The organism is Cupriavidus sp. F041, assembly GCF_057814235.1.
In genome coordinates, this window is the sequence record NZ_JBVASY010000002.1 from 4469052 (window position 1) to 4523347 (window position 54296).

Genomic DNA, 54296 nt, shown 5'->3' on the forward strand with positions numbered 1-54296 from the left:
CGCTGGGGCTGGGGCCGCAGGTGGTGGCGCGCACTGGCTTCTGCATCCATCCCGAGCCTGCCGTGCGTGCCGTTGCCAAGGTGGGCGGCACCAAGGACGTCAAGCTTGAGCGCCTGCGGGCGCTGGCGCCTACGCATGTGGTGGTCAATATCGATGAGAACCGCCGCGAGACGGTCGATGAGATCCGGGGTTTCGTTCCGCATGTGATCGTGACTCACCCGTGTGCGCCTGAGGATAATCTTGCGCTTTATCGCTTGCTCGGCGGCATCTTCGGCCGGGTTGCCGAAGCTGAGTCGCTATGCGAGGCGATGGAGTTCGAGCTGGCGCAGGTGCGTGGCCGGATTTGGCCCGAGCGCAAGGTGCTGTATGCGATCTGGCAGGATCCGTGGATGACGGTGTCCAGGGATACCTATATCAGTCGCATGCTGGCGTTGGTCAACTGGCAGACCTGGCCTTCGGCGCAAGCCATGCCGGAAGCCTGTGTCGACGGGGATTGCAGCCGGCCCAATACGGCGGACACCCGCTATCCGAGTTTTCGCTGGAGCGAGGGGCTGGTGCGGGAGATTGATCTGGTTTTGCTTTCCAGTGAGCCTTATCGGTTTACCGAGGCGCATGTGGATGCGCTGGAGCGGCAGATCGGGAAGGAGGTCTTGCTGATCAATGGGGAGATGGTTTCCTGGTATGGGAGTCGGGCGGTTGAGGGGGTTGGGTATTTGGCGCGGTTTGCGGGTGCCTGACTTTGAAGTCAAAGGCTTAAAGGCTTAAAGTCAAAGGCGGTTTCACCACCCCTGCGGGGCGGCGACCTACTTTCTTGTCTTGCCAAGAAAGTAGGCAAAGAAGGCGCGCCGGATGGGGCGACCCCCCCTCGTCGGCAGACAAAAAGAGCGGCCGGGACCCAAACTCGCATCGCCTTAAGGCGATACTCAAACATGGGTCCCTCTTTTCCGCTCTTTTTGCCTGCCGACGAGGCGCCCCATACGGCCTGGTACACCTTGACGGCTCGCTTCGCATCGCGCTGGGAGGGCGACCCGCCTTTCGGGCGCGCCACATGGCTATGCTGTTCTCGGTCCGTATGCCAAGCCCAGGACTTCGATGTCAGGAAAGCATCGTGAACCTGACTACGCCGTCGGCCCCGACTTCCCGGCTGACTTCCCCCGCATGCCACAACAGGTGCAGGTGGGCCAGCGCTTCGCCCATCGCGAACGTCATCTGGTGAATATCAAATTGCCGCTTGAACATGACGCCGACGATGTCATGCGCATTGCACGGCTTTTCCGCGCAGGCCGCGCGCGTCTCGGCCAGGCGATCTACATGGTGCTCGCGCAGTTGCCGGATCCGCGTATGCAGATTCCGGAAGGGCTTGCCATGCGACGGCAGGATCAGCACATCCTCGGGCAGCGGCTCGTACTTGCCGAGGGAATCCAGGTATAGCTTGAGCGGATTGGCTTCCGGCTCCATGTCGAACACGCTGACATTGGTGGAGATGCGCGGCAGCACCATGTCGCCGGAAATCAGCACATTGATGCCGGCGTTGTACAGCGCGACGTGTTCGGGCGCGTGGCCAAAGCCGGTGATCACGCGCCAGCCGGACCTGGCGGGGTCGGTGCCGATATTGACGATATCGCCGTCCATCATGCGCCGGTACTGGGTGGGCAGGTCGGGCACCAGCGATGGGTAGTAGCTCTTGCGCGCGCGCAGCTTTTCCAGGCTGTCGGGGTCGGTCAGGCCGTGGCGGGCGAAGTGGCTGGCGGCGAAGTCGCCGCCGGCGTTGGAGCCAACGCCGCCCCCGCCACCCATCACGCGGGCGTTCATATAGTCGCCCAGGCTCATCCATAGCCGTGCGTCCCAGCGCTTGCACAGCCAGTGCGCCAGGCCGATGTGGTCAGGGTGGCAGTGCGTAGCCAGCACACGCAGCACCGGCAGGCCTTCGAGTTCATTGGCGAATACGGTTTCCCAGTGCGCCTTGATGGTGTCGTTGGTGACGCCGCAGTCGATGATGGTCCAGCCGTCGTGGCCGTCAATGCGGTCGCGCAACAGCCACAGGTTGATGTGGTCCAGCGCGAAGGGCAGGGGCATGCGGAGCCAGTAGACGCCAGGCGCGACTTCCTGCCGCGCGCCGCCGGCCGGCATGGTGTCGCCAAACGGATATTGGAGTTGGTGTTCGAGTGCGTTCATGGGGGAGTCTCTCTCTCGTCCGAAGCCCTGTGCATGCGCTGCCGCATGCAGGCGGACTTTCTCGTTGTCACGGTCCGTCGCAAAATGGCGATGCACACCACGGTTGCCAGCTGCTTTGCTTGACGCTAACGTTAACGTCAACTGGAGCGGGCTTTTTCAATATTAAGCGAAAACTTCATTCTGTACCGAACGACCGTTCACTTTTTTACTGGGCCACCATGCCAGATTTGCCAGCCACGCCGACGTACACCATCACCGATCTCGCCCGCGAGTTCGATGTCACGCCCCGCGCTATCCGTTTTTATGAGGACCAGGGCTTGCTGGCGCCCGAGCGCGAAGGCCCGAGCGGGCGCAAGCGTGTCTATAACGGGCGCGAGCGCACCCGCCTGAAGCTCACGGTGCGGGGCAAGCGCCTGGGCCTGACGCTGAACGAAATCCGCGAGATCCTGGATCTCTACGAATCGCCGCGCGACACGGCGCCGCAACTCGAGCGCTTCCTGCACTCGCTGGCGCACCATCGCGGCACGCTGGCGCGCCAGCTCGAGGACCTGCAGGCACAGCTTGCGGAAATCGATCAGCATGAACGGCAGTGCCGGGCACTGCTGGCGGCCCAGACAGGTGCGGAAGGCCCTGCGGACGAGCAAAAAAGCGCCTAATGCGGCATTATAAACCGCTCTTTGGTGGATTTGATTGACGTTTACGTAAACGTAAATAGAATAGCTTCTCAGCCCATCGTCCGCGCCGGGCCTCTGCGTTGCCGGCCGGCGAACAAAAGGAAAGCCCATGCCTCTCGCCGTCGAATCCACCTCCTTGCCGGCCGCGCGCGCGGACGCGATCGCCACCAGCTTCGCCCGCCAGGGCCTGATGACCACCTTCGGCGCGGCACTGACGCGGGTGACGCGCGGCGAGGTTGAGATCGCCATGCCGTGGTCCGAGGGCGTGACCCAGCAGCACGGTTTCTTCCACGGTGGCGCCGTGGGGGCGCTGGCCGACAGTGCCTGCGGCTACGCGGCGCTGTCGATGGTGGGCGAGGGTGAGGCGGGGCTGACCGCGGAGTACAAGATCAACCTGCTGTCGCCGGCCAAGGGCGAGCGCCTGGTAGCGGTGGGCCGCGTGCTCAAGCCCGGCCGCACGCTGATCGTGGCGCAGGGCGATGTATTCACCGAGACCGCGGGCGTGCGCAAGGCGGTGGCCACCATGCTGATGACCTTGTGCGTGGTGCGCACGCTTGACCACGTTTGAGACCCGTCGCGGCGCAAGATCGCGAAACCCGTAAAACACGAGTAACTGAACCGGATCAGGAGACCGCCATGACCGACCTGCCAGGCCTCAAGTTCGACTTGGGCGAAGACATCGAGATGCTGCGCGAGAGCGTGCGCAACTGGGCACAGGCCGAACTCGCTCCGCGCGCCGCGGAGATCGACCGCACCGACCAGTTCCCGATGGACGCCTGGAAGAAGATGGGCGATCTCGGCGTGCTCGGCATCACCGTGGCGGAGGAATACGGTGGCGCCAATATGGGCTACCTGGCCCACATGATCGCGATGGAAGAGATCAGCCGTGCTTCCGCCTCGGTCGGCCTGTCCTACGGCGCGCACTCCAACCTGTGCGTGAACCAGATCCACCGCAACGGCACCCCCGCGCAAAAAGCCAGATACCTGCCGAAGCTGGTCTCCGGCGACTGGATCGGCGCACTGGCCATGAGCGAGCCCAATGCCGGCTCCGACGTGGTGAGCATGAAGCTGCGCGCCGACTTCAAGGGCGACCGCTACGTGCTCAACGGCACCAAGATGTGGATCACCAACGGCCCGGACTGCGATGTGCTGGTGGTCTACGCCAAGACCGAGCCGGACCTGGGCGCGCGCGGCATGACCGCCTTTATCGTCGAGAAGGGCATGAAGGGCTTCTCGGTGGCGCAGAAGCTGGACAAGCTGGGCATGCGCGGCTCGCACACCGGCGAACTGGTGTTCCAGGACGTGGAAGTGCCCGTCGAGAACATCCTCGGCGCGGAGAACGCCGGTGCCAAGGTGCTGATGAGCGGGCTGGACTACGAGCGCGCGGTGCTCTCCGGCGGCCCGGTCGGCATCATGCAGGCCTGCATGGACGTCATCACCCCCTACATCCACGACCGCAAGCAATTCGGCCAGAGCATTGGCGAGTTCCAGCTGATCCAGGGCAAGGTGGCCGACATGTACACCACGCTGCAGGCGGCACGCAGCTATCTGTACACGGTGGGCAAGAACCTGGATTCGCTGGGCACCGAACACGTGCGCCAGGTGCGCAAGGACTGCGCCGCGGTCATCCTGTACACCGCCGAGAAGGCCACCTGGATGGCCGGCGAGTCGGTTCAGATCCTGGGCGGCAACGGCTATATCAACGAATACCCGGTCGGCCGGCTGTGGCGCGACGCCAAGCTGTATGAGATCGGCGCCGGCACGTCGGAAATCCGCCGCATGTTGATCGGAAGGGAGTTGTTCTCGCAAACCATGTGATGCCGGCGCTGCATGGCGACGGCGCCCGGCCTGGCGCCGCGCCGGCCATGCCGGATTGACCGAAAGAGCACTCGCCCTGCCGCCGAACCAATTTACAATCTCCGGAACCCCCCAATCGTCATCGGCCTGCGTCATGTCCCACTTCCCAAAGCTGCTGTCCTCGCAGATTGCCTATGACGTGGCCCGCACCATGCTGGACGGGTTCGACAAGCATTACCGGCTGTTCCGCGAGGTCAGCCACCAGGCCAAGGTGAAGTTCGAGGCGGCCGACTGGCAAGGCCTGCAGCAACTGCAACGCGACCGCATCGCCTTCTACAACGAGCGGGTGCGCGAAACCAGCGTGATCCTGGAAGACGAATACGACGCCGAGAACATCGAGGACGAAATCTGGCAGCAGATCAAGCTGCACTACATCGGGCTGCTGACCAACCATCACCAGCCGGAACTGGCCGAGACGTTCTTCAACTCGGTGTGCACGCGCATCCTGCACCGTTCGTACTTCAACAACGATTTCATCTTCGTGCGCCCGGCCATCTCGACCGAGTACATCGAGAACGAGGAATCTCCCACCAGGCCGACCTTCCGCGCCTACTATCCGGGCAGCCGCACGGGCATGGCGGCGTGCTTCGAGCGCATCGTCCACAATTACCAGCTCGAGCGTCCGTTCGCCGACCTCACGCGCGATATCAGCTACGTGGTGCGCGCCGTCACCGAGTATTTCGGCGACTTCCGCATTGCGCCGAATTTCCAGATCCATGTGCTGTCGTCGCTGTTCTTCCGCAACAAGTCGGCCTTCATCATCGGCCGCATCCTGAACGCCGACCGCACTTTCCCGCTGGCGATTCCCATCGTGCACACGCCCGACGGCAAGCTGTCGCTCGACACGGTGCTGCTGAAGAAGGTGCAGCTGCTGATCCTGTTCTCCTTCACGCATTCCTACTTCATGGTGGACATGGAGATCCCGTCGGCGTACGTGACCTTCCTGCGCGACATCATGCCGCGCAAGCCGCGCGCGGAGATCTACACCTCGCTGGGTTTGCAGAAGCAGGGCAAGAACCTGTTCTACCGGGACTTCCTGCATCACCTGCAGCATTCGTCCGACAAGTTCATCAGCGCGCCGGGCATCAAGGGCCTGGTCATGCTGGTGTTCACGCTGCCTTCGTATCCCTACGTGTTCAAGGTGATCAAGGACTACTATCCGGCGCCCAAGGAGACCACGCGCGAACTGGTCAAGTCGAAGTACCAGCTGGTCAAGCAGCATGACCGCGTGGGCCGCATGGCCGATACGCTGGAGTATTCCGACGTGGCCTTTCCGCTGTCGCGCTTCGACGACGCGCTGGTGCGCGAGCTGGAGCTGCACGCGCCGTCGATGATCGAGTACCAGCGCGGCAAGGACGGCGGAGAGGAAATCGTCGTGCGGCACGTCTACATCGAGCGCCGCATGACGCCGCTCAATATCTGGCTGCAGGAGGGCTCCGATGCGCAGGTCGAGCACGGCGTCGTGGAGTACGGCAACGCCATCAAGGAACTGATCGCCGCCAATATCTTCCCCGGCGACATGCTATACAAGAATTTCGGCGTCACGCGCCACGGCCGCGTGGTGTTCTACGACTACGACGAGATCGAGTACATGACGGACACCAATGTCCGCCACGTACCGCAGCCGCGCAACGAAGAGGAGGAGATGTCGGGCGAGGTCTGGTACAGCGTGGGCCGGCACGATATCTTCCCCGAGACCTACCGCAGTTTCCTGCTGGGCGACCCGCGCGTGCGCGCCGCCTTCCTGCGCCACCACAAAGATTTCTTCGATCCTGCCATGTGGCAGGGGCACAAGGACCGGCTGCTGGCCGGACAAATTCACGATTTTTATGCCTATGACGTTTCAGAACGCTTTGTCAATCGCTATGCCGCCGCGGCCTCAACCCGGGCTAAATCCGGCGACCAGTCAGAACCGGCAAGGAGAGTCGCATGAGTGACGCCATCGCCCAGCTGTTCCGCAACAATCGGGAGTGGGTCGACCGCGTGAATGCGGAGGATCCGGGTTTCTTCATGAACTTGGCAAACCAGCAGGCGCCCGAGTATCTGTGGATCGGCTGCTCCGATTCACGCGTTCCGGCCAACCAGATCCTGGGGCTCGCGCCGGGCGAAGTGTTTGTCCATCGCAATATCGCCAATGTCATCGCGCACAGCGATCTCAACGCGCTCTCCGTGATCCAGTTTGCAGTGGAATTGCTCAAGGTGCGCCACATCACGGTGGTGGGCCACTATGGCTGCAGCGGCGTCAAGGTCGCGCTCAAGCGCCAGCGCGTCGGGCTGGCGGACAACTGGCTGCGCCACGTGCGCGACGTTGCCGACAAGCACGGCGCCTACCTCGGCACCATCACCCGCGAGGAAGACGCGCATACGCGGCTGTGCGAGCTCAATGTGATCGAGCAGGTCAACAACGTGTGCCAGACCACCGTGCTGCAGGATGCCTGGGACCGTGGCCAGCCAGTCACCGTGCACGGCTGGGTCTACGGCGTGTCCGACGGCCTGCTGCGCGACCTCGGCATGGCTGCCAGCAGCAATGACGAACTGCACGAGCAGCTCGAAGCGGCCTACCGCCAGTTCGGCGATCCGCCGCAGGCGTCGATCCGCTAGGCGCCGGCCTCGCACGCATCGGCAAGCAAAGAGAGATTCAGGAAGAGCCAACAATCGCCGCCACGTATCGCGCCCACCCGCGCCCCTAATCATTGGAGACACCCCATGCATGATCCCGTTGTCATCGTATCCGCCGCCCGCACCCCGATGGCGGCCTTCCAGGGCGAGTTCTCCGCCCTGACCGCCCCGCAACTGGGCGCCGCCGCCATCCGCGCCGCGGTGGAGCGCGCCGGCCTCAAGCCGGAGCAGATCGAGGAAGTGGTGTTCGGTTGCGTGCTGCCCGCCGGGCAGGGCCAGGCGCCTGCCCGGCAGGCCGCGCTGGGGGCAGGGCTGCCGCTGGGCGTGGGTTGCACCACCGTCAACAAGATGTGCGGCTCCGGCATGCGTGCCGCCATGACCGTGCACGACGCACTGATCGCGGGCTCGTTCGAGATCGCCATCGCCGGCGGCATGGAAAGCATGACGAATGCGCCGTACCTGGTGCCCAAGGGCCGCGGCGGCTACCGCATCGGCCACGGCATGATTTTCGACCACATGATGCTGGACGGCCTGGAAGACGCCTATATCAAGGACGAGAAAGGCGGCGGACGCTCCATGGGCACCTTTGGCGAGGATTGCGCGTCCAAGTACAACTTCACCCGCGAGGCGCAGGATGCGTTCGCCATGGAGAGCGTGCGGCGCGCACAGCAGGCGACCGAGCGCGGCGATTTCCGCTGGGAGATCGCGCCGGTGACGGTGCCTGGCCGCGGTGGCGACACCGTCATCGATACCGATGAAGGCCCGCGTCGCATCAAGGTCGACAAGATCCCCTCGCTCAAGCCGGCCTTTGCGAAGGACGGCACCATCACCGCCGCTTCGTCCTCGTCGATCAACGACGGTGCCGCCGCGCTGGTGATGATGCGCGAATCCACCGCCAAGCGCCTCGGCCTGCAACCGCTGGCCCGCCTGCTGGGTCACACCACGCATGCGCAGGCGCCCGGCTGGTTCACCACCGCACCGGTGGAGGCCATCAACAAGCTCTATCGCAAGCTCGACTGGACCACAGACAGCGTCGACCTGTTCGAGATCAACGAAGCGTTCGCCGTGGTGCCGATGGCCGCCATGCACGACCTCAAGATCCCGCGCGACAAGGTCAACATCCATGGTGGCGCCTGCGCGCTTGGCCACCCAATCGGCGCCTCGGGCGCGCGCATCATGGCCACGCTGATCGGCGCGCTGCGCAAGACCGGCGGCAAGCGCGGCGTGGCCAGCCTGTGCATCGGCGGCGGCGAAGCCACCGCGGTGGGGCTGGAGATCGTCTGACCCCGCGGTACCGCCCGCAACAGAGCGGCTGCCGCCACCGCGCGGCAGCCGGGCCGCAATCAACATAGAAAAAGGAGTACCGCCTTGCCAACCGCTCTCATCCTTGGTGCCTCGCGTGGCATCGGTCTCGAATTCGTGCGCCAGTACCGCGCCGATGGCTGGCGGGTACTGGCCGTCGCGCGCAGCGACGACGGCATCAAGGCCATCGAAGCGCTTGGCGCGGAGGCGTTGCGCGCCGACCTGACCGACGCGGGCCAGGTCGCCGGGCTGGGCTGGAAGCTGGACGGCGAGTCCATCGACGTAGCGATCTACAACGCCGGCGTGATCGGCCCGCGTACCGAAGGCGCGCAACCCGTGACCCGTGAGGACTTCGACAAGGTGATGCATGTCAACGTGCTGGGGCCGATGATGGCGCTGCCGTTGCTGCTGCCGCTGGTCGAGACCGGACGTTCGGGCAAGGGCGGCGTGCTGGCGGTGCTGGCCTCGCGCATGGGCAGCATCGGCACCATGGACAGCAACCGCAGCTGGCTCTACCGGGTCAGCAAGGCCGCCGCCAACGCCACGCTCAAGGCCGCCTCGCTCGACGCGCGCCATGCCACCTGCCTGGCCTTCCATCCTGGCTGGGTGCAGACCGAGATGGGCGGCAAGGAAGCCGACCTCACGCCGCAGCAGAGCGTCTCCGGCATGCGCGCGGTGATCGCCGGCGCGACCCGGCAGGACAATGGCGGCTTTCGCAACTACGATGGCAGCGTGATCCCGTGGTGAGTGTCATGGCCGATGAATCCTTCGTCACGCCCGCAGCGGCGACAACCTTGGTGAGCTGACATGCTGCTAACGCCAGAACAGGAAATGATCCGCGATGCCGTGCGCCAGTTCGCGCAGCAGGAGATCGCGCCGCACGCCGCCGCGTGGGATCGCGACAAGACCTTCCCGCATGCGGTGCATCGCGAGCTGGCCGCGCTCGGCGCGTACGGCGTGGCGGTGCCCGAGCAATACGGCGGGGCCGGACTCGACTATCTGTCGCTCGCGCTGATCCTGGAGGAAATCGCCGCCGGCGATGGCGGCACCTCCACCGTCATCAGCGTCAACAACTGCCCGGTATGCAGCATGTTGATGGCCTTCGCCAGCGAGGGGCAGAAGCAGCAGTGGCTGGTGCCGCTGGCGCGCGGCGAGATGCTAGGCGCTTTCTGCCTGACCGAGCCGCACGTGGGCTCGGACGCCGCGGCGCTGCGTACCAGCGCGGTGAAGGATGGCGACGACTACGTGCTCAATGGCGTCAAGCAATTCATCACCAGCGGCAAGAATGCCGATGTGGCGATCGTGCTCGCCGTGACCGACAAGGCCGCCGGCAAGCGCGGCATCAGCGCCTTCCTGGTGCCGACAACCACGCCCGGCTACATCGTGGCGCGGCTGGAGGAAAAACTCGGCCAGCATTCGTCCGATACCGCGCAGATCCTGTTCGAGGATTGCCGCGTGCCGGCCGCCAATATGCTGGGCGAGGAGGGCGCCGGCTACAAGATGGCGCTGTCCGGGCTGGAAGGCGGCCGCATCGGCATCGCCTCGCAAAGCATCGGCATGGCACGCGCCGCCTTCGAGGCGGCCCTGGCTTACGCAAAGGAACGCGAGAGCTTTGGCCAGCCGCTGTTCGCGCACCAGGCGGTGCAGTTCCGCCTGGCCGACATGGCGACCAGGATCGAAGTGGCGCGGCAGATGGTGTGGCACGCCGCGTCGCTCAAGGATGCGGGGCGGCCTTGCCTGAAGGAAGCCGCGATGGCCAAGCTGTACGCCAGCGAGATGGCGGAGGAAGTCTGCTCGGCCGCCATCCAGGTCTTCGGCGGCTATGGTTATGTCAACGACTTCCCGGTCGAGCGCATCTACCGCGATGTGCGCGTCTGCCAGATCTACGAAGGCACCAGCGATATCCAGAAGATACTGATCGCCCGGGCGCTGGCCTGACGCCTCGCCTGCGGATCGCGGAACCATTTCACCAACGCAGCACCGAAGTATCGAACCCAACGGCCAGACGCCAGGAGCCCCCAGACAATGACTGCTGCCATCGACTTCTACTTCGATTTTTCTTCGCCGTACGGCTATTTCGCCAGCACGCGCATCGACGAGCTGGCGCAGAAGTACGGACGCATCGTCGCATGGCATCCGATCCTGCTCGGCGTGGTCTTCAAGACCACCGGCTGCTCGCCGCTGCCGCACGTGCCGCTCAAGGGCGACTACGCGTGGCGCGATTTCGAGCGCACCGCGCGCTTCCACGATATCGAGTACAAGCGCCCGACGCACTTCCCGCTGCCCACCACGCAGGCCGCGCGCGCCATGCTGTGGCTGCAGAACCATCACGGCGACGATATCGCCACCGCGTTCGCCAAGGCGGTCTATCACGCCTTGTTCGTGGATGACATCAACATCGCCGAGCCGGCCGAACTGGTGAAGCTGGCCGAGCCGCTGGGCATCGACGCGCATGCCATGGATGCCGGCGCCAGCAGCTTCCAGATCAAGGACCAGCTCAAGGCCGAGATCGACGTGGCCATGGCCAAGGGCGTGTTCGGCTCCCCGTTCGTGATCATCGACGGCGAGCCGTTCTGGGGCTTCGACCGCTTCGACCAGATCGAGGCGCACCTCAAGAGCAAGCGCCCGACGGCGCTGCGCGCGGTGGGCAGCACGGACAGCCATACACTCGGCAACACAGACAGCAGCAAGGAAAAGAAGCCCGCATGAACCCCAGCATCAAGCCGATCCGCCATCCCCGTTTCGACTGCGTGATTTTCGACTGCGACGGCGTGCTCGTCGACAGCGAGCCCATTGTCAACCGCGTGCTCAACGAGATGCTCAACGAACTCGGCATCCGCATCTCGATCGAGGAATCCACCAAATGGTTCCTCGGCCGCGCGGTGCGCGAGGAGCTCGAGAACATCGAGCGCCGGCGCGGCGCGCCGTTGCCCGAGAACTGGCTGTCGCAATGGTTCGTGCGGCGCAATACCGTGCTGGAGGCGGAAGTGCAAGCCGTGCCTCACGTTCGCGAGGCGGTTGCCGCGATCGCCGCCGCCGGCCTGCCCATCTGCGTGGCCTCGGGCGCGGACCGCATCAAGGTCAAGCTGCAGCTGATCCGCACCGGCCTGGTCGAGCTGTTCCAGCAGGACGAGCGAGAGCATATCTTCTCGTCCACCGAGGTCGAGCGCAGCAAGCCCGCGCCTGACGTCTACCTGCTGGCGGCGCGCACCATGAACGTGGAGCCGGCGCGCTGCGTGGTGATCGAGGATAGCCCGACGGGCGTTACCGCCGGCGTAGCCGCGGGCATGACCGTGCTCGGCTATGCCGCGCGCAATGCCGCCGAATCGCTGCTGGCGGCCGGCGCTGGCAGCATCTTCACCGATATGCGCGAGCTGCGGGGGTTGATCGGATGAAGGCGCGGGCGTCCGGCGCCGGCACCGGCGGCTGTCCCTGTGGCGGCGGCGACTATGCCACCTGCTGCGGACGCTTTCATCGTGGCGAGGCGTTGCCGAGCAACGCCGAGCAGCTGATGCGTTCGCGCTATAGCGCCTATGTGCTGGGCGACGTGGACTGGCTGCGCCATACCTGGCATCCGTCGACCTGCCCGGCGGACCTCGCGCCCGATACCGATACGCGCTGGCTCGGGCTGGCTGTCAAGGCGCATGCGCAGCAGGACGAGACGCATGCCGAGGTGGAATTCGTGGCGCGCTACAAGGTGGGCGGGCGCGCCTGGCGGCTGCACGAGCGCAGCCGCTTCGTACGCGAGCCGCGCGACGCCAGCGAGGCGCCGCGCTGGCTTTATGTGGATGGTGAAATGCTGGGGGAGAAACCATGACGGAACCGAAGACTGCCGCTGGTGCGACACCGGAAGCCGACTACGTGCTGTACGGCTTCGCGCAATCCGGCAACACCTACAAGGTGGCGCTGCTGCTGGAAACGGTCGGCGTGCAGCGTGGCCGCAAGCTGTGGGCGCCGCGCTTCGTCGATTACTTCAACGGCGAGACGCACACCCCGGAGTACCGCGCCATCAACGAGATGGGCGAGGCGCCGGTGCTCGAGTTCGACGGCCGGCGGCTGTCGCAATCGGGCGCCATCCTCGACGTGCTGGCGCAGCGGCTCGGCATCCATGGCCCCGCCGATGACGCCGAGCGCACCGAAGTGCTGCGCTGGCTGCTGTTCGACAACCACAAGTTCAGTTCCTATACCGCGACCTATCGCTTCCTGCGCACCTTTGCCAAGGCGCCGGACCCGGCGGTGCTGCAGTTCCTGCGGCAGCGCTGCGAAGGCGCATGGAGCGTGCTCAACGCGCATTTGTCCGGGCGCGCCTATGTGCTCGGCGAGCGGCTCACGATTGCCGATTTTTCGCTGGCCGGCTACGTCTACTTCGACGACGAGATCGGCGTGCACTGGCGCAAGGAATATCCGCATATCCACGCCTGGACCGAGCGGCTGCGCGCGCTGCCGGGCTGGCAGCATCCCTATGCGCTCCTGCCCGGCCATCCGCTGCCGAAGCGGGCCGGCTGAGCGGCGGGCACGGGGCAAGAGAGGCACAGGCAATCGTGAGATCGATAGCGGGGCTGGCCGTGGCGCTGGCGCTCATGGTGGGCGGGCCTGCGCTCGCGCAGGACGCCGCGCCGGCGTCTTCGCCCGCGGCGGCCGGCAAGCTGGCAGAGCAGGTCGCGATGATCCCCAAGCCGGGTGTGCTGTTCTCGGTGGAGCTCGAAACCACCATCTTCAAGCCGCCCGGCGAAGGCCCTTTTCCATTGATCGTGCTCAATCACGGCAAGGCGTCGGGCAAGCCGGCATTCCAGCCGCGCGCACGCTACTCCGCCCAGAGCGCTGAATTCGTCAAGCGCGGCTATGTAGTGGCGCTGCCGATGCGCCAGGGCTTTTCCAGATCCGGCGGTGCCTATATCGGCGCCGGCTGCAATGTGGAAAGCAACGGCCTCGTGCAGGCCGAGGACGTGGTTGCCACGCTCGACTTCATGGTCAAGCAGCCCTATGTCGACAAGTCGCGCATCGTTGTGATGGGCCAGTCGCACGGCGGGCTGACCACCATGGCGTTCAGCACGCTCGCGTACCCCGGTGTGCTAGGCGTGGTCAATTTTGCCGGGGGGCTGCGTGATGAATCGTGCAGCCGATGGGAGTTCAACCTGATCGATGCGTTTGGCGACTACGGCAAGCAGGCGCGCTATCCTTCGCTGTGGATGTATGGCGATAACGACAGCTACTGGCCGCAGCCGCTGCCCGAGAAGATGTTCGGCGCCTACAAGGCGCAGGCGCATGGCGCTGCCGCGAACACGCGCATGGTGGACTTCGGCACCTTCGCGGGCGATTCGCACGCCATGTTCGGCAGCCGGGCCGGCTTGCCTATCTGGCTGCCGGAAGTCGGGCGGTTCTTCAAGGAAGTCGGGCTTCCTTTCGATCCCCTGCCATAAGCGGGAGCATCAACAGGCTCCTGCCGGTGGAAGGTTTACCCCGACAATCCATCCCGCCGGCGGCGCAGGGTGTGGAGATAAGCGCACGCTGGCATGGGGATGCGGGGAGGTTGTATCTTTCTCCCGGCTTTTTCGCTTAACGCGCTGCTAACGTGTAAATTTGGTCCTGTTTGCCAAGTGGCCGGGGAACTTCCTACCATGACTCTCCCCAACCCGCACGCAAGTGCCGCCACGCCAGGGCCCGCCCGGCCGGGCAGGCCAGCGCGCGGTCAACAAAGGAGGGTTTCCTTGGAAGACCAGTCCAATTCCGCATCCCCCGCGCCCGCCACGCTCGGCGAGCGCAGCCTGCGCGCCGTCTGGCATCCGTGCACGCCGCTGCGGCCCGATGCCGGCGAGCCGCCGCTGGGCATCGCCCGCGGCGAAGGCCCGTGGCTGCACGACACCGGCGGCCAGCGCTATTTCGACGCCACCAGTTCCTGGTGGGTCAACCTGTTCGGCCACGCCAATCCCGAGATCAACGCTGCGCTGCGCGAGCAGCTCGACACGCTGGAGCACGTGATGCTGGCCGGCTGCACGCATGCGCCGGCGGTGGAGCTTGCAGAGCGGCTGTCGGCCCTGACCGGCGGCGCGCTCGGCCATGCGTTCTATGCCAGCGACGGCGCCTCGGCCGTCGAGATCGCGCTGAAGATGAGCTTCCACTACTGGCGCAATACGGGCCTGGGCGGCAAGCGCGAATTCATCTGCCTGCGCCACGGCTACCACGGCGAGACCGTGGGGGCGCTGGCGGTGACCGACGTGGCGATCTTCCGCGATGCCTACGATCCGATGCTGATGAGCTCGCACGTGGTGATGTCGCCCGACGCGCGCCAGGCCGCGCCGGGCGAGAGCGCCGCGCAGGTGGCGCAGCGCGCGCTGGACGAGCTGGAGGCGCTGCTCCAAGCGCGCGGCGGACAGATCGCGGCCCTCATCATCGAGCCGCTGGTGCAATGCGCCGCCGGCATGGCGATGCACGATCCGCTGTACCTGGAAGGCGTGCGCGCGCTGTGCGACCGCTACCGCGTGCACCTGATCGCCGACGAGATCGCGGTCGGGTGCGGCCGCACCGGCACCTTCTTCGCCTGGGAGCAGGCGCGCGGCGCCGGCGATACGCCGGGCGCCCCGTTGCCGGCGCACCTCTGGCCCGATTTCCTGTGCCTGTCCAAGGGCATCAGCGGCGGCTACCTGCCGCTCTCGCTGGTGCTGTCGCGCAGCGCGATCCAGCAGGCCTTCGTTGCGGACGCCGGGGACCCGGACCGCGCCCGCAGTTTCCTGCACTCGCATTCCTACACGGGCAACCCGCTCGCCTGCCGCGCGGCGCTGGCCACGCTGGACCTGTTCGCGCGGCAGGATGTGATTGCGCAAAACCGCCAGCGCGCCGGGTGGCTCACGCAAGCCATGGCGGGACTGACAGCGGATGCGCGCCTGCAGCATGTGCGGCAGCGCGGGCTGATCTGGGCCGCCGACGTGCGCGAGGAATATGCCGCGAACGCCGGTGAATTCTCCGCGCGTTTCCATCATGCCGCGCGCGCGCACGGCGTGTTGATCCGTCCGATCGGCCGCACGCTCTACGTGATGCCGCCGTATGTGTTCGACGCCGACATGGCGCACTGGCTGGCCGGCCGCCTGCTAGCCACGCTCGACGCGGTGCTGGCCGGGGGCATCAACAAGAACGAAAGCGCCGGCAACGATGCTGGCGCCACCAGGGAGATTCGCCATGTTGCTTGAGCACCTGACCCTCGCCGCCGCCGAGCGTGACGCAAAGGCACTGACGCGCCGCCGCCGCACCGCGTATTCCGCCTGCGCCCCGCACCAGGCCGTGAGCGACGCCTGCGGCGACGAAATGCACTCCTTGCTCACCTTTTGCAGCAACGACTACCTGGGCCTGGCCAACCATCCCGCGCTGATCGCGGCGATGGCGGACGGCGCGCGCCAGTTCGGCGCGGGCAGCGGGGCATCCCATCTGGTGAGCGGCCACTCGCTGGCGCACCACCGGCTCGAGAGCGAACTGGCGGAGTGGTACGCGCCGCATATCCCGCACGCGCGCGCACTGTATTTCTGCACCGGCTACATGGCCAATATGGCGGTGCTGACCGCGCTGGGCAGCGCCGATGCCACGCTCTACTGCGAAGAACTCAACCACGCTTCGCTGATCGACGGCGCCCGGCTCGCGCGTGCCGAAGTCCGGCGCTATGCCCATCGCGACGTGGCCGAGCTGGAGGGCTTGCTGACCGCCAGCAGCACCCCGCTCAAGCTGATCGTGACCGACAGCGTGTTCAGCATGGACGGCGATCTCGCCCCGCTGACCGAACTGCTGGCCCTGGCCGAGCGCCACGACGCCTGGATCATCGTCGACGATGCGCATGGCTTCGGCGTGCTGGGCGAACAAGGGCGCGGCGTGCTTGAGCACCTGGGCCTGACTTCGCCGCGGTTCATCTATATCGGCACGCTGGGCAAGGCCGCCGGCGTGGCGGGCGCCTTCGTGGCCGCGCACGAGACCATCATCGACCACCTGGTCAATACCGCGCGGCAGTACATCTACACCACGGCCGCGCCGCCGGCGGTGGCGCACGCCTTGTCCGCCAGCCTGGCGCTGATCGCCGGGGATGAAGGGCGGCAACGCCGCGCGCAGCTCGGTACGCTGATCCGCACGCTGCGGGGCGGGCTGGCCGAGCTGACCCGCGCCGCGGGCTGGCGCCTGGGTGAGAGCGCCACGGCGATCCAGCCGGTGATCGTGGGCGATAACGTAGCCGCACTGGCGTTGTCCGCGGCGCTGGAGGCCGACGGTATCCGCGTGGGCGCGATCCGTCCGCCCACCGTGCCGGTGGGTACGGCCCGCTTGCGCATCACGCTGTCGGCCTCGCACACCCTGGCCGATGTGGATCGCTTGCTGGCCAGCCTGGGCAGCGTGGTGCCGCACATGGATGCGTCATGAGCGAGCGTGCCGCCATCGCCTGCTTTGTCACGGGCACCGACACGGGCGTCGGCAAGACGCACGCCAGCGCCACCTTGCTGCATGCGCTGCGCGCCGCCGGCCACCGCGCGGTTGGCATGAAGCCGGTGGCGAGCGGCAGCGAGTGGCGCGGCGACCATTGGCATAACGATGACGTGGCGCAACTGCGCGCCGCCAGCGCGCTGGCCGTGCCGCAGGCGCTGACCTGTCCCTTCCTGTTGCGCACGCCGGCATCGCCGCACCTTGCCGCCGCCATCGAAGGCGCCCGCATCACGCGCGAGCCGATCCGTGCCGCCTTTGCCGCGCTGCGGGCGCAGGCCGATGCGGTGGTGGTGGAAGGCGTCGGCGGCTTTCGCGTGCCGCTCGACGGGGCGCCGCCGGAAGAGGGCGGCTGGGATACCGCCGACCTCGCCGTGATGCTCGGCCTGCCGGTGCTGCTGGTGGTGGGCATCCGCCTTGGCTGCATCAGCCATGCGCTGCTTACCGCCGAAGCCGTGCGCGCGCGCGGCCTGCACCTGGCCGGCTGGATCGCCAACCGCATCGACCCGGCCATGGATCTCGCCGACGAGAACATCGACACACTGCGTGCCGCGCTGGATGCCCCGCACCTGGGCACGCTGCCGTGGCAGGCCGCGCCGGCCGATGCCGCCGGGCAGCTCGCGCTGGCGCCGTTGCTGGCCGCCTGCCATGCCCGGTCCGCGGTCGCCGCCGCCTGAACGCGCGCCTTGCAGAAACCGAATACACCGAAAGCATTACTGGAACAGATAACAATCATGACCACCACTTCCCTCGCAACCGACACCGTAGCCACCATTTCCGCCGACACCCTGCGCCAGACAGCCCGCCGCTTCACCGAGACCGCGCCCGCGGCCAAGCCCGGAGACTGGACCGTGGCCGAAGTTGCCGCGCTGTACGCGCTGCCGTTCAACGACCTGCTGTTCCGCGCCCAGCAGGTGCACCGCGAGCATTTCGACGCCAACGCCGTGCAACTCTCCACGCTGCTGTCGATCAAGACCGGCGGCTGCGAAGAGGATTGCGGCTACTGCCCGCAGAGCGCGCACCACGATGCCGGCGTCACGGCCGGCAAGCTGATGGCGCTGGATGAAGTGCTGGAAGCCGCGCGCGCGGCCAAGGCCAGCGGCGCAGGCCGCTTCTGCATGGGCGCCGCCTGGCGCAGCCCCAAGGACCGCCACCTGGAGCCGGTGATCGAGATGGTGAAGGAGGTCAAGGCCATGGGCCTGGAGACCTGCGTCACGCTCGGCATGCTGGAGGCCGAGCAGGCCCAGCGCCTGAAGGACGCCGGGCTGGACTACTACAACCACAACCTCGATACCTCGCCCGAGTTCTACGGCGAGATCATCGGCACCCGCACCTACCAGGACCGCCTGGACACCATCGGCCATGTGCGCGAGGCTGGCATCAACGTATGCTGCGGCGGCATCGTCGGCATGGGCGAATCGCGCGAGGCGCGCGCCGGGCTGATCGCGCAGCTCGCCAACCTCGACCCGTATCCCGAGTCGGTGCCCATCAACAACCTGGTGGCCGTCAAGGGCACGCCGCTGGCCGACACGGCGCCGATCGACCCGTTCGAATTTGTCCGCACCATCGCGGTGGCGCGCATCACCATGCCGCGCGCCATGGTGCGCCTGTCCGCCGGCCGCGAGACCATGGACGATGCGCTGCAGGCGCTGTGTTTCATGGCCGGCGCCAATTCCATCTTCTACGGCGACCGGCTGCTGACCACCGCCAATCCCCAGGCCGACCGCGACCGCGCCCTGCTGTCCCGGCTGGATATCCGCACCGAGGGCTACGCCGGGTAAGCCGGCCGGCCCCGCAACCGCTCTGCCTGCGCCGCCGGCGACATCCGTGTCGATCCCGGCAAGTGCCCTGCCCTGTGGGCAGGGCCATGCGGAAGGTGATACCTTTCATGTGTTCAGCGGCCAGCGTCATGTGGCACCTGTCTGGACCGGCCCGCTGGCACACGCCGGTGAAGGCGCGCGGTTGCTGTCCTTCCGGGCCGGAAACGGCCGGGCCGCCGCCTCCAGGGCGCGCCTGCCGCAAGAAAACCGCAGGCAACGCCCATCCTCTGCGAAAATAGAAACAAAACCAGAGTGGAGATGAGATGAAGTTGCAGTTGTATGTACCGGACGGCCGTTACCAGCCCTGGATCGACGGTTTTGCCGAAGCCCTGCCCGAGGCGCAATGCCTGACCTGGGAAGACAGCAAGAACGAGCAGGTGGACTACGCCGTGGTCTGGCGGCCGCCGCTGGAGATGCTGCGCGGGCGTACCGACCTGAAAGCGGTCTTCAATCTCGGTGCCGGCGTGGATGGCATCCTGAGCCTGCGCGACACCGACGCGAACGCACTGCCGGCCGGCGTGCCCATCGTGCGCCTGGACGATGCCGGCATGGCCGCCCAGATGATCGACTACGTGACGCACGCGGTACTGCGCTATTTCCGCCGCCTGGACGAATACGCGCTGGCCCAGCAGGCCGGTACCTGGCGTTTTCTCAAGCCGCACCGCCGTGCCGATTTCTCCATCGGCGTGATGGGCGTGGGCACGCTGGGCGCGCAGATCGCCAAGTCGCTGGCCGGATTCGGTTTCCCGGTGCGTGGCTGGAGCCGCACGGCGCGCGAAGTCGACGGCGTGCAGGGCTTTGCCGGCGAGGCTGGCCAGGCCGGCTTCCTGGACGGGCTGCGCGTGCTGGTCAATGTCTTGCCACTGACACCGGAAACCGAGAACATCCTGGATGCCGGACTGCTGGGCAAGCTCGCCAAGGGTGCCTACCTGGTCAACGTGGCGCGCGGGCCGCATCTGGTCGAGGAAGACCTGCTGGCCGCGGTGCAATCCGGCCAGGTTGCCGGCGCCATGCTCGACGTGTTCCGCACCGAGCCGCTGCCTGCCGACCATCCCTTCTGGTCCGAGCCGCGCATCACCATCACGCCGCATATCGCGGCGCTGACGTTGCGCGAAGACAGCATTGAACAGATCGCGGGCAAGATCCGCGCGCTGCGCGCGGGCCAGCCGATCGCCGGCGTGGTCGACCTGCAACGCGGCTATTGAACGAACCGGGCACCGGGGCGGAGCGCCCCGGCGCCATGCACCGGATACGCCGCGCCTGCGCGGCTACCCGAAACGAGGAGACATCGTGAACCTGCCCCACTATGTGAAAGTCGTCGAAGTCGGTCCGCGCGATGGCCTGCAGAACGAAAAAGCCATGGTGCCGACCGAGGTCAAGGTCGAGCTGATCAACCGCCTGAGCGATGCCGGCTTCGTCAATATCGAAGCCGCTTCCTTCGTCTCGCCAAAATGGGTGCCGCAGATGGCCGACGGCGCCGACGTGATGGCGCGCATCCAGCGCCGGCCCGGCACCTTGTACTCGGTGCTCACGCCCAATATGAAGGGCTTCGAAGGCGCGGTGGCCGCGTCCGCCGATGAGGTCGTGATCTTCGGCGCCGCCAGCGAGGCCTTCTCGCAAAAGAACATCAATTGCTCGATCGCCGAATCCATCGCGCGCTTCGAGCCGGTGGCCACCGCCGCCAAGGAGAAAGGCTTGCGCCTGCGCGCCAGCGTCTCCTGCGCGCTGGGCTGCCCCTACCAGGGCGAAGTGCCGGTGCATGCGGTGGTGGACGTGGTGCGCCGCATGCGCGATCTCGGCTGCGACGAGATCGACATCGCCGACACCATTGGCGTGGGCACGCCGGGCCGGGTGCAGGAGGTGATGCACGCGGTGGCCGCCGAATTCCCCATCGACCGCCTTTCCGGCCATTTCCACGATACCTATGGCCAGGCGCTGTCCAATATCCTGGCCAGCCTGCAGGTCGGCATCTCGATCTTCCACGCGTCGGTGGCCGGTCTCGGCGGCTGCCCTTATGCCAAGGGCGCCACCGGCAATGTCGCCACGGAAGACGTGCTGTACATGCTGCACGGCATGGGCATCCACACCGGCGTGGACCTGGAGCAGGTGGTGCGGGCGGGCGACTTCATCTCGCAGTCGATCGGCCGCGCCAACAGTTCGCGCGTCGGACGCGCGCTGCTGACGAAGTGGGGCGCCGCCGCCGGCGCCGCGCCCGCCTGCGTGTAAGGCATTGCCATTCGCACCCTACCGACATGAACATTCGCACTCCTGACAACGCCGGGGACACGGCCGCGTTGCCCGAAGCCGCGCAGCGCGTCGCCGGCCTGCTGGCCGGCCTCGGCCACGACAAGCCGGTGGTCATGCTGCCCGCCACCGGCAAGACCTCGGCCGAGGCCGCGGCCGGGCTCGGCTGCTCGGTGGCCGAGATCGCCAAATCCATCATCTTTCGCCGCGTGGCGGACGACGCGCCGGTGCTGGTGATCGCCAGCGGCAGCAACCGCGTCGATGAAGCCAAGGTGGCCGCCGTGGTGGGCCAGCTCGGCAAGGCCGACGCCAGGTTCGTGCGCGAGAAGACCGGCTACGCCATCGGCGGTGTCTGCCCGATCGGCCACGCGGTAGCGCCGGTGATGCTGCTCGACAGCGACCTGTTCCGCTACGACAGCCTGTGGGCCGCCGCCGGGCATCCGCACGCGGTGTTCAACCTCACGCCGCAAGAACTGCAGCGGATGACCGGGGCCGAAGTGGCCGATGTGGCGCAGCGCGATTCCGCATGAAGCCGCCACGCGCACCCGGCATCGCCCGCGCCACGACCGCCGCCACGCAGGCGCGCATGGCTGGCAGGGGCTGATCCGATGTCGCAAGCCACCCGCCTGGCCGCCGAACTCACGCGCGGCGCGCAAGCCGCGCAGCGCGCGCAGCCCGTACCGTCGCCTTGCCGCAACGTATGCCGCATGGATGCCGCCAGCGGCTACTGCGAAGGCTGCCTGCGCACCATCGACGAGATTGCCGCATGGTCCGGCAGCGACGAGGCCGAGCGGCGCAGGATCTGGCTGCTGTTGCCGCCGCGCGCCGCGCAACTCGCCGCACAGGCGGCGCCTTGACTGCGCCGGCGGCTGCCATGCGTGTCCACCCCAACACCATGGAGTGATCCGGCCATGACAAACGCCATCGACTGGTACTTCGATCCGATCTCGCCGTTCGCCTACCTCGCGTTCGAGCGGCTGCCCCGGGCCTTGCCGGCCAATGCCACGGTACGCTACGTGCCGCTGCTGTTTGCCGGGCTGCTGCGCCATTGGGGCAATGTCGGCCCGGCCGAGATCGCGCCCAAGCGCCGCTTCACCTTCGAACATGTGGCATGGATCGCGCACCGCGACGGCATCCGGCTCGCCATGCCTGCCGTGCATCCTTTCAATCCGTTGCCCTTGCTGCGCCTGGCGGTAGCGCTGGAACTCGAGGGCCGGCTCACGCATGCCACGCTGGCGCCGGTCTTCCGCTTTGTCTGGCAGCAAGGCCATGTGCCGCAGCAGCAGGCGGAATTCGACGCGCTATGCGCCCTGCTTGGCGTACCCGTCGCTGCGCTGGCGCAGGATGCGGTCAAGGCGCGCCTGCGCGAACACGGGGACGAAGCCGTGGCGCGCGGCGTGTTCGGCGTGCCCACCGCCGTGCTGCAGGGCGACGCCCAGGGCCAGTTGTTCTGGGGCCTCGATGCGCTCGACATGCTGGCTGCGCGGCTGAACCAGGATCCTTTCTTTGCCTCCGACGCGTTCCGTGCCGCCGCTGACTTGCCGGTGGGAGCGGGGCGCGCCGATGCGCCCACCCCGGCCGCCGATCGCTGAATAGCCCTGATTAACCGATAGCCCGATGCCAGCCACCTTCACGCCTCCCACCCTGCCGTCCACCATGCGCGTCTTCGAGCGCGGCTGGCTGTCGGCCAACAACGTCCTCTTTGTGGACGGCGACGACACCGCGCTGGTCGATTCGGGCTATGTCACGCATGCGCCGCAGACGCTGGCGCTGGTCGAGGCCGGCCTGCAGGGGCAGCCGCTGCGGCGCCTCGTGAACACGCATCTGCACTCCGACCATTGCGGCGGCAATGCCGCGCTGCAGGCCCGCTGGCAACCGCGCACGCTGATTCCCGCCGCGGAGGCCGGGGCGGTGCGCGCGTGGGATATGGACGCCCTCAGCTACGGTGCCACCGGCCAGCAGTGCGATCGCTTCGGCTTCGACGGCGTGGTGCAGGACGGCGATATGTTGCGCCTGGGAGGGATGGACTGGCAGGTGGTGGCGGCGCCCGGCCACGACCCCCATGCGGTGATGTTGTTCGCGCCGCAGGAAGGCATCCTGATTTCGGGCGATGCGCTGTGGGAGAACGGCTTCGGCGTGATCTTCCCGGAACTCGACGGCGAGAGCGGTTTCGCCGAGCAGGCGGCCGTGCTGGAGCGCATCGCCGGGCTGGATGCGCGCGTGGTGATTCCCGGCCACGGGCGGCCGTTCACGAACGTCGCCGCCGCGCTCGACGTTGCCGGCGGGCGCCTGGCCTACCTGAGCGGCGATGCCGGGCGCAACGCCGCGCACGCGGTCAAGGTGCTGGTGAAGTTCAAGCTGCTGGAGCAGCAGCGCATGCCGCGCGACGCGCTGCTGGCGTGGATGGCGCAGGCGCCGCTGATGCAGCGCATTCACGCGCGCTTCATGGCCGGGCAGGACCTGGCGCAGGTCCTGGACCGGGTGCTGGAATCCCTCGCCGCAGCGGGCGCGCTGGCGCTGGCACACGGCGAGGTGTACAACCGGGACTGAGCGGCGGCGCCCCGCCCTGGCGCTTGCGCCTGCCCCGATCCCTCGCGAGGAAGTCGTCCATGCCTGCCTTTCCCGTCGCATTGCTCCAGCCGCTGGTCGCGCATCTCTTGCCCTCGGCCATCCATGCGCACGGCGCCGACCTGCAGATCGAGCTGGCGCCCTTCGTGCTCGGGGGCGCGCCGGTGCGTACCGCGATCCGTCTCGATGGCGTGAGCCTGCCATCGCAAAGCCTGGAAGGACTGGCAGGCCGGCGCCTGCTGTTCCCGTTCAACCCGGAGCCCGGCTATATCGACGGCTCGATCTACGTCGACGGCCGCCATCACGCGGTCGACGTCAGCGAGCTGCGCTTCGGCGAGCTCGACCCGCACGGCCTGCCCGTGACGCTTGAAGGCTGGATTCATTTCGACGACGGCGCCCGCTTCGACGACACCCCGCTAAGCCTGGCCGCCTGCATTGCCCGCCCGCTGTCGGAGCCGGAGCTCGACGCATTGATCGACAACACCGCTGCCACAGCCGGCATCGCTACCGCGCACCAGTCCGGCAAGGTGATGGCCGCACTGAGCCGCAACCCCCGCCTGCGCCATGCCGACATGGCACTGCTGCATGCGCGCGTGCAGGCCCGGCTGCTGATCGCCGAAGCCAGGAAGGCGCGATGACTGGCGGATTGCTACACTGACTGGCAGGGAGAGCCCGACGCACCGCCGGGAGTCGGTGCCGGCAACTCCTCCGCCGACCCAGTCGCAAGGACGCATCATGCAACCCCTCCACGGCCAAGGCTTTCTCCTTCGCCCCTTTCGCTATACCGACGTGCCGCAGTTCGTGGCGGCCGTGCACGAATCGCTCGACACGGTGGGCAAGTGGCTGCCGTGGTGCCATGCGGGCTATACCGTGCGCGATGCCGAGAACTGGGTCGACATGTGCACTGAGAACATGGGCATCGGCGAGGCCTACGATGTCGGCGTGTTCGCGCCGGACGGCAGGGAGTTGTACGGGGGCGTCTCCATCAACCAGATCAACCGGGACTACAACTTCGCCAACCTGGGCTACTGGATCCGCCAGAGCCGGCAGCGGCAGGGACTGGGCGCGCGCGCGGCGGAACTGATGGCCTGCTATGGATTCCACCGGCTCGGGCTGACGCGGCTGGAGGTGGTCGCCGCGGAACACAACGTGGCCAGCCGCGCCGTAGCCGGGAGGATCGGCGCGCAGTTCGAATGCATCGCGCGCAACCGGCTGGTGCTGCACGGCGTGCCGTGCGCGGCGGCGATGTATTCGCTGGTGCCGCCGTGGTACCGCAATGCCGGCCCGGCCGCGGGCAAGGAGACCTGAAACGAAGGGAGGCTGTCTGTGCCAGGCCATCGAATACGAGATCGGCCAGCTCGACAGCTTGCACCCGTCAACCCTTGGTGATGGCAAACGCGTAGGTGCGCTCATCCTGCCGCGGCGTCACCTTGTATCCCTTCTTCGCCGCCCAGACATTGATCTGGAAATAGAGCGGAATCACGCCATAGTCCTTGATCCCGATTTCCGTGGCCTCCTGCAGCAGCTTCTCGCGGGCACGATCGTCGATGGTGGTCAGCGCGGTGGTCAGCTTGGCGTCCAGCGCCGGGTTGCTGTAGCGCCCGCGGTTGGATGCGCCCCAGCCCTTGGCCGGGTCATAGGTTGCCAGCAGCGACTTCAGCGACGATCCCGCTTCACCGGTATCCGCGCCCCATCCGGCCAGCAAGAAGGAGAACTCCAGCTTGTTGGCGCGCGTGAAGAAGGTGGCGGACGGCATGGCCTCCACCTTGGCCTGGATGCCGATGCGCGACAGCATGGAGGCGATGGCCTGCGCGACCTGTTCGTCGTTGACGTAGCGGTTGTTGGGCGCATGCAGCGTGAGCTGGAAGCCGTCCGGGTAGCCGGCGTCGGCCAGCAGCTTCTTGGCGCCGGCCGCATCGAAGGTATCGGGCCTGAGGCCCGGCACATAGCCGAAGAGCGTGGAGTTGACCAGCTGGCCGGTGGGTTCGGCGGCGCCTTCCATCACGCGGTCGACGATGGCCTGGCGGGAGATGGCGTGCGAGATCGCGGCGCGTACGCGCGGGTCTTTCAGCGGGTTCTTCGCCAGCGGCTTGCCGGCCTTGTCGGTGACGAAGGGCGTGACGTCGCGGTTGGTGTCGAGGTGCAGGTACATCATGCGGAAGGTGGACACCTTGAACACGCTCACGCCGGGATCGGCCGAGAGCTTGCGGATATCCGACGTGGGCACGTTCTCGATGACCTGCACGTCGCCGGCAAGCAATGCTGCGACGCGCGGCGCGTCGTTGGTGAGGATGCGCAGCGAGACCGTGTCCCATTCCGGCTTGTTACCCCAGTAGGCTTCGTTGCGGGTCAGTTCCACGCGGTCGCCCTTGCGGAAGCTGGCGAACTTGTAGGGGCCGGTGCCCACCATCGCGCGGCCGCTGTTGAAGTCTTCGCTGGTGGCGTTCTCGGCGACCTTCTTCGACACCATGTAGATGGTGGACAGGTCGTTGGGAACCAGCGGGTAGGGGCCGTGGGTGGTGATGCGCACGGTCAGCTTGTCGACCGCGACGATGTCTTTGAAGCCCTTGGTGTAGATGGTGTACGGCGAGGGGCTGTTCTTGACCGTGGCGGGGCGGTTAAGCGAGTAGACCACGTCGGCCGAGGTGAACTCGCTGCCGTCGTGGAACTTCACGCCGGGGCGCAGCTTGACCTCCCAGGTAGTGTCGTCGACCGGCTTCCACGATAGCGCCAGCGCCGGCTTGAAGCGCATCTTCTCGTCCTTGGCAATCAGGGCTTCGAACATATGCTCGGCCACGTTCGCGTTGGGCGTGACGTTGTGATAATGCGGATCCAGCGAGGTGATGTCCCCGGACAGGCCGATGGTGAGGCCCGCGGCAAAAGCGGTCGGGGAGAGGGCGGCGCAGGCAAGGCTCGTGGCAAGCGCTGCGGCGCCGAGGGCGCGGCGGATGATGGTCATCGATGAGTCCCTGGTCGGCGTGATGCGCAAGATGCGCAAGATGCTGTGCAGGGATTGTCGGGAGTCGCAGACATCCATGTCAAGGCGGGCAGACCCGCAGCGCCGGATGCACCGGCACGATGCGGCCATGCACAGCCGGCGTGCCGTTTTGCCGCGTGTTTTCCCTGCTGTGTGGCACGAACGGGCCGAGTGGCTCGCCGCGAAACAGCGCAACTGTTCCTGTGCGGCCTGACAGTCGCGCCGTATAGTGGACGCCGCATCCACTCCGCCAGCGGCGCCGCCCATCCATGCTGAAGATTCTCGGAAAAGCCTCCTCCATCAATGTCCGCAAAGTGCTCTGGTGCTGCGACGAACTCCGCTTGCCGTTCGTGCGCGAGGACTGGGGTTCAGGCTATCGCGCGACGGATAGCGCGGAATTCCTCGCGCTGAATCCGAACGCCATGGTGCCGGTGATCGACGACGATGGCTTCGTGCTGTGGGAGTCGAACTCCATCATCCGCTACCTGGCGTCGCGCTACGGCGATGGCACCCTTTACCCAGGCACCGCGCGGGAGCGCGCACGGGTGGATCAATGGATGGACTGGCAGGCGACGGAGCTGAACAATGCGTGGCGCTACGCTTTCATGGCGCTGGTTCGGCAATCGCCGTTGCACCGGGACGAGCGGGAGACCGCTCTCTCCGTTGCCAGCTGGGCAAGGCATATCGGCATCCTGGAGCGGCAGCTTGCAGACACCGGCGCCTTTGTCGCCGGCGAGCACTTCACGCTCGCGGACATCCCGATCGGCTTGTCGGTGAACCGCTGGTATGCCACGCCGCTGGCGCACCCCGCCTTCCCCGCGGTGGCGGCCTACTTCGAGCGGCTCGGCGCGCGCGAAGGATTCGCGCGGCACGGCCGCAACGGGATTGCCTGAGGCCCGGAGCGGGGGCCGCGCCCCCGTTCGCGCCCCAGGCCGTGCTCAGAACGTCGTGCGCACGCCCAGCTTGACGCTGCGACCTGGCAGCGGCGCAATGTCGCGCAGGATCGAAGTGGCCATGCGCGCATCCTGGTTGGTCAGGTTATCGCCGCGCAGGTAGACCAGGGTCTGGGAGCCCGCCACCTTGAACTTGTAGGTGATGGACACGCCGAGCAGGGTGTAGGCGTCGGTGGGCGTGTCATTGGCTGGCACACGGGTTTGCCGGGCCGCATAGGTGACGTCAGCGCGCGCGCCCCAGGGGCCGGCGCCATAGACCAGCGAGCCGCCCAGGCGCAGCGGCGCCAGCCGCGGCAGCGGCTGGCCGGTGCTGCGGTTCTCGCCGCGCACGTAGTCGGCGCGGGTTTCCAGGTCGAGGGTGTCGCTGCCGGTCAGCAGCTTCTGCGCCACGCGCGCCTTGCCTTCGGCCTCGAAGCCATACATCGTGGCCGGCACGCCCATGTACTGCATCACCGGCAGCGCGCCGGCGCTGCCGGGGGTCACGAAATCGCCTTCCGCGTCGCGTGCCGTGCCGGTGTTGGTGAGCGCCAGGTAGTTCGAGAAGCGGCTGTAGTAGCCGGAGATGCCGGCGCTGTGCGGACCGGACTTGAAGCGCACGCCCAGGTCCAGCGAGGTGGCGCGTTCCTTGGCGGCGTTGGGGTCGCCTTGCTCCCATGAGCCGGTGGCCAGGTGGGGGCCGTTGGCGTACAGCTCGTAGAAGGTGGGAGCGCGCTCCGTGTAGGCCAGATTGCTGGTCAGCGACCAGGCCGGCGCCAGCTTGTAGAGCAGGCCGGCCGAGGCGCTGCCGGCGTTGAAGCTGCGGCTGGCGTCGGCGAAACGGTCGTTGCCGTTGGCGTAGGACTTCAGGCTGGTGTGGTCCATGCGGCCGCCCAGGTTGAGCTTGAGGTCGCCGTCGGCGGTCAGCGGCATTTCCTCGAAGATGAACAGCGCGGCATTGTCGGTATCGGTGGTCGGCACGAAGGCCTCCTCGCCGAGCGCCGAGAAGCGAGTCGAAGCGAACTGGGTGCCGATCACGCCCGTCATGTTGCCGATACGCGCGTGCTTGGCCTCGAAGCGCGCATCCCAGCCGTTGTTCTTGAAGATGGTGCCGGTCTGGCCCCCCTCGATTTCCTTGTGCTCGTAGTCGGTATAGCTGAACTTGCCCTTGACCGATTCGATAAAGCCGCCGGTATTGGCTGTCAGGTTGCGAGCCTCGCCCTCCAGCGCGAAACGTTGCTGGTGCATCTGGAGGCGCACGTTGTCCTCGGCCGGCGTGCCGTATGCGTTGTGATATTCGCTGTAGTTGGCGCCGACGAAGCCGTCGGCCCAGGTGTAGGAGCCGCCCAGCGAGCCGCCTTGCTGCTGCGAACTGGTGTTGGGCAGGCGGCCGTAGGCCTCGCTTTCGCCGTCCGGGAGCGGCTGGCTGTTGCGCAGGGCGGCGCTGCGGGCGTAGCCGGGAATGTGCAGGTCGCTGGTCTTGCGCACGAATGCATCGGCGTGGATGGCGAACTGGCCGTTGCCGGCCTCGATCAGGCCACTGGAGTTGCGCGCGACGTCGCCGCCGGCGGTGGCGCTGGCTTCGACCGCGCCGCCGATGCCCTCGATCGGCTCCTTGGGAATGCGGTTGTCGATGACGTTGACCACGCCGCCGATGGCGTTGCCGCCGTACATCAGCGCGGCCGGGCCGCGCACCACTTCGATGCGTTCGGCCACCAGCGGGTCGAGCGCCACGGCGTGGTCGTTGGACAGCGTGGAAGCGTCGATGGTGCTGCCGCCGTTCTGCAGCACCTTGATGCGGTCGCCGTCCAGGCCACGAATGATCGGGCGGCTGGCATTGGGGCCGAAGTAGCTGGAGGACACGCCCGGCAGCTTGTCCAGGGTGTCGCCCAGCGTGCTGCCCTGGCGCACGGTGAGGGCATCGCCGCCGAGGGAGGAGACCGGCGCCACCAGGTCGGTGAGCTCGCTGCCCAGCGGGTTGGCGGTGACGACCACCTCGCGCAGGGTGGCCGAGGGCGCCGGCGTTGCTTCGCTGGCAGCGGCAGGTGCCGGAGCGGCGGGGGCGCCTTGCGCGAAGGCGCCGGTGGAAACGGAGGCGGAGGCGATCAGGGCCGCAATGGCGGCGAGCGGCGTGCGCCGCACGCGGTGTTCTTGTTGGAGGCGGAAAGACATGGCTCGCGGTGTTCTTGGATGCTATCGAACGCTGGGCGCTGGCATGCGAGCGCCGGCCATGCGCCGCCCGGCGCGAAATGCGCTGGGCGGCGGCGGGCAGGGCGGTTCGGAAGCGTGGCGCGTTGCGTCAGGCGGCGAGCAGCGGCAGGGTGGCCGCCGCCCGGGGTTCAGGCTTGAGCGTGAACGGCCGGGGGTGCGCGCGAGCGGAAAGGCTGGGGATGCTGCAGGTCAGGCCGGCGCCAGCCGACGCTGAACGGAACCGGCGATTGCAGGTGCGTGAGCGCCGGCATGACCGGCGTGCCGCAATGGCTGGCGGCCACTGTGGCGCCATCGAACAAGACGCAGAAGTGCCCTGCCAGCTTCAGCGAGAAGGGCTGGCCGGGGTCGGCGGCCTGGATCGCGTCGGTGCCGGAGGCCGTGACAGCGGCTCTGTCGTGGCCAGGGCCAGGCTCGCCATTACTGGTGTTCGCCTGCTGTGGCGGGCTGAGCAGCCCGCCGTGATGGATGCGGTGCGTCAGGCCGGCATGCTGGGCCAGCAGAAGGCACAGCGCCAGCCATAGGGCCGGCCACAGGCCGAGGCCGCGGGCGCGGCGGCGCTGCAGGCGTTGCCAGAGCGGCAGGGGGTTAGTGCCCATGCCCGCCGTGACCGTGCACGTGGTGATGACCGTGGTCATCGCAACCGCAGTCCTCACCATGCTCGTGATCGTCGCCCTCGCCCTCCAGGCCGTCATCCCAGCTCGGGAACGGGTCGGCGTACTGCGCCCAGGCGTCGGGGCCGTCCGCCATTTCGGCATCGGTCAGCAGGCAGGCATCGAGCAGGGCCTCGAGCGCGGGGCGGTCCAGATCCTGGCCGATCAGCACCAGTTCCTGCCGGCGATCGCCATAGAGGGCGGGTTTGCCGTCCACCGTCATGTCGGCTACCAGTCCGGCGCGGCCTGCTTCGTCGTCCGGCCATTCGGCCGGGTCCAGCGCGGCCCACCAGGCGCCGGCGCCGCCGTGGCGGCATACGCCGCCGGCCTGGCCCCAGGTGCCGGCCGCGTGCATGCGCGTGGCCAGCCAGAAGAAGCCCTTGGAGCGCAGCACAGTGCCATGCTCGCGCAGCCACTCGGTATGGATCAGGTCGGCAAAGCGCTGCGGATGGAAGGGGCGGCGGCGGCGGTAGACAAAGCTGCCGATGCCGTAGGCCTCGCTCTCCGGCACGTGCTCGCCGCGCAGTTCGGCCAGCCAGCCCGGCGCCGCGGCGGCGGCATCGAAGTCGAAGCGGCCGGTGTCGAGAATGCTGTCCAGCGGCACTTCGCCGAAGCTCGCCGGTACGATGCTGGCGCGCGGGTTGAGCGAATGCAGGATGCCGGCGAGGCGCTCGCGCTCGGTCTCGCCGACGAGGTCGAGCTTGTTGAGCACGATCACGTCGCAGAACTCAACCTGCTCGATCAGTAGGTCGACCACCGTGCGGTCGTCGTCCTCGTCGCGGGCCTGGCCACGGTCCTGGAGAAAATCGGCTTCGTTGAAATCCTGCAGGAAGTGGGCGGCATCGACCACCGTCACCATGGTGTCGAGGCGGGCGATGCTGTCCAGCGCCACGCCGTGCTCGTCCTCGAAGGTGAAGGTTTCGGCGATGGGCAGCGGCTCGGCCACGCCCGTCGACTCCACCAGCAGGTAATCGAAGCGGCCCTCGCGCGCCAGTTTGCCGATCTCGGTCAGCAAGTCCTCGCGCAGCGTGCAGCAGATGCAGCCGTTGGTCAGTTCGATCAGGCGCTCGCCCGCCTGCGCCAGCATGCCGTCGCCAAGCAGCCGGGCATCAATGTTGACATCGGCCAGGTCGTTGACGATCACAGCCACCCGCTTGCCTTCGCGGTTGGCTAGTACATGATTGAGCAGGGTAGTCTTGCCGGCACCGAGGAATCCGGATAGCACGGTGACGGGCAGGCGATCGGCCATGGCATCGAGGCGCGCCGGGGCAGGGCGGCGCGCGTTATTGCAACAAAGTTGCGACTGTATCAGAAAGCGGTCGGGAAAGCAGGCAATTCAGGGCGCGTTGGCCGCAAGAATCCCGCCGTTCCTAATGATAGGCCCGTGACTGTGACACCACAAAGGCGAAAGACGAAAGGGCGCCTTGCCCGGCCGGTGGCATGTGCCCAAGCAAAACGGCCCGGAGAACCGGGCCGTCGGGCTGCGCGGGCAGGCTGCGGATCAGTCGCCGAACAGCTTCTGGCGAAGTTCGCGGCGCTGCTGGGCTTCCAGCGAGAGCGTGGCGGTGGGGCGCGCCAGCAGGCGCGGCACGCCGATCGGCTCGCCGGTTTCCTCGCACCAGCCATAGTCGCCGGATTCGATGCGGGCCAGGGATTGCTCCACCTTCTTGAGCAATTTGCGCTCGCGGTCGCGCGTGCGCAGTTCCAGCGCGTGCTCTTCCTCGATGGTGGCGCGGTCGGCCGGATCCGGCACGATGACCGTTTCGCGCAGATGCTCGGTGGTCTGATCGGCGTTCTTCAGGATATCGTCGCGCAGCTGCTCAAGGCGATGTTTGAAGAAGGCGAGTTGCGCCTCGTTCATGTAATCCTTGTCGCCCATCTTCAGGATTTCAGCTTCAGTCAGAAGTTTATTGCTGCTCATGGTTGCTGCTGATTCTCTTGTTGGTGCGACCGGCGGCGTCTTGGTCCGCTCGGGTGCAGTGTCCGGCCGCTTGCGCGGTGCGGACGTTTCGCTCTGGCTGGCTGCAGTCTTGCTGCTTTGCGTGCCTCCCTTGGCCTCGCCCGCACCGGCGTGCGCCGTACTGCCGCGGGGAGCAGGCGCAGCCTCCATGGACTGCGCCTTCAGCGTCTCGGCCGCAGCGCTGCTGCTTTTGCTGCGGCTTTCTTTCGTTTTCGTTGCGGCTACCATGGGACACCTCTCTCTCGCGTCGATCGATGACGGCGCGTGACGGGTGCCCAAGCGGAGGGCGGTCTCCGCATCAAGCACTGCGACCGCACCTGCCGGCAGCCCGCCTCATGCTGACGACGACCGCCGCCCTGCATTGCGGGCGCCATGACCAAAGGACAAAAGGCTACGTTACCCGCACTAAATCCAGCCTATTGTACTTGAACAAAAAATTTGGAGATATGGGAGAAAAGCGGGGAGTTTTCCCTGATATCCCCGCCTCCCTCCGGTGGAGGGGGGCGTCAGGGCGGGCGGCGGGGTCCGGCGGGCTCAGGCCAGGCAGGTGGCCAGGCCCTTCAGGATGGCGTCCTTGGGCAGGTCCACGCCAATGAAGACCATTTTGGTGCCGGGGGTTTCATCGCCCCATTTGGCGCCGATATCGCTGCCCATCAACTGGTGCACGCCCTGGAAGACCACTTTCCGGTCCACCGCGTCCATATAGAGCACGCCCTTGTAGCGCAGCAGCTTTTCCCCGTAGACCGACAGGATGCCGGACAGGAATTCCTCCAGTTTGCCGTAGTTGAAGGGTTTTTCGCTACGGAAGACGAAGGAGCCGATGCGGTCGGCGTGATGGTGATGGTGGTGGTGGTTGTGCTTGTGGCCGTGACCGTGGTGGTCGTGGTTGTCATGGCCGCAATCGTCGCCGCAATGCTCGCCGTGGGCGTGCTCGTGCCCATGGTCGTGATCGTGCTCTTCGGCCTCGGCGCGCAGGAAATCCGGGTCGATTTCCAGTTTTTCGTTCAGGTTGAAGCCACGCAGGTCGAAAATGGTGTCGATCGGCGCTTCGCCGAAATGCGCCGTGCGCACTGGCGCGCGCGGGTTCATGTGCAGCAGGCGGTGGCGCAGGTCGCCGATGTCGTCTTCCGCCACCAGGTCCGCCTTGGTGATGAAGATTGCGTCGGCAAAGCCGACCTGGCGCTGCGCCTCTTCCTGTTTGTCGAGTTGCTGGTTGGCGTGCTTGGCGTCCACCAGGGTGATCACGGCGTCGAGCAGGTAGCGCTGGGCGATCTCATCGTCCATGAAGAACGTCTGGGCCACCGGGCCGGGGTTGGCCACGCCGGTGGTTTCGATCACCACCCGGTCGAAATCGATCTCGCCGGCATCGCGCCGGGTCATCAGTTGCGACAGCGCCGCCACCAGGTCGCCGCGGATGGTGCAGCAGATGCAACCGTTGCTCATCTGCACGATCTGCTCGCGGCCATCCTGCACCAGGATCTCATTGTCGATGTTTTCTTCGCCGAACTCGTTTTCGATCACGGCGATCTTCATGCCGTGCTGCTCGTTCAGGATGCGCTTGAGCAGGGTGGTCTTGCCGCTGCCGAGGAAGCCGGTCAGGATGGTGACCGGGGTCAGTTTGGACATTGTTTTCTCCGGGAAGGGATGCCGCTTGGCCTGTCGTGCGCGCGGGTAAGTGTGGTCTGAATAACTTTTATCCGTTCTTGTGCGGGGCGGGCAAGCAGCCCCCTCGCTCAGCCTTGCCGGCCATGGGTGCGTGCGCCGCATTCGGCGCAAACGCCGTTGACGGTGAGTTCCACGTGCTCCACGGCAAAGCCGCTGGGCACCTTGGGCGCGGCCTGCGCCGGCGCGCTGACGCCGTCCAGGCAGAATGTGCGGTCGCAGCGGTTGCAGTGGAAATGGCTGTGCTGCCGGTGCACTTGCGCGCGGGCTGCCTCGTGCTCGACCAGGCTGAAGCGGAATACGCGGTCGTGGCCGGCCCGCTTCTGGGCCAGTCCCTGCTCGACCAGCCAGTCGAGCACGCGGTAGACGGTAACGCGGTCGATCGCTTCGCCGTCGGCCGGCATGCGGTCGATCACGGCCTGGTGGGTCAGCGGCTCATGGCTTTCCATCAGGCAGGCCAGGATGCCAAGGCGCGGCTGGGTCACACGGGCGCCCAGCTCGCGCAGGCGCTCGTGGGCGGCGTCCAGGGTGCCCGGCGCGGGTGTCATGGCGGAGGAAGGCACGTCCTGGGTGGGGGAGGGGCTGCTGCTCATGGACCGATTTAACCATAGCGTCACAGGTGATGCAATTCAGTTGCGTCAACTCGGTGCCGCTTGATGCCTTTGCCGCCGCCCGCCCGCTTTGCGTCTATCATCGCCAGCAGGCGGCACGCGAGGCGCAAGGGCAAGCATAGGCGCCGCAGACCGGCCGTATTTCCGGAGATTCCGAGGAGACCCGAATGCAGAACGATGCCAGCGCCCTGCTGTTTCCCAATTTCGAGCCTTTCCGCATGCAGCTCGGCGAGGTCGCCATCGCCGGCGCTCGGGGCGGCTCGGGCCCACCCCTGCTGTTGCTGCACGGGCATCCGCAGAGCCACCTGATCTGGCACAAGGTGGCGCCGGCGCTGGCCGACCGTTTCACCGTCATTGCCACCGACCTGCGCGGCTATGGCAGCAGCAGTGCGCCGCCGGGCAACGCCGGCCACGAGAACTACAGCAAGCGCGCGATGGCACAGGACCAGGTGGAGGTGATGGCGCGCCTGGGCTTTAACGTCTTCGCGCTATGCGCCCACGACCGCGGCGCCCGCGTGGCGCACCGCTTGTGCGTGGACCACCCCGGCCGGGTTTCGCGCGCCATGCTGCTCGACATCGCCCCTACGCTGGCCATGTACGAACGCACCAGCATGGCGTTTGCCGCCGCCTACTGGCACTGGTTCTTCCTGATCCAGCCGGCGCCGTTCCCGGAGACGCTGATCAATGCCGAGCCGGAGTTCTACCTTAACAAGCTGATGGGCCTGCGCCACGCCGGCCTGAGTCCCTTCGTGCCCGACGCGATGGCCGCCTACACGGCCGCCATGCGCGATCCGGCCCATGTGCACGCCATGTGCGAGGACTACCGTGCGGCCGCCACCATCGACCTGGACCACGACCGCGCCGACCGCGCGGATGGCCGCGGGATCGATTGCCCGCTGCGCGTGCTGTGGGGCGAGCACGGCGTGGTGGCGCGCTGTTTCGAGCCGCTGTCGCTGTGGCAGGAGGTGGCGAGCGATGTCAGCGGCCGCGCGGTCCCGTGCGGGCACTACATCCCCGAGGAAGCGCCAGGGGTGCTGCAGGAGGAAATGCTCGCCTTCTTCTGTTGAGCCCCTGTTGAGCCCCTGTTGAGCCAGCTCAAGACCTGTCTGTAGCGCATTGAATACATTTGGTGTGTCGCGTCGAAGAAATGTCTTAGCGGGTATTTCCGGATATTTGCCATTTTTCGACATTGATAGCATTGCGCTCCGGTCGCGCGGCCCAAGCCGCGCCGGCCGTATGCGCTGCGCCCGCGTCATGGTCGGCGCCGCCGCCCCGATCGGGCCGGCGGCGCAGGGGCGGTCGTGCCCGACAGGGCGCGCCACTCCGGCCGGGGCAGTGCCGGGACGGGAACAGAAGGGTATCCAGGAGAAAGCATGAAACGAGTTGCACAGTTTGTGGCTGCCGCGCTGACGGTCGGCGTGATGGGGATGCATGCGGGCGCGCAGGCACAGGAGTTCCCGGGCGGCAAGCCGGTCTCGGTGGTGGTGCCGTTCGCCGCGGGCGGCCCGACCGACAAGGTGTCGCGCGAACTGGTCATGATCATGTCCAAGCACCTGGGTACCACGATGGTGATCGAGAACCTGGGCGGCGCGGGCGGCACCATCGGCGCCAAGAAGGTTGCGCAGGCCAAGGGCGATGGCTACACCATCCTGATCCACCATATCGGCATGTCCACCGCGCCGGCGCTGTACCGCAACCTCGGTTTCGATCCGCTCAAGGACTTCGAAACCGTGGGCGAGATCGCCGACGTGCCGATGGTGATGATCGGCAACAAGAACCTGCCGCCCGCCAGCTTCAAGGAACTGCTGCCCTATATCAAGGCCAATGCCAGCAAGCTGTCGATGGCCAACGCCGGCATCGGCTCGGCCTCGCACCTGTGCGGCCTGCTCTTCCTGAGCGCGATCCAGACCGACCTGACCACCGTGCCCTACAAGGGCACGGCGCCGGCGCTGACCGATATCCTGGGCGGCCAGGTCAACCTGATGTGCGACCAGACCACCAATATCGCCGGCCAGCTCAAGGCGGGTGCGCTCAAGCCGTACGCCGCCATGCAGAGCCGCCGCGTGGAAGCCTTCAAGGACATCCCGACGGCCGCCGAGCAGGGCCTGCCTGGTGTCGAAGTGAAGATCTGGCACGCCATGTACGCGCCCAAGGGCACGCCCAAGCCGGTGGTGGACAAGCTCTCCGCCGCACTGCAGAAGGCCGTGACGGACCCGACCTTCCGGGCCAAGATGGCCGAGCTGGGTGCGGAGGCAGTGCCCGCCCAGCGCGCCACGCCGGATTCGCTGAAGACCTTCCTGTCGGCGGAAATCGGCAAGTGGAGCCCGGTGATCAAGAAGGCCGGCGTCTACGCGGATTGATTACCGCCACCCGCGGGGCGCGAGCCCCCGGATGCAGAAAGGGCCACGCGCGATGCGTGGCCTTTTTGTTTTGTGCGCCCAGCATGGGCGCACTCCTGCGGGTGTAAGTCCCGCCATAAGCTGGTCACGGCGAATGAAGTGAAGCGCAACCGCATGAGGGCGACCGAGTGTGGGGAGGAAGCGTGGAGCGTAAATCGCGAGCCGATGGACAAGAACTGCATAGAAGGCGCTGCCGAGCAGGGCGAGCGGGCAAGAAACCGCGAAGCTCTTGTGACCAAGGCGAAGTGGCGTAAATGCAGCGGCTGTGCGGTGAAGGAGTGCGTTCTTACCTGGGGAGGCCTCGCCTCATGCCTGAAAGGGCAACGACGTCGAGTCGGAGCGAGGAGTCAGCAGAGGCCAAAGTAGTTGGGCGGCGTGGCTGGGAAAGCTAAAGCTGCCGGCGAAGGGCCGAAGAAATGGGAGGGGGAGCCCTCTGGTTATCGGAAGTGAAGCGCCTCAGATGTTCGCGAGAGCGAAGCTCGTCGGTAGGGTGGATAGGGTGAAGCCCGACAGGCCCCGGCAGCGAGGAATCAGTTCCGCCGAACCGGACAAAGGCAAGCCTGGGCGTCGGGTCGGGAGCAACACAAGCCTGACGACCTCAACCATTCCAACCGCCTGGTGCGGACCCGCATGCCAGGTGGTGTGGGAGGGGACCGGTCAGATTACCTGACCGCCCCTATCCCGATTCATCCCCCGGCTTGCCGCGCCCCCGCGCTTGCTGTGGCCTGCTCGTCTATATTGATCTGGTTGCTTTCGGTCCGGCAGGGGGCGCCAGGGATGGCCGGCGCGGTGGCCCTTGAATTCGGCCGCACCCGTCGCCACCTACGTCCAAGACATATTCTCGCGAAGCCACCATGGAACAGTATCACGGCACTACCATCGTCAGCGTCCGGCGCGGCAACCAGGTTGCAGTCGGCGGTGACGGCCAGGTCACTCTTGGCAATATTGTGATGAAGGGCACCGCACGCAAGGTGCGGCGCATCTACAACGGCAAGGTACTGGTCGGCTTTGCCGGCAGCACCGCGGATGCCTTCTCGCTGCTTGATCGCTTCGAGGCCAAGCTGGAGAAGTACCAGGGCAACCTGACCCGCGCCGCCGTCGACCTCGCCAAGGACTGGCGCTCGGACCGCGCGCTGCGCCGGCTCGAAGCCATGCTGATCACGGCCGACCGCGACACCACCCTGGTGATCACCGGCAACGGCGACGTGCTCGACCCCGAGGGCGGCGTGGCCGCGATCGGCTCGGGCGGCGCCTACGCGCAGTCGGCGGCCAAGGCGCTGGTGGAGAACACCGAGCTTTCACCCAAGGACATCGTGGAGAAGTCGCTGGGCATCGCCGGCGAACTCTGCATCTACACCAACACCAATTTCGTCATCGAGACGCTGGAATGAGCGTCGGACGGCCGCGTAGTCCCTCGACGCGCGGCCGCCTGGGACCGGGGGCCGCCGCGCTCCGGCCCGTCTTCCACTGAACGGATACCATGTCGCATACCATGACCCCGTCGGAAATTGTTTCCGAACTCGATAAGCACATCATCGGCCAGAACAAGGCCAAGAAGGCGGTAGCGGTCGCGCTGCGCAACCGCTGGCGCCGGCAGCAGGTGGAAGAGCCCCTGCGTCAGGAAATCACGCCCAAGAACATCCTGATGATCGGACCGACCGGCGTCGGCAAGACCGAGATCGCGCGCCGCCTGGCCAAGCTGGCCGATGCGCCGTTCATCAAGATCGAGGCCACCAAGTTTACCGAGGTGGGCTACGTAGGCCGCGACGTCGATACGATCGTGCGCGACCTCGCCGAGATGGCGGTCAAGCAAGCCCGCGAATCCGAAATGAAAAAGGTGCGCACCAAGGCCGAGGAAGCCGCCGAGGACCGCCTGCTCGACGTACTGCTGCCGCCGCCGCGCGATATCGGCTTCAACCAGCCCGAGGAAAAGGATTCCAACACCCGCCAGGTGTTCCGCAAGAAATTGCGCGAAGGCCAGCTCGACGACAAGGAGATCGAGCTCGAGGTTTCCGCCGGCTCGCCCAATATGGACATCATGGGCCCTCCGGGCATGGAAGACATGACCGAGCAGATCCGCACCATGTTCGCGGGCCTCGGCCAGGGCAAGAAGGCGCGCCGCAAGATGAAGGTGCACGAGGCCTTCAAGCTGCTGATCGACGAGGAAGCCGCCAAGCTGCTCAATGACGAAGAGGTCAAGCATAAGGCGGTCGCCAATGTGGAGCAGAACGGCATCGTGTTCCTGGACGAGATCGACAAGATCGCCAGCCGCAGCGAACTGGGCGGCGGCGAAGTGTCGCGCCAGGGCGTGCAGCGCGATTTGCTGCCGCTGGTCGAGGGCACGACGGTCAACACCAAGTACGGCATGATCAAGACCGACCACATCCTGTTCATTGCCTCGGGTGCTTTCCACCTGTCCAAGCCCAGCGACCTGATCCCCGAACTGCAGGGCCGCTTCCCGATCCGGGTCGAGCTGGAATCGCTGTCGGTATCCGACTTCGAAGCCATCCTGACCCAGACCGACGCCAGCCTGACCAAGCAATATCAGGCGCTGCTGAACACGGAGCAGGTCCAGTTGGTGTTCGCGCCGGACGGCATCCGCCGCCTCGCCGAGATTGCTTTCTCGGTCAACGAGAAGGTCGAGAACATCGGCGCGCGCCGCTTGTACACCGTCATGGAGCGGCTGCTGGAGGACCTGTCCTTCCACGCTACCAGATCCTCGGGCGAGACTGTCACCATCGATGCAGCCTATGTGGACGAACGCCTGGGCGATCTCGCCGGCAACGAAGACCTGTCGCGCTACGTGCTGTAGTCGATAGCAGTCAGCATCAAAAAGGGCGCATCACGGTGCGCCCTTTTTGTCGTTTGCTGTGCCCGTTCAATGCGCGTGCACATGCCCTGCCGGCATCGGCGCGGTCAGTTCCAGTTCCGCCGCAGGCGTTTTCAGCTCACGCAGGCTCTGGCCGTCGGCGGGGATTTGTGTCCACTCGGTGCGGCCGTCCTCGCACTCCTGCACCACCGGAAAATACAGCTTGCCTGCCTGCTCCGGCAGCTTCATCAACATCACGAACTCATCGAAATGCGCGTCGGCCAGCGAGCCGGCGAACCACCGCAGCGTGCGCACGTCCTCGCTCACGGTCTTGCCGTGCGAGGTATAGGGCTTGGCCAGCGGCGCGCGTTTCACTTCCAGTTGCCAGCCTGCCTTGGGTTGCGGATGGGCGCCTTGCACGCCTTCCGGGATAGTCACGGTAATGGCGCGCGTGGCGCTGCCGTTGCAGCCGTGGCCCACCATCAGCGCACCCTTGAAGTAGCTGCCCGCGGTGGCGGTCTTCTGCCCGAACACGATGTGCGCGAGCGCTGCGGGGGCCCAGCTTGCGCCGAGCGAGGCCAGTGCGATGGTTACTGCGGGCAGCAGGCGGGATGCGGTCATGTGGATTCTCCAGGGAAGCGCGCCAGTCTAGCGCCGATGGCGCTCCCCGGCGCTGCGGCGGAGCGCCGCAGGGCTGTGTGGCCCGGGAATCATGTCGGATTTGTCTTACGCGGCTTTCGGAGCGTGACACCTGATTGCGCGAAGGGCCTGTGCGTACTCTGAATCTACGGTGTGGGCAAACGCGGATCGCACCAGGCAGGTGCCTGACGACGAGGCCGCTCTCCACAATATTCCGCCACTGAAAAAGGAGCACGACATGATGAAGAAATGGCTGAGCGCAGCAGTGTGTTCGATGATGTTTGCCGGCCCTGCCGCCTTTACGCTGGCGCATGCCACACCAGCAGGTTCCAAAGCGGACTACGACGCGGCCGTGAAAACCGCTAACGCCAACTACAAGGCTGCGCGCGCCCAGTGCGACAGCCTCAAGGACAACGCCAAGGATGTTTGCGTGAAGGAAGCGAAGCGCGACGAAAGCGTGGCCAAGGCCAACGCCGAGGCCGCCCGCGATGGCACGGAAAAGGCGCGCGCCAAGGCGGACAAGGTCAAGGCGGATGGCGACTACAGCGTGGCCAAGGAAACGTGCGACGACAAGAAGGGCAATGACAAGGACGTGTGCGTGAAGGAAGCCAAGGCTGCCCACGAGCAAGCCCTCGGCGTGGCCAAGGTCGAGAAGGCTGCTGCTACCGGCACCAGCACGGACGTAGCCGAAGCGCGCGCCGATGCCAGGAAGGACACCGTGGACGCTGCCTACAAGGCTGACAAGGAAAAGTGCGATGCCATGTCCGGCGATGCCAAGGACAAGTGCCAGGCCAACGTGAAGACCAAGTACGCCAAGTAAGTCATAGCCACGCACCTAATACCCGATCAGCCCGTCTGCGGGCTGATCGCGGCAAACACGAACCAGGAGTCGACCATGAATTGGGACCAGATCGCAGGAAAGTGGGATCAGGCCAAGGGTAAGGTGAAGGAGAAGTGGGGCCAGCTCACCGACGACGACCTTACTCAGATCCAGGGCAAGCGGGATCAGCTTGCCGGCCGGATTCAGGAGCGCTACGGCTATACCAAGGAGCGCGTGGAAGATGAGCTGAAGGCGTGGGAGCGTGACACAAGCTGGTAAAGCTTGAAAAAGTAAAGATAAAAAGACAAAAGTAAAGCAGGTAAGCATTCGTAAGCGCACTGGTGCGCACAGCGATGCAATGCCAAAGTGGCGGCCGGCTCGGTCCAATGATCGCAGCCGGCCGGTTACCACCCGTCGCGATGCATGTCCGGCGGGTTTTCAGCGGCGCGGCGCCGGTTCTGCGAGTCACGGAATCCCGATCGCTCCCAAGCGGATTCGCGAATTCGCCGCCACCGCCGCTCACCGGCCCGCATTCACCTACTCACAAACCAACCAGGCAGGAGAACCGAAATGAAACGCGAGCTACTGTCTTCGTTCGGGGTGCTGTGCGGCCTCGCCGCTGCAACCGTGTTCCTGTGCGCGCGCCCGGAGGCGGCGCCCGCGTTGCGCCAGTCGGGCGCGTCCGTGGCGCTCAAGCCTGCCACCCGCGCCGTCCCGCAAGCCGCGGTGGAACTGGCGGTGCAGGCCGGCGACCTGGGCTCGCGTGCCGATCGCCATGCCAGCGACGCCCTGCGCGTGGCCGAGCAAGCCTCCGGTCGAGAGGACGATCTGGACTGGGACTACGTGCAGTTGCGCCTCTGAGCGCGGGCAGCGGCGAGCTGCTGCGCAAGACGCCGCCGTGCGATTGGCGGCAGCGGACGCTAGCGGACGTTAGCGCGACACCGGCCGCTTGCCCAGTTTGCGTTGCAGCGTGCGCCGGTGCATGTTGAGCGCGCGCGCGGTGGCGGAGATATTGCCGTCGTGCTCGGCCAGCACCCGCTGGATATGCTCCCACTCCAGCCGTGCCACCGATAGCGGCACCGGCTCCTCCATGGCGGCTTCGGCCGCGTCTTCCGATACCCCGGCCATCAGCGCCGTCAGGATCGAATCCACATTGGCCGGCTTGGCCAGGTACTCGTCAGCCCCATGCTTGACCGCCGCCACTGCGGTGGCGATGCTGGCATAGCCGGTCAGCACCAGGATGCGCGCATCGGGCAAGGCGGCCCGCAGCGGGGCGACCAGTTGCAGGCCGGACTCCGCCGGCGCGGTGCTGCCGGCTTCCGGCGGCGCGCTCAGGTGCAGGTCCAGGGTGATATAGGCAAACGGCGTTTGCGCGGCGAGTGCCAGCGCCTGCTGGCGGTTGTGCGCGATCTGCACTGCATAACCGCGGCGCGTCAGCGCGCGCGCCAGCGCGCCGGCGAAGACGGCATCGTCGTCGACGACCAGGAAGGGCGCGCCGTCGCTGGCGCCGTCGGCGGCGGGATTATTGAGGGCGTCGGTCATCGCGGATTCGTTGTCAGGGGTGAGGCAAACGGAGCGGCATCCGGGAAGGATGCCGGAGAGGGGGCGGGCAGGCGCAGTTCGGCCACGGTGCCGCCCTCGTGGTGGTCGTGCCAGGCCAGCCGTCCACCCATTTGCTGGGCGGCACTTTGCGCCAGGTACACGCCGATGCCCTGGCCGCCGTGCATGCTGGCCACAGGGGCTTCGCCGAGCCGGGCGCGTTGCGACGGCGGGATGCCGAGGCCGCGGTCGGTCACGCGGAACGTCAGCGTCGGCAGCGCGCCGTGGTTCTCCAGCGAGATCGCCAGGCGCAGCGGAATCTGCTCGTGCCCCGCGGCCAGCTGGCTGCGCGCGGCGTTGTCCAGGAGGATGGTCAGGATCTGCCCGACGCGCGCGGCCTCGACCGGCAGCGCGGCTGCCTCGCCGATGGCATTGGCTTCGAGGCGGGCATGCGGGTGGCGCAACTGCCAGCGCTCGACGTAGCCGTCCAGCCACGCATCGATGCGCTGCGGCGCCGCGGTCTCGTGGTCGTCGCGCAGGCGCGCCAGGATCGACTTGCACAGCTCCAGCTGCTGTTCCATGGTCTGCAGGTCAGGCAGGTAGGCGGACACCTGCGTGCCGCGCAGGCGCGGGTCCGCGGCATCGGCGCGCAACTCGCCGGCGATGACCGCCAGCGTGGCCAGCGGCGTGCCGATCTCGTGGGCGACCGCGGCGGCCTGGTCGTTCAGCGCTTCGACGCGCGCATCGCGCAGCAACTGCTCGCGCGCCAGGTTGAGCTCGGCATCGCGCTGGCGCAGCACGCCGGACAGCCGCGCCACGAACACCGCGATCATGGTCGCGCTGGCGACGAAGTTGAGCCACATGCCCGCCAGGTGGTAGTTGACGGCATTGTCCGGGTTGCGCAGGTTCAGCGGCACATACTCGATCAGCATCAGGCTGTAGCAGGCCATCGCGTAGACCGCGAGCGCGATCACGTTGCGCCACGGCAGGATGGCGGCCGCGATCGCCAGGCCCGGCAGGTAGAACGACACAAAGGGATTGGTCGCGCCGCCGGTGAAGAACAGGTTGGCCGACAGCGCCGTCAGGTCGACCATCAGCTGGCCCATCAGCTCGGCGTCGCTGGGCATGGTGCCACGGCCGGCGTGCATGCGCAGGCGCAGGCCGGTCAGCAGGTTGAACACCGCCTGCAGGGAGAGGATCGCCAGCAGCGGGCTATATGGCAGGATCACGCCGGCCACCGACTCGCAAGACACCAGCAGCACCGACTGCCCGCCCATCAGCGCCCAGCGCAGCCAGAACAGGCGGCGCAGGCTCATGAGGTTGTGGCGCACCGGGGCAAAGCCCGCGGTGTGGCTTGTAGCGGGACCGGGACCAGGGCCGGGGTGGGAGGTGGCCGTGTCTGGCGGCACGGCTGCGGTGGTATCCATGCCGCGAGTTTAACAACGACAAGGGCCGGGCCCGCCCTGTGCGACACCGTGCCGCATTGGTCGGCGGCGCACGCGCTGCCAGACTGGCCGGTTAGCTGCGGGGCGTGCCGCCTGGCTCGCACCGCCATGGACGACATGGTCTAATGATTCCTTTGTGATGTTCAGTGGAGATGATCCCGATGCAAGCCAGATTCCTCGCCGCGGTGCCCGCCGCCCTGCTCGCCGCGCTGTGCTCGAACGCCGCTTTCGCCCAGGTCGACGTCAGCAACGCCTGGGCGCGCGGCACCGTGCCGGCGCAGACCGCCACCGGCGTCTTCATGACCCTGCATGCCCACGAGCCCGCCAAGCTGGTCGGCGTGAGCACGCCGGCGGCCGCCACGGCCGAGGTCCATGAGATGAAGATGGATGGCAACGTGATGCGCATGCGCGCCATCGGCGCGCTCGACCTGCCGCGCATGCAGGATGTCGAACTCAAGCCGGGCGGCTATCACGTGATGCTGATGGGCCTCAAGGCGCCGCTGAAGAAGGGCGATACCGTGCCGCTTACGCTCAAGATCGAACAAGGCGGCAAGGTGATCGAGCAGAAGGTCGACGCCGAAGTGCGCGACCTTGCTGCCGCGGCGCCTGCCGCCGGCTCGCACGGCGACCACAAGCACTGAAGCGCTACGGGCAGCCCGGCAGCCCGGCTGCTGCCTAGCTGCGCAGGCTGATCGCGTCGTCGGGTTCGTCCCCTGCGGCCACCGCCATGACGCGCTCGCGCAACCAGCTATGGCCGGGATCGGCGTCGGTGCGGTCGTGCCAGATCAGGCTGAAGACAAAGCCCGGCAAAGGGAAGGGCGGATCGAACACCGCGAAGCGCGGGTCCTCCTCGAACGCGGCCAGGCTGCGGCGCGCCGTGGTCAGGACCAGGTTGGTGCCGGCAATCAACGCCGGTGCCACGCTCCAGTGGGGCAACACGCAGGCAATCTTGCGCCGCCCGCCGACCTTGGCCACGGCGGCATCGATGGCATCCACGCGCTCGCTGTGGGCTGCCACCAGCACATGCGAGCGGGCCAGGTAGGCGACCTGATCCAGCTTGCCCAGGCCGCGCACCGTGGCCGCGTCCACCATGCAGGCATAGGTTTCTTCGAACAGTTCGGTGCTGCGCACGCCTTCCGGCGTCTGCGTGAACACGCCCAGCGCCAGGTCGATCTCTGCGTCGGCCACCTTGGCCGTCATGGCCTCGCGGCTGGCCTGGCTGACCACCAGGTCGATCCCCGGCGCGATCTTGCGCACCGCGCGCAGCAGGCCGGGCAGCAGTGCCATGGCGCCGTAGTCGGACATGGCCAGGCGGAAGCTGCGGCGCGCCGTGGCGGGCTGGAAGCCGGACGGCCCCAGCAGGATGCGCACCTGCGCCAGCGCCTCGGCCAGCGGCCCCGCCAGTTCGTGGGCGCGCGCGCTGGGCACCAGGCCACCCTGGCCGCGCACCAGCAGCGGGTCGTCCAGCAACTGGCGCAGGCGGCCTAGCGCATGGCTGACGGCGGGCTGGCTCAGGTGCAGCCGCAGCGCCGCGCGCGAAATATGTCGTTCGGCCAGCAGTGCTTCCAGCACCACCAGCAGGTTCAGGTCGATACCGCGTAGATCATTCATGCGGCGCATATTAACGCTATGAAACGAGAATTGGAAATTCGCGGCGCAATATTTCACACTGAGGGCATCAAATTTGTCCGCATGGAGATGCCCAGATGCCAGGAATCAGTAACTTTTCGCCGGCACTGACCGGCCTCATTCCCGTACTGGTGGCTATTGCATCCGGGGCGGTGATCCCCTTCCAGGCGGGCGCCAATGCCATGCTCGGGCGTAGCCTGGGCCACCCGCTGTGGGCGGCCGTGGCCTCGCTGCTGGTCAGCCTGATGGTGGTGCTGCCGCTGCTGTTGCTGCTCAAGGCGCCCATGCCGGCGCTGGCGCTTGCGGCGCGCGGGCCAGCCTGGATGTGGGCAGGCGGCGTGGCGGGCGTGTTCTATATCTCGGCGGCGCTGGTGCTGGCCCAGCGCCTGGGCGCCGGCGGCTTTATCGCGGCGGTGGTGGCGGGCCAAATGGCGGGGGCCTTGCTGCTCGACCAGTTCGGTCTGGCCGGCTTCGCGGTTCGCGCGGTGACGCCGGGGCGCCTGGCCGGCGCCTTGCTGGTGGTGCTGGGCGTGGTGGTGATGCAGTTCGCCGGGACCGGCGCGGCCAGCCCGGCGCCAGCAGCCAGCTAATCAGGCCGGGCCGCCGGCATCCTCGCGGCGGCGGCCCAGGCACGCCGGGCACAGGCAGTGCTGGCCCGGCACGATGCGCCGGGCGGGCAAGAGCGGCTGGCTGGCGCACCAGCATTCCGGCAGGCCGGCGGCGTAGCCGCAGACGAAGCCGGCGCCGCAGGCGCTGCAATGCTCGACCGGGCGCAGTTGCCCCGTCAGCACCGTGGCCGGATCGCTCACGGTTTGTCCTTGGGCGGCTCGTCGTCCAGGCCGAGCCGGCTCATGGCGGCGCGCATCAGCCGCATCTGGGCCGAAAAATTGGTGCAGGCGTCGCAAATGGCCAAGTGGCCGCGCATGCGCACGCGTTCGATCCAACTGAGCGGGCGGTCCATGCCTTCCATGGTCAGGCGGTGGATCTCGCGGCAGTTCGGCAGCAGGGAGTCTCGTGGTGGCGTATCAGACATGGCTTCCTTTGGTCGGACAGGCGGTCATGCCTTTTGCCCGAACCAGTTCAGTTCCAGGCACTCGCGCAGGCGCATGCGGGCGCGGTACAGCATGACCCATGCATTGGTCGTCGTGATCTCCAGTTCCTGACAGATTTCTTCGGTTTCCAGTTCCAGCCATTCCCGCATCATGAAAATCCGGCCGATCTTGGCTGGCAGCTTGTCCACGCAAAGCTGCAGGATCTCGAAGAACTCGCGCCGCTCCAGCGTCCGGTCGGGGTTGCCCCAGTCGGAAGGCGGCGTATGGTAATGGCCGTTCTTGGCGAACAGGGCGTCGAACGCGTCGATATCCGACTGGGCTTCGCCGTCCTCGTCGCCGCCGAGCGCCAGGCGCACTTCGCGCCGGCCGCTGCGCAGCGTATCGATGATCTTGTGCTTGAGGATGCCGATCAGGTAGGTCTTCAGCGCGGACTGGCCGCTGAAGCGCTCCGGGTGCTCCAGCGCGGCTATCAGGGTGTCGGAGACGGTATCCTCGGCCAGCGCCTGGTCACGCAGTTGCAGCCGCGCGAAGCGCAGCAGATGGGGACGCAGGGCGTTAAGATCGTCGGGGTCCAGGCTCATTTTTCTTGCCGCTGTCCGGTGGTGGAAAACTGTCAGCCGACTGTTGCGTGGATAGGACGCCATGGTGCGCCGCAGTACGCATGCACCGGTTTTGAGCCACCGCCGCACCAGCGTCTGCACGCGTGCGGCGCGGTTTCTTGTAAAATCGGCGCCTGCCGCGGCCGGATGTGGCCAATGCGGGGCCTGGAATGCCTGGAACCCGTTGCCCACCGCCGGTCAGAATTGCCATGATACCTGTTGAATCTCACGGATGTCCCTTGCCATGAACGCCGACACCCCTGGGCCTGCCGCTACCGCGGTGGCCGCAATTGCCCCAGCCCTCAAGGCCGAAATCCTCGCCGAGGCGCTGCCCTATATCCGCAAGTTTCACGGCAAGACCATCGTCGTCAAGTACGGCGGCAACGCGATGACCGAGGAAAAGCTCAAGCACGGCTTCGCGCGCGACGTGATCCTGCTCAAGCTGGTCGGCATGAATCCGGTGGTGGTCCACGGTGGTGGCCCGCAGATCGATGAAGCCCTGAAGAAAGTCGGCAAGGTCGGCACCTTCATCCAGGGCATGCGCGTCACCGATGAAGAGACCATGGAAGTGGTTGAATGGGTGCTGGGCGGTGAAGTGCAGCAGGACATCGTCATGCTGATCAACCAGTACGGCGGCCAGGCCGTGGGCCTGACCGGCAAGGACGGCGGCCTGATCCGCGCCAAGCGCCTGAAGATGCCGGACCGCGAGAATCCAGGCGCCTTCATCGACATCGGCTACGTGGGCGACATCGAAGCGATCAACCCGGCCGTGGTCAAGGCGCTGCAGGACGATGCCTTCATCCCGGTGATCTCGCCGATCGGTTTCTCCGACGACGGCCAGGCCTACAACATCAACGCCGATGTGGTGGCCGGCAAGATGGCCGAGATCCTCAAGGCCGAGAAGCTGGTGATGATGACCAACATCCCGGGCGTGATGGACAAGGCCGGCAACCTGCTGACCGACCTCTCGGCGCGCGAGATCGAGGAACTGTTCGCCGACGGCACCATCTCCGGCGGCATGCTGCCGAAGATCTCGTCGGCGCTGGACGCGGCCAAGAGCGGCGTCAATTCGGTGCACATCATCGATGGCCGCATCGAACACTCGCTGTTGCTCGAAATCCTGACCGAACAAGCGTTCGGTACCATGATCCGTTCTCACTAGAACGCATCTCCCGGCAGCGCGCGCCGCGCGCTGCCGCCTCACCCCCTCTTTCCTTCCCGCGTGCCATCTACTTCCCCGCCCTTGCGCCGCAGCCTGCGCGGTGCGCGCCGACGCCGCCCCGCGGGCGACAATTCCGGCCGCACGGTCTGGCTGTTCGACCTCGACAACACGCTGCACGACGCGTCGCACGCGATCTTTCCCGCCATCAACCAGTTGATGACGGCGTATGTCGCGCGCGTGCTGGGCAGCGACGAGGCCACCGCCAGCGAGGTACGGGTGAAGTACTGGCAGCGCTATGGCGCGACCCTGCTCGGCATGATCCGCCACCACGGCGTGGATCCGGCCGACTTCCTGCGCGCCGCGCATGATTTCCCCGAACTGGCGGAAATGGTGCGCGTGCGGCGGGGCCTGGCCGGCCACCTGCGCCGCTTGCCGGGGCGCAAGATCCTGGTGACCAACGCACCGGCGCAATATGCGCGCGCCGTCATGCAGGTAGCCGGTATCCAGCATTGTTTCGAGCGCGTGGTCGCGATTGAGGATATGTGGGTGCATGGACACCTGCGGCCCAAGCCGGACCGCCGCATGTTGCGCCGGCTGCTGGCCCAGCAAGGCGTGGCGCCGCACCGGGCGGTCCTGGTCGAGGACACGCTGTCCCACCTCAAGCGTTATGCCGGCACGGGCATACGCACTGCCTGGGTGACGGGCTACCTGCGCACGCTGGCGCCATCGCGCCCGCACGATGTGCCGATGCCGGCCAGCGCGGCGGCGGGCGGCGTCAGCGGCGACGCCGTGCTGCGCAGCACGCTGGACGCCGAGGACCGGCAGCATGCCGGGCACGCCGCGCAAGAGCATTCGGTGACGCTGGTGGCGGCCGAGACGCAGGACCCGCCGTCGCGGCCGCAAGGCAAGACGGCGCCGCAAGCGCTGCCGGCATCGGCGCCGCGCGTGCGGGCGCGCATCGTAAATCGCCCCGGTTATGTGAACGTAAAAGTACAATCCATGCATCAACTCCAACGACGAATTCGGAGAATAGGGTCATGATGCACAGTAACGGGCGCCCATCGGGTGCGGCTCCGGCCGCGGCCGGGCAGGGCGCAGGCGCGGACGGGGCGCCGGCACGCAAACGCCCGCGTCCGGGCGAGCGGCGGGTGCAGATCCTGCAGACGCTGGCCGGAATGCTGGAAGTGCCTCGCGGGGAAAAAGTCACCACCGCGGCGCTGGCCGCCAAGCTCAGTGTTTCCGAGGCGGCGCTGTACCGCCATTTCGCCAGCAAGGCGCAGATGTTCGAGGGGCTGATCGGCTTCATCGAGCAGACCGTCTTCGGCCTGATCAACCAGATCACCACCCAGGAAGAACATGGGCTGCGCCAGGCGCATGCCGTGGTGCGCATGCTGCTGTCCTTCGCCGAGAAGAATCCCGGCATGACCCGGGTGCTGACCGGCGAAGCGCTGGTGGGCGAGCACGATCGCCTGCAGGAGCGCATCAACCAGTTGGTGGACCGCATCGAGGCCTCGCTGCGGCAGTGCCTCAAGGTTGCCATCACCCAGGGCGCGTTTCCGCCCGACGCCGACGTGCCGGTGCGCGCGGCGCTGATCATGGCGACCGTACAGGGCCACTGGCATCGCTACGCCAAGAGCGGCTTCCGCAAGCTCCCGAGCGAGAATGCGGACGCGCAACTGCGCGTGCTGCTGGGCTAAGCGCCGCGGGCGGCCCTGCCCCGGGGCCGCCTCTCCTTCAGGCAGCCGGAACGTGAATGCTGGCCTTGATGTGCTTCAGGTTGGCCACGATGGTGAACGTCATCACGATCAGCAGCGACCACGAACTCCATTTGCCCACATGCACCGCCGACCACGCGCCCAGCTGGTTGGGGTAGCGCCACACCGCGAAGAACGTGCTGATGTTTTCCGCGATCCAGACGAACAGGCCGATCAGTACGAACGCCAGCAGCAGCGGCATCTCGCGCTCCCGGTCCAGCGGGCGAAAGCGCACCGTGCTGCGCGCATACAGCCCGGCAATGCCGCAGGCCAGGTACCAGCGGTAGTCGCCGATATAGTGGTGCGTGAAGAAGTTCGCGTACACCAGCGCCGCCATCAGGCCGGCCATCCAGTGCGGCGGATGGTGCCGCACGCGCACGTCCAGGATGCGCCAGGCCTGGATGATGTAGCTGCCCACCGCCGCGTACATGAAGCCTGAAAACAGCGGCACGCCCAGCACCTTGGTGTAGGCGAAGTCAGGATAGCTCCACGACTGGATGCCGCCCGATGTCTTGAAAACCTCCAGCGCAAAACCCACCACGTGGAACAGGCTGATGGCCCTGAGTTCGTCTATCGTCTCCAGCCGTGCCCACACCATCGCCGCCTGGATCACGACTGCTGCCGCCAGCAGCAGGTCGTAGCGCGGGAGGCCCATCCAGCCGCCGCGCGGCACGGCGAAGACTGCCAGGAAGAACAGTCCCGCGAACAGGCACGAGCGCGCCTCCTTGACGCCGAAAGCGAGAAACTCGCAAAGTCCGCGGCGCGCGCCGGCCAGCGCCAGGCCGGGGCGGGGCGCGGTGAGCAGGCGGTCGAGCCGGTTGGATGCGGCGGTCCGGCCGCTGTGCAGCCGGAACGGATCGGGCATGCGTTTCGTAGCGGTGATCATGTTGGCCTCAATCCGCATAGGCGCGCGCGAGCGCACGATGCCGGGTCGGCTTGTCACGCTCGATCCACTGGCGCAGCGCAACACCGGACGCCGCCAGCGTCATCAGCGGCAAGCCGATCCACAGGCATTCCAGCCAGAAGCGCGTCGCGCCGAACAGCCCGGCGCCGGTCAGCGGCAGCGGCCGCCACGGCAGCGTCACGCGCTGGTCCGCCAACGGATAGAACAGCGCCGTGCCGATGCCGCGGTCGGTCAGCAGGTCCAGCAGGGGGTGCGACACGGTGCTCAAGGCCACGAACAGGAAGGCGATGCCGCGCCGCCAGCCGCAGCGCCTTGCCGCCAGCGCCGCCACGAGGCCGAGCGCCAGCGCGAAGCCGATCGAGTGCGTCAGGCCCCGATGGCCCAGCACGCTGTTGTAGCGCACCCCGGCATACCAGACGTTGAGCATGTCGACGTCGGGCAGCACGCTGGCCGCGACGCCGGCCAGGGCGAGCGGCGGGGCGCAATGGAGGTAGGTGGGCATGGCGTTCTCCTCCGCTCAGGCTTGCACGGCGGTTTCGGCGGCCCCGGCCGCGGCGGGCTTGTCGCGCTGCGGCTGCCAGGCGGCGCCCGCCGCGTACCAGTCGATGCGCCGGGTCATCACCATGATGGCGGCGAGGATCACGAACAGCAGCAGCGAGCCCAACATCAGCGCGTTGTCCTCCGACAGCAGCAGGCCATAGAGCGCGCCGTACAGCACGGTCAGCAGCGTGGCGAAGGCCAGCCCGCGCTGCCAGCTCTGCAGCACGAACGAGAGGTAGAAGCCCAGCAGCCCGATGCACGCGGCGCTGGCCGCCAGGTAGGCCAGCGCGAAGGCGATATGTTCGGACAGGCTCAGCAGCAGCAGGAAGAACACCGCCAGCGCCAGGCCCACCAGCAGGTACTGGATGGGATGGATGCGCAGGCGCTTGACCAGCTCGAACATAAAGAAGCCGGCGAAGGTCAGCAGCACGAACATGGCGCCGTACTTCACCGCGCGTTCGGCCTGCAGGTAGATGTTGACCGGATCGATCAGCGTCACGGAAACCGATTCGAGCGTGCCGTCGCCCGGACCGGCGAGCTGGTTGCGGACCTTGGTGTTGTAGGAGGTCACGCTCCAGTTGCTGTGGAAGCCTTGCGCATTCACGCTGCGGGTGCGCGGCAGGAAATCGCCATCGAAACTCGGATGCGGCCAGGCGGAGTCGATCGAGATGTCGTTCTGGTCGGCCACCGGCGTAAAGGCCAGCGACTGCGCGCCCAGCAGCGGCAAGGTCAGCGAGAACGGCACCACGCGCTGCGCCTGCGCGGATCTGCCGTCCAGGCCGGGTTTCGCGGATTTGGCCGACGGCAGGTTGATCTCCGCATGCAGGCCTTGCGTCAGGCTCTTCAGCCGCACGCCTTGCTCCAGTTTCAGCGCCTTGCCGTCGAGTTCGAACGTGGGCGCCGCCATCAGGCCGCGCGTGTCGCTGATGCCGATCGCGATGTAGGGCTGCCCCACCTCGAAGCCCACATGGCCGACCGAGCGCGGCAGCTCGCCCGGGTCGGGCAGCGCGATGGTGCCCTGCCAGCGGCTCTGCATCTCATACACCAGTACCTTGTGGATGCCGCGATAGCGCTCGCTCGGCGTCACCTCGCCCTTGACCCGCAGCGTGGTGGGGAACACCAGTACTTGCCCGACCTCGGCCTGCAGCATGGTGGCATTGGGCCGCTTGGGGTCGCTGTTGTCCGCCACGCGCAGGATTTCCTTGTACGGCAGCACCAGTACCGGGCCGGTCAGGGTCTGCGGGCCGGCGTAGCTTTGCCAGACACTGCGTACTGCCTCTTCGCGGTAATGCTTGCGGTCTTGTACCGCGTTGCCGACGAGATGCAGCGGGATCAGGATCAGCAGGATCAGCAGCGCGGTGATGGCGGATTTGAAAAACAGGATTCGGTTCATGGCGGCAGGCGCGCGGGAGTGACGATGCCGCGAGCTTAGGACTCCCGTGTGAGCCGCCAAGGAAGCCTGCGTGAAGCGATTGTGTGGTGAGTGTGAAGCCGCTACGCGGCGGGCAAGGTCAGCGTGGCGCAGGCCCCGCCTTCCGCGCGGTTGGCCAGCACGATCTCGCCGCGATGCAGCGTGGCGATCTCGCGCACGAAGCACAGGCCCAGCCCGGTGCTCTTGTCCTGGCCGCCAGGGCGCGGCAGCGAATAGAAGCGCTCGAACAGGCGCGGCAATGCATAGTCGGGAATGCCCGGGCCGTGATCGGTGACGCGCACGGCAATCGTATTGGGCGGGCCGTCGCGGCGCTCCACGGCGATTTCCACCACGCTCGCCGGCGGGGCGAAATCGAGCGCGTTTTCCAGCAGGTTGGCCAGCGCCTGGTGCAGCAGGAACCGGTCGCCTTTCACCGCCGGCGCGGGGTGGGCCGGCGGCAGCAGGCGCAGGGCCAGCCCGCGCTGGCGCGCGCGCGGCTCCAGTTCGTGCAGCAACTGCTCGATCAGCGCCAGCAGCGCAACCGGCTCGTGCGTCTCCAGGCTCTGCCGCTGCTCCAGCGCCGCCAGCGCCAGCAGCTTGCGGATCATTTCCTCCAGCCGCTGCGCCTGGCGCCGGATGTTGGCGACGAAGCGGCCGCGGTCGGCGGCGGGCATGTCCTCCTGCAGCAGTTCGGCCGCGCCGCTGATGGCCGCCAGCGGGCTTTTCATTTCATGCGTGAGCGTGTGAATGTAGTGCTCGACGTATTGCTTGTTCTCCAGCCGCAGGCGCATGCTTTCCACCGAGCGCCCCAGCTCGGCCAGCTCGCTGGCGCCGCGCAGCGGCATCTCGGCGCGCTCGCCGGCGGCCACCGCGCGCGCGTAGCGCTG

General features: G+C 66.9%; 59 protein-coding genes (2 of these 59 cut by a window edge). 40 read left to right on the plus strand and 19 right to left on the minus strand.

The window, feature by feature from the left end:
- Positions 1-737, plus strand: the 3' portion of a protein-coding gene (locus ACZY0R_RS37880; RefSeq protein WP_488865777.1) for a helical backbone metal receptor. Its footprint begins 97 nt before the window's first position; only the last 737 of its 834 coding nucleotides appear in the window; its start codon lies off the left edge, out of view; its stop codon occupies positions 735-737.
- Positions 738-1095: 358 nt separating this feature from the next.
- Here the strand turns inward: ACZY0R_RS37880 and ACZY0R_RS37885 are convergent, their stop codons facing one another.
- Complete coding sequence (locus tag ACZY0R_RS37885) at positions 1096-2175, minus strand: MBL fold metallo-hydrolase (protein WP_488865779.1); 1080 nt, start codon at positions 2173-2175, stop codon at positions 1096-1098.
- A gap of 218 nt (positions 2176-2393) precedes the next feature.
- Here ACZY0R_RS37885 and ACZY0R_RS37890 point away from each other — a divergent pair, with 218 nt between their 5' ends.
- The 25 genes from ACZY0R_RS37890 to ACZY0R_RS38010 all read left to right on the plus strand — a co-directional run bounded on the left by ACZY0R_RS37890 (position 2394) and on the right by ACZY0R_RS38010 (position 25015).
- Positions 2394-2831, plus strand: coding sequence for a MerR family transcriptional regulator (locus ACZY0R_RS37890; RefSeq protein ID WP_488865781.1), 438 nt, complete (start codon positions 2394-2396; stop codon positions 2829-2831).
- Positions 2832-2958: 127 nt separating this feature from the next.
- Positions 2959-3417, plus strand: a complete 459-nt coding sequence (locus ACZY0R_RS37895) for a PaaI family thioesterase (protein ID WP_045243255.1) — start codon at positions 2959-2961, stop codon at positions 3415-3417.
- 68 nt (positions 3418-3485) lie between these two features.
- Positions 3486-4667, plus strand: coding sequence for an isovaleryl-CoA dehydrogenase (locus ACZY0R_RS37900; RefSeq protein WP_488865783.1), 1182 nt, complete (start codon positions 3486-3488; stop codon positions 4665-4667).
- Between the two features lie 133 nt (positions 4668-4800).
- Positions 4801-6639, plus strand: coding sequence for a bifunctional isocitrate dehydrogenase kinase/phosphatase (gene aceK, locus ACZY0R_RS37905; protein WP_488865785.1), 1839 nt, complete (start codon positions 4801-4803; stop codon positions 6637-6639).
- The gene (gene can, locus ACZY0R_RS37910; RefSeq protein WP_035874454.1) at positions 6636-7307 is read left to right on the plus strand and encodes a carbonate dehydratase; all 672 of its coding nucleotides are present in this window, start codon (positions 6636-6638) and stop codon (positions 7305-7307) included. Before aceK ends, can begins: the two co-directional genes overlap by 4 nt.
- Before the next feature lie 105 nt (positions 7308-7412).
- Positions 7413-8609 carry an acetyl-CoA C-acetyltransferase gene (locus ACZY0R_RS37915; RefSeq protein WP_045236240.1) on the plus strand — a complete coding sequence of 399 codons (1197 nt, stop codon included), beginning with the start codon at positions 7413-7415 and terminating at the stop codon, positions 8607-8609.
- 84 nt (positions 8610-8693) lie between these two features.
- Positions 8694-9374 (plus strand): SDR family oxidoreductase, encoded by a 681-nt coding sequence (locus tag ACZY0R_RS37920; RefSeq protein ID WP_488865788.1) that lies wholly within the window; start codon positions 8694-8696, stop codon positions 9372-9374.
- 60 nt (positions 9375-9434) lie between these two features.
- Complete coding sequence (locus tag ACZY0R_RS37925; protein ID WP_488865790.1) at positions 9435-10565, plus strand: acyl-CoA dehydrogenase family protein; 1131 nt, start codon at positions 9435-9437, stop codon at positions 10563-10565.
- An 87-nt stretch (positions 10566-10652) separates the two neighbouring features.
- On the plus strand, positions 10653-11336 hold the full coding sequence (locus tag ACZY0R_RS37930; RefSeq protein ID WP_488865792.1) for a 2-hydroxychromene-2-carboxylate isomerase: 684 nt from the start codon (positions 10653-10655) through the stop codon (positions 11334-11336).
- Positions 11333-12022, plus strand: a complete 690-nt coding sequence (locus ACZY0R_RS37935; protein ID WP_488865794.1) for an HAD family hydrolase — start codon at positions 11333-11335, stop codon at positions 12020-12022. Before ACZY0R_RS37930 ends, ACZY0R_RS37935 begins: the two co-directional genes overlap by 4 nt.
- Positions 12019-12444 carry a YchJ family metal-binding protein gene (locus tag ACZY0R_RS37940; protein WP_045236235.1) on the plus strand — a complete coding sequence of 142 codons (426 nt, stop codon included), beginning with the start codon at positions 12019-12021 and terminating at the stop codon, positions 12442-12444. Before ACZY0R_RS37935 ends, ACZY0R_RS37940 begins: the two co-directional genes overlap by 4 nt.
- A complete protein-coding gene (locus ACZY0R_RS37945) occupies positions 12441-13133 on the plus strand; it encodes a glutathione S-transferase family protein (protein ID WP_488865796.1) in 693 nt (230 codons plus the stop codon). The genes ACZY0R_RS37940 and ACZY0R_RS37945 overlap by 4 nt, the downstream gene beginning before the upstream one ends.
- A gap of 74 nt (positions 13134-13207) precedes the next feature.
- Positions 13208-14047: a dienelactone hydrolase family protein gene (locus ACZY0R_RS37950; RefSeq protein WP_488866408.1), complete on the plus strand. Its 840-nt coding sequence runs from the start codon at positions 13208-13210 to the stop codon at positions 14045-14047.
- 288 nt (positions 14048-14335) lie between these two features.
- Complete coding sequence (gene bioA / locus ACZY0R_RS37955; RefSeq protein WP_488865798.1) at positions 14336-15811, plus strand: adenosylmethionine--8-amino-7-oxononanoate transaminase; 1476 nt, start codon at positions 14336-14338, stop codon at positions 15809-15811.
- A complete protein-coding gene (bioF, locus tag ACZY0R_RS37960) occupies positions 15801-17018 on the plus strand; it encodes an 8-amino-7-oxononanoate synthase (protein ID WP_488865800.1) in 1218 nt (405 codons plus the stop codon). Before bioA ends, bioF begins: the two co-directional genes overlap by 11 nt.
- Positions 17015-17752 carry a dethiobiotin synthase gene (gene bioD / locus ACZY0R_RS37965; protein WP_045236231.1) on the plus strand — a complete coding sequence of 246 codons (738 nt, stop codon included), beginning with the start codon at positions 17015-17017 and terminating at the stop codon, positions 17750-17752. Before bioF ends, bioD begins: the two co-directional genes overlap by 4 nt.
- A gap of 57 nt (positions 17753-17809) precedes the next feature.
- The gene (bioB, locus tag ACZY0R_RS37970) at positions 17810-18856 is read left to right on the plus strand and encodes a biotin synthase BioB (protein ID WP_045236230.1); all 1047 of its coding nucleotides are present in this window, start codon (positions 17810-17812) and stop codon (positions 18854-18856) included.
- Between the two features lie 302 nt (positions 18857-19158).
- Positions 19159-20100: a 2-hydroxyacid dehydrogenase gene (locus ACZY0R_RS37975; RefSeq protein ID WP_488865803.1), complete on the plus strand. Its 942-nt coding sequence runs from the start codon at positions 19159-19161 to the stop codon at positions 20098-20100.
- A gap of 85 nt (positions 20101-20185) precedes the next feature.
- Complete coding sequence (locus tag ACZY0R_RS37980) at positions 20186-21121, plus strand: hydroxymethylglutaryl-CoA lyase (protein WP_488865805.1); 936 nt, start codon at positions 20186-20188, stop codon at positions 21119-21121.
- Positions 21122-21147: 26 nt separating this feature from the next.
- Entirely contained in the window at positions 21148-21669 is a 522-nt protein-coding gene (locus tag ACZY0R_RS37985) for a YbaK/EbsC family protein (protein ID WP_035874416.1), read from the plus strand.
- A gap of 78 nt (positions 21670-21747) precedes the next feature.
- Positions 21748-21996 carry a DUF1289 domain-containing protein gene (locus ACZY0R_RS37990; RefSeq protein ID WP_488865807.1) on the plus strand — a complete coding sequence of 83 codons (249 nt, stop codon included), beginning with the start codon at positions 21748-21750 and terminating at the stop codon, positions 21994-21996.
- Between the two features lie 54 nt (positions 21997-22050).
- Positions 22051-22731, plus strand: a complete 681-nt coding sequence (locus tag ACZY0R_RS37995) for a 2-hydroxychromene-2-carboxylate isomerase (protein ID WP_488865809.1) — start codon at positions 22051-22053, stop codon at positions 22729-22731.
- 25 nt (positions 22732-22756) lie between these two features.
- On the plus strand, positions 22757-23689 hold the full coding sequence (locus ACZY0R_RS38000) for an MBL fold metallo-hydrolase (RefSeq protein WP_488865811.1): 933 nt from the start codon (positions 22757-22759) through the stop codon (positions 23687-23689).
- A 59-nt stretch (positions 23690-23748) separates the two neighbouring features.
- On the plus strand, positions 23749-24345 hold the full coding sequence (locus tag ACZY0R_RS38005) for a GatB/YqeY domain-containing protein (protein WP_488865813.1): 597 nt from the start codon (positions 23749-23751) through the stop codon (positions 24343-24345).
- A gap of 97 nt (positions 24346-24442) precedes the next feature.
- Positions 24443-25015 (plus strand): GNAT family N-acetyltransferase, encoded by a 573-nt coding sequence (locus ACZY0R_RS38010; RefSeq protein WP_488865815.1) that lies wholly within the window; start codon positions 24443-24445, stop codon positions 25013-25015.
- A 67-nt stretch (positions 25016-25082) separates the two neighbouring features.
- Here ACZY0R_RS38010 and ACZY0R_RS38015 read toward each other — a convergent pair whose 3' ends face one another.
- Positions 25083-26666 (minus strand): ABC transporter substrate-binding protein, encoded by a 1584-nt coding sequence (locus ACZY0R_RS38015; RefSeq protein WP_488865817.1) that lies wholly within the window; start codon positions 26664-26666, stop codon positions 25083-25085.
- Between ACZY0R_RS38015 and ACZY0R_RS38020 the strand changes: the two genes are divergently transcribed.
- Together ACZY0R_RS38020 and ACZY0R_RS38025 are read left to right on the plus strand one after the other, a co-directional pair.
- The gene (locus tag ACZY0R_RS38020; protein WP_488865819.1) at positions 26656-26898 is read left to right on the plus strand and encodes a hypothetical protein; all 243 of its coding nucleotides are present in this window, start codon (positions 26656-26658) and stop codon (positions 26896-26898) included. The genes ACZY0R_RS38015 and ACZY0R_RS38020 overlap by 11 nt on opposite strands.
- A 55-nt stretch (positions 26899-26953) precedes the next feature.
- Entirely contained in the window at positions 26954-27577 is a 624-nt protein-coding gene (locus tag ACZY0R_RS38025) for a glutathione S-transferase family protein (RefSeq protein WP_488865820.1), read from the plus strand.
- 45 nt (positions 27578-27622) lie between these two features.
- Here ACZY0R_RS38025 and ACZY0R_RS38030 read toward each other — a convergent pair whose 3' ends face one another.
- From ACZY0R_RS38030 to ACZY0R_RS38055, 6 genes are all read right to left on the minus strand, one after another.
- The gene (locus ACZY0R_RS38030; RefSeq protein WP_488865821.1) at positions 27623-29785 is read right to left on the minus strand and encodes a TonB-dependent receptor; all 2163 of its coding nucleotides are present in this window, start codon (positions 29783-29785) and stop codon (positions 27623-27625) included.
- Between the two features lie 167 nt (positions 29786-29952).
- A complete protein-coding gene (locus tag ACZY0R_RS38035) occupies positions 29953-30459 on the minus strand; it encodes a hypothetical protein (RefSeq protein WP_488865823.1) in 507 nt (168 codons plus the stop codon).
- Complete coding sequence (gene zigA / locus ACZY0R_RS38040) at positions 30410-31723, minus strand: zinc metallochaperone GTPase ZigA (RefSeq protein WP_488865825.1); 1314 nt, start codon at positions 31721-31723, stop codon at positions 30410-30412. Before zigA ends, ACZY0R_RS38035 begins: the two co-directional genes overlap by 50 nt.
- 252 nt (positions 31724-31975) lie before the next feature.
- A complete protein-coding gene (dksA, locus tag ACZY0R_RS38045; RefSeq protein WP_488866410.1) occupies positions 31976-32662 on the minus strand; it encodes an RNA polymerase-binding protein DksA in 687 nt (228 codons plus the stop codon).
- Between the two features lie 306 nt (positions 32663-32968).
- The gene (locus ACZY0R_RS38050) at positions 32969-34060 is read right to left on the minus strand and encodes a CobW family GTP-binding protein (RefSeq protein WP_488865827.1); all 1092 of its coding nucleotides are present in this window, start codon (positions 34058-34060) and stop codon (positions 32969-32971) included.
- Between the two features lie 107 nt (positions 34061-34167).
- Positions 34168-34644, minus strand: a complete 477-nt coding sequence (locus ACZY0R_RS38055; protein WP_276286661.1) for a Fur family transcriptional regulator — start codon at positions 34642-34644, stop codon at positions 34168-34170.
- Between the two features lie 230 nt (positions 34645-34874).
- Between ACZY0R_RS38055 and ACZY0R_RS38060 the strand changes: the two genes are divergently transcribed.
- The 4 genes from ACZY0R_RS38060 (at position 34875) to hslU (ending at position 39918) form a co-directional block, all read left to right on the plus strand.
- The gene (locus ACZY0R_RS38060) at positions 34875-35774 is read left to right on the plus strand and encodes an alpha/beta fold hydrolase (RefSeq protein ID WP_488865829.1); all 900 of its coding nucleotides are present in this window, start codon (positions 34875-34877) and stop codon (positions 35772-35774) included.
- 306 nt (positions 35775-36080) lie between these two features.
- A complete protein-coding gene (locus tag ACZY0R_RS38065; RefSeq protein WP_488865831.1) occupies positions 36081-37067 on the plus strand; it encodes a tripartite tricarboxylate transporter substrate-binding protein in 987 nt (328 codons plus the stop codon).
- 893 nt (positions 37068-37960) lie between these two features.
- Positions 37961-38497: an ATP-dependent protease subunit HslV gene (gene hslV, locus ACZY0R_RS38070; protein WP_006162714.1), complete on the plus strand. Its 537-nt coding sequence runs from the start codon at positions 37961-37963 to the stop codon at positions 38495-38497.
- Between the two features lie 89 nt (positions 38498-38586).
- On the plus strand, positions 38587-39918 hold the full coding sequence (gene hslU, locus ACZY0R_RS38075) for an ATP-dependent protease ATPase subunit HslU (RefSeq protein ID WP_035874378.1): 1332 nt from the start codon (positions 38587-38589) through the stop codon (positions 39916-39918).
- A gap of 66 nt (positions 39919-39984) precedes the next feature.
- Here hslU and ACZY0R_RS38080 read toward each other — a convergent pair whose 3' ends face one another.
- On the minus strand, positions 39985-40536 hold the full coding sequence (locus tag ACZY0R_RS38080) for a YcnI family protein (RefSeq protein ID WP_045236212.1): 552 nt from the start codon (positions 40534-40536) through the stop codon (positions 39985-39987).
- Positions 40537-40792: 256 nt separating this feature from the next.
- Between ACZY0R_RS38080 and ACZY0R_RS38085 the strand changes: the two genes are divergently transcribed.
- The 3 genes from ACZY0R_RS38085 to ACZY0R_RS38095 all read left to right on the plus strand — a co-directional run bounded on the left by ACZY0R_RS38085 (position 40793) and on the right by ACZY0R_RS38095 (position 42235).
- Positions 40793-41374, plus strand: coding sequence for a hypothetical protein (locus tag ACZY0R_RS38085; RefSeq protein ID WP_488865834.1), 582 nt, complete (start codon positions 40793-40795; stop codon positions 41372-41374).
- Positions 41375-41449: 75 nt separating this feature from the next.
- A complete protein-coding gene (locus tag ACZY0R_RS38090) occupies positions 41450-41653 on the plus strand; it encodes a CsbD family protein (RefSeq protein WP_488865836.1) in 204 nt (67 codons plus the stop codon).
- Between the two features lie 291 nt (positions 41654-41944).
- The gene (locus ACZY0R_RS38095) at positions 41945-42235 is read left to right on the plus strand and encodes a hypothetical protein (RefSeq protein ID WP_488865838.1); all 291 of its coding nucleotides are present in this window, start codon (positions 41945-41947) and stop codon (positions 42233-42235) included.
- A 69-nt stretch (positions 42236-42304) separates the two neighbouring features.
- Here the strand turns inward: ACZY0R_RS38095 and ACZY0R_RS38100 are convergent, their stop codons facing one another.
- Positions 42305-42916 carry a response regulator transcription factor gene (locus tag ACZY0R_RS38100; protein WP_035874369.1) on the minus strand — a complete coding sequence of 204 codons (612 nt, stop codon included), beginning with the start codon at positions 42914-42916 and terminating at the stop codon, positions 42305-42307.
- Positions 42913-44229 (minus strand): ATP-binding protein, encoded by a 1317-nt coding sequence (locus ACZY0R_RS38105; RefSeq protein WP_488866412.1) that lies wholly within the window; start codon positions 44227-44229, stop codon positions 42913-42915. The genes ACZY0R_RS38100 and ACZY0R_RS38105 overlap by 4 nt, the downstream gene beginning before the upstream one ends.
- 290 nt (positions 44230-44519) lie before the next feature.
- Between ACZY0R_RS38105 and ACZY0R_RS38110 the strand changes: the two genes are divergently transcribed.
- On the plus strand, positions 44520-44999 hold the full coding sequence (locus ACZY0R_RS38110; RefSeq protein WP_045236206.1) for a copper chaperone PCu(A)C: 480 nt from the start codon (positions 44520-44522) through the stop codon (positions 44997-44999).
- Positions 45000-45033: 34 nt separating this feature from the next.
- Here ACZY0R_RS38110 and ACZY0R_RS38115 read toward each other — a convergent pair whose 3' ends face one another.
- The gene (locus ACZY0R_RS38115) at positions 45034-45969 is read right to left on the minus strand and encodes a LysR family transcriptional regulator (RefSeq protein WP_488865840.1); all 936 of its coding nucleotides are present in this window, start codon (positions 45967-45969) and stop codon (positions 45034-45036) included.
- A gap of 95 nt (positions 45970-46064) precedes the next feature.
- Here ACZY0R_RS38115 and ACZY0R_RS38120 point away from each other — a divergent pair, with 95 nt between their 5' ends.
- On the plus strand, positions 46065-46577 hold the full coding sequence (locus tag ACZY0R_RS38120) for a DMT family transporter (protein WP_488865842.1): 513 nt from the start codon (positions 46065-46067) through the stop codon (positions 46575-46577).
- Here the strand turns inward: ACZY0R_RS38120 and ACZY0R_RS38125 are convergent, their stop codons facing one another.
- From ACZY0R_RS38125 to ACZY0R_RS38135, 3 genes are read right to left on the minus strand one after another with little or no spacing between them, the layout of a single operon-like run.
- Complete coding sequence (locus tag ACZY0R_RS38125; protein WP_488865844.1) at positions 46578-46796, minus strand: cysteine-rich CWC family protein; 219 nt, start codon at positions 46794-46796, stop codon at positions 46578-46580. It lies immediately after the preceding gene.
- Positions 46793-47020, minus strand: coding sequence for a zf-HC2 domain-containing protein (locus ACZY0R_RS38130; protein WP_045236203.1), 228 nt, complete (start codon positions 47018-47020; stop codon positions 46793-46795). Before ACZY0R_RS38130 ends, ACZY0R_RS38125 begins: the two co-directional genes overlap by 4 nt.
- A 24-nt stretch (positions 47021-47044) precedes the next feature.
- Positions 47045-47620: a sigma-70 family RNA polymerase sigma factor gene (locus ACZY0R_RS38135; protein ID WP_488865846.1), complete on the minus strand. Its 576-nt coding sequence runs from the start codon at positions 47618-47620 to the stop codon at positions 47045-47047.
- 262 nt (positions 47621-47882) lie between these two features.
- Here ACZY0R_RS38135 and argB point away from each other — a divergent pair, with 262 nt between their 5' ends.
- From argB to slmA, 3 genes are read left to right on the plus strand one after another with little or no spacing between them, the layout of a single operon-like run.
- A complete protein-coding gene (gene argB / locus ACZY0R_RS38140) occupies positions 47883-48800 on the plus strand; it encodes an acetylglutamate kinase (protein WP_035809958.1) in 918 nt (305 codons plus the stop codon).
- A 60-nt stretch (positions 48801-48860) separates the two neighbouring features.
- Positions 48861-49841, plus strand: coding sequence for a pyrimidine 5'-nucleotidase (locus tag ACZY0R_RS38145; protein WP_035874344.1), 981 nt, complete (start codon positions 48861-48863; stop codon positions 49839-49841).
- Positions 49838-50497 carry a nucleoid occlusion factor SlmA gene (slmA, locus tag ACZY0R_RS38150; protein WP_035874342.1) on the plus strand — a complete coding sequence of 220 codons (660 nt, stop codon included), beginning with the start codon at positions 49838-49840 and terminating at the stop codon, positions 50495-50497. The genes ACZY0R_RS38145 and slmA overlap by 4 nt, the downstream gene beginning before the upstream one ends.
- Positions 50498-50534: 37 nt before the next feature.
- Here slmA and ACZY0R_RS38155 read toward each other — a convergent pair whose 3' ends face one another.
- The 4 genes from ACZY0R_RS38155 to creC all read right to left on the minus strand — a co-directional run.
- Positions 50535-51440: a DUF817 domain-containing protein gene (locus ACZY0R_RS38155; protein WP_488865849.1), complete on the minus strand. Its 906-nt coding sequence runs from the start codon at positions 51438-51440 to the stop codon at positions 50535-50537.
- A 7-nt stretch (positions 51441-51447) separates the two neighbouring features.
- Positions 51448-51960: a metal-dependent hydrolase gene (locus ACZY0R_RS38160; protein ID WP_488865851.1), complete on the minus strand. Its 513-nt coding sequence runs from the start codon at positions 51958-51960 to the stop codon at positions 51448-51450.
- A 15-nt stretch (positions 51961-51975) separates the two neighbouring features.
- On the minus strand, positions 51976-53391 hold the full coding sequence (gene creD / locus ACZY0R_RS38165; protein WP_488865853.1) for a cell envelope integrity protein CreD: 1416 nt from the start codon (positions 53389-53391) through the stop codon (positions 51976-51978).
- A gap of 101 nt (positions 53392-53492) precedes the next feature.
- Positions 53493-54296, minus strand: the 3' portion of a protein-coding gene (gene creC / locus ACZY0R_RS38170) for a two-component system sensor histidine kinase CreC (RefSeq protein WP_488865855.1). Its footprint extends 639 nt past the window's final position; the window shows 804 of its 1443 coding nt (coding positions 640-1443); the start codon falls outside the window, past its right edge — the gene reads right to left on this strand; the stop codon is at positions 53493-53495.

What these genes read in the sequence shown, in the direction of transcription:
- ACZY0R_RS37885 (WP_488865779.1), bottom strand. Translation starts at nt 2,175, where the DNA reads ATGAACGCACTCGAACACCAACTCCAATATCCGTTTGGCGACACCATG.
- ACZY0R_RS37890 (WP_488865781.1), top strand. Translation starts at nt 2,394, where the DNA reads ATGCCAGATTTGCCAGCCACGCCGACGTACACCATCACCGATCTCGCC.
- ACZY0R_RS37895 (WP_045243255.1), top strand. Translation starts at nt 2,959, where the DNA reads ATGCCTCTCGCCGTCGAATCCACCTCCTTGCCGGCCGCGCGCGCGGAC.
- ACZY0R_RS37900 (WP_488865783.1), top strand. Translation starts at nt 3,486, where the DNA reads ATGACCGACCTGCCAGGCCTCAAGTTCGACTTGGGCGAAGACATCGAG.
- aceK (WP_488865785.1), top strand. Translation starts at nt 4,801, where the DNA reads ATGTCCCACTTCCCAAAGCTGCTGTCCTCGCAGATTGCCTATGACGTG.
- can (WP_035874454.1), top strand. Translation starts at nt 6,636, where the DNA reads ATGAGTGACGCCATCGCCCAGCTGTTCCGCAACAATCGGGAGTGGGTC.
- ACZY0R_RS37915 (WP_045236240.1), top strand. Translation starts at nt 7,413, where the DNA reads ATGCATGATCCCGTTGTCATCGTATCCGCCGCCCGCACCCCGATGGCG.
- ACZY0R_RS37925 (WP_488865790.1), top strand. Translation starts at nt 9,435, where the DNA reads ATGCTGCTAACGCCAGAACAGGAAATGATCCGCGATGCCGTGCGCCAG.
- ACZY0R_RS37930 (WP_488865792.1), top strand. Translation starts at nt 10,653, where the DNA reads ATGACTGCTGCCATCGACTTCTACTTCGATTTTTCTTCGCCGTACGGC.
- ACZY0R_RS37935 (WP_488865794.1), top strand. Translation starts at nt 11,333, where the DNA reads ATGAACCCCAGCATCAAGCCGATCCGCCATCCCCGTTTCGACTGCGTG.
- ACZY0R_RS37940 (WP_045236235.1), top strand. Translation starts at nt 12,019, where the DNA reads ATGAAGGCGCGGGCGTCCGGCGCCGGCACCGGCGGCTGTCCCTGTGGC.
- ACZY0R_RS37945 (WP_488865796.1), top strand. Translation starts at nt 12,441, where the DNA reads ATGACGGAACCGAAGACTGCCGCTGGTGCGACACCGGAAGCCGACTAC.
- ACZY0R_RS37950 (WP_488866408.1), top strand. Translation starts at nt 13,208, where the DNA reads ATGGTGGGCGGGCCTGCGCTCGCGCAGGACGCCGCGCCGGCGTCTTCG.
- bioF (WP_488865800.1), top strand. Translation starts at nt 15,801, where the DNA reads ATGTTGCTTGAGCACCTGACCCTCGCCGCCGCCGAGCGTGACGCAAAG.
- bioD (WP_045236231.1), top strand. Translation starts at nt 17,015, where the DNA reads ATGAGCGAGCGTGCCGCCATCGCCTGCTTTGTCACGGGCACCGACACG.
- bioB (WP_045236230.1), top strand. Translation starts at nt 17,810, where the DNA reads ATGACCACCACTTCCCTCGCAACCGACACCGTAGCCACCATTTCCGCC.
- ACZY0R_RS37975 (WP_488865803.1), top strand. Translation starts at nt 19,159, where the DNA reads ATGAAGTTGCAGTTGTATGTACCGGACGGCCGTTACCAGCCCTGGATC.
- ACZY0R_RS37985 (WP_035874416.1), top strand. Translation starts at nt 21,148, where the DNA reads ATGAACATTCGCACTCCTGACAACGCCGGGGACACGGCCGCGTTGCCC.
- ACZY0R_RS37990 (WP_488865807.1), top strand. Translation starts at nt 21,748, where the DNA reads ATGTCGCAAGCCACCCGCCTGGCCGCCGAACTCACGCGCGGCGCGCAA.
- ACZY0R_RS37995 (WP_488865809.1), top strand. Translation starts at nt 22,051, where the DNA reads ATGACAAACGCCATCGACTGGTACTTCGATCCGATCTCGCCGTTCGCC.
- ACZY0R_RS38000 (WP_488865811.1), top strand. Translation starts at nt 22,757, where the DNA reads ATGCCAGCCACCTTCACGCCTCCCACCCTGCCGTCCACCATGCGCGTC.
- ACZY0R_RS38005 (WP_488865813.1), top strand. Translation starts at nt 23,749, where the DNA reads ATGCCTGCCTTTCCCGTCGCATTGCTCCAGCCGCTGGTCGCGCATCTC.
- ACZY0R_RS38010 (WP_488865815.1), top strand. Translation starts at nt 24,443, where the DNA reads ATGCAACCCCTCCACGGCCAAGGCTTTCTCCTTCGCCCCTTTCGCTAT.
- ACZY0R_RS38020 (WP_488865819.1), top strand. Translation starts at nt 26,656, where the DNA reads ATGATGGTCATCGATGAGTCCCTGGTCGGCGTGATGCGCAAGATGCGC.
- ACZY0R_RS38015 (WP_488865817.1), bottom strand. Translation starts at nt 26,666, where the DNA reads ATGACCATCATCCGCCGCGCCCTCGGCGCCGCAGCGCTTGCCACGAGC.
- ACZY0R_RS38025 (WP_488865820.1), top strand. Translation starts at nt 26,954, where the DNA reads ATGCTGAAGATTCTCGGAAAAGCCTCCTCCATCAATGTCCGCAAAGTG.
- ACZY0R_RS38030 (WP_488865821.1), bottom strand. Translation starts at nt 29,785, where the DNA reads ATGTCTTTCCGCCTCCAACAAGAACACCGCGTGCGGCGCACGCCGCTC.
- ACZY0R_RS38035 (WP_488865823.1), bottom strand. Translation starts at nt 30,459, where the DNA reads ATGACCACGGTCATCACCACGTGCACGGTCACGGCGGGCATGGGCACT.
- zigA (WP_488865825.1), bottom strand. Translation starts at nt 31,723, where the DNA reads ATGGCCGATCGCCTGCCCGTCACCGTGCTATCCGGATTCCTCGGTGCC.
- dksA (WP_488866410.1), bottom strand. Translation starts at nt 32,662, where the DNA reads ATGGTAGCCGCAACGAAAACGAAAGAAAGCCGCAGCAAAAGCAGCAGC.
- ACZY0R_RS38050 (WP_488865827.1), bottom strand. Translation starts at nt 34,060, where the DNA reads ATGTCCAAACTGACCCCGGTCACCATCCTGACCGGCTTCCTCGGCAGC.
- ACZY0R_RS38055 (WP_276286661.1), bottom strand. Translation starts at nt 34,644, where the DNA reads ATGACACCCGCGCCGGGCACCCTGGACGCCGCCCACGAGCGCCTGCGC.
- ACZY0R_RS38060 (WP_488865829.1), top strand. Translation starts at nt 34,875, where the DNA reads ATGCAGAACGATGCCAGCGCCCTGCTGTTTCCCAATTTCGAGCCTTTC.
- ACZY0R_RS38065 (WP_488865831.1), top strand. Translation starts at nt 36,081, where the DNA reads ATGAAACGAGTTGCACAGTTTGTGGCTGCCGCGCTGACGGTCGGCGTG.
- hslV (WP_006162714.1), top strand. Translation starts at nt 37,961, where the DNA reads ATGGAACAGTATCACGGCACTACCATCGTCAGCGTCCGGCGCGGCAAC.
- hslU (WP_035874378.1), top strand. Translation starts at nt 38,587, where the DNA reads ATGTCGCATACCATGACCCCGTCGGAAATTGTTTCCGAACTCGATAAG.
- ACZY0R_RS38080 (WP_045236212.1), bottom strand. Translation starts at nt 40,536, where the DNA reads ATGACCGCATCCCGCCTGCTGCCCGCAGTAACCATCGCACTGGCCTCG.
- ACZY0R_RS38085 (WP_488865834.1), top strand. Translation starts at nt 40,793, where the DNA reads ATGATGAAGAAATGGCTGAGCGCAGCAGTGTGTTCGATGATGTTTGCC.
- ACZY0R_RS38090 (WP_488865836.1), top strand. Translation starts at nt 41,450, where the DNA reads ATGAATTGGGACCAGATCGCAGGAAAGTGGGATCAGGCCAAGGGTAAG.
- ACZY0R_RS38095 (WP_488865838.1), top strand. Translation starts at nt 41,945, where the DNA reads ATGAAACGCGAGCTACTGTCTTCGTTCGGGGTGCTGTGCGGCCTCGCC.
- ACZY0R_RS38100 (WP_035874369.1), bottom strand. Translation starts at nt 42,916, where the DNA reads ATGACCGACGCCCTCAATAATCCCGCCGCCGACGGCGCCAGCGACGGC.
- ACZY0R_RS38105 (WP_488866412.1), bottom strand. Translation starts at nt 44,229, where the DNA reads ATGAGCCTGCGCCGCCTGTTCTGGCTGCGCTGGGCGCTGATGGGCGGG.
- ACZY0R_RS38110 (WP_045236206.1), top strand. Translation starts at nt 44,520, where the DNA reads ATGCAAGCCAGATTCCTCGCCGCGGTGCCCGCCGCCCTGCTCGCCGCG.
- ACZY0R_RS38115 (WP_488865840.1), bottom strand. Translation starts at nt 45,969, where the DNA reads ATGAATGATCTACGCGGTATCGACCTGAACCTGCTGGTGGTGCTGGAA.
- ACZY0R_RS38120 (WP_488865842.1), top strand. Translation starts at nt 46,065, where the DNA reads ATGCCAGGAATCAGTAACTTTTCGCCGGCACTGACCGGCCTCATTCCC.
- ACZY0R_RS38130 (WP_045236203.1), bottom strand. Translation starts at nt 47,020, where the DNA reads ATGTCTGATACGCCACCACGAGACTCCCTGCTGCCGAACTGCCGCGAG.
- ACZY0R_RS38135 (WP_488865846.1), bottom strand. Translation starts at nt 47,620, where the DNA reads ATGAGCCTGGACCCCGACGATCTTAACGCCCTGCGTCCCCATCTGCTG.
- argB (WP_035809958.1), top strand. Translation starts at nt 47,883, where the DNA reads ATGAACGCCGACACCCCTGGGCCTGCCGCTACCGCGGTGGCCGCAATT.
- slmA (WP_035874342.1), top strand. Translation starts at nt 49,838, where the DNA reads ATGATGCACAGTAACGGGCGCCCATCGGGTGCGGCTCCGGCCGCGGCC.
- ACZY0R_RS38155 (WP_488865849.1), bottom strand. Translation starts at nt 51,440, where the DNA reads ATGATCACCGCTACGAAACGCATGCCCGATCCGTTCCGGCTGCACAGC.
- ACZY0R_RS38160 (WP_488865851.1), bottom strand. Translation starts at nt 51,960, where the DNA reads ATGCCCACCTACCTCCATTGCGCCCCGCCGCTCGCCCTGGCCGGCGTC.
- creD (WP_488865853.1), bottom strand. Translation starts at nt 53,391, where the DNA reads ATGAACCGAATCCTGTTTTTCAAATCCGCCATCACCGCGCTGCTGATC.